This is a genomic window from Streptomyces sp. NPDC058955 (assembly GCF_042741435.1).
Taxonomy (GTDB): domain Bacteria; phylum Actinomycetota; class Actinomycetes; order Streptomycetales; family Streptomycetaceae; genus Streptomyces.
This window is the reverse complement of sequence record NZ_JBHYKM010000025.1, coordinates 1-55487: the sequence shown is the minus strand read 5'-3', so window position 1 is coordinate 55487 and position 55487 is coordinate 1. Positions and strand designations below refer to the sequence as shown.

Below are 55487 nucleotides of genomic sequence, written 5' to 3'. Positions count from 1 at the left end.
ATGGCGTCGAGTTCGTACAGGTTGCCGTTGGTGTTCTGGCCGGATCCGGCGAGGACGATGAGCATGAACGCCGCGACCCCGCAGCACAGGCCGGACAGCAGGTACAGGTACAGGCGCTGTCGGCGCACGTCGATGCCGGCGAGCCGGGCGGCTTCCGCGTTGCCGCCGACGGCGACGGTGCGGCGGCCGAACGTGGTCCGGTTGAGCAGCAGCCAACCGATGACGGTCACGGCGGCGAAGACGAGGACGAGCGGCGGGACGCCGAGCACGTACGCGTCCTTGACGCCGAGGTCGAGCACGTCGGTCACGGTCACCATCTGGGTCCTGCCGTCCGTGATCTGGAGGGCGAGACCCCGGGCGGAGGCCAGCATGGCCAGGGTCGCGATGAACGGCACCATGCCGCCGTACGCGATCAGCAGCCCGTTCACGAGACCGCAGCCGACGCCGACGAGCACCGCGGTGAAGAGGATGCCCGCGAAGCCGAACTCCTGGGTGGCCACGGTCGTCGCCCACACCGACGCGAGGGCCACGATCGCGCCGACCGACAGGTCGATGCCGCCGCTGGTGATGACGAACGTCATGCCGACGGTGACGACGCCGATGACCGACGCCTGGGTCAGGACGAGTTGGAGGTTGCTGGTGGCGAGGAAGGAGTCGGGTTGGGTGATGCCGCCGACGGCGACGAGCGCGACGAGGACGCCCAGCAGCGACAGGCTGCGCACGTCCCACCGCATCAGCGCCGGTCGGCGCGTCCCCTTCCCGGCGGTGTCGGAGGTGGCGGCGGACATCGGCGCGTCCTTCCGCGCGGCGGAGGCCTGCTGCGTCATGGCGTCGGGTTCCCTTCCATCACGAGATCGAGTACGCGGTGCTCGTCGAGCTCCCCGGCCGGCGCCGTGTGCACGACGGAGCCCTCCCGGAGCACCAGCACGCGGTCGGCGAGTCCGAGGACCTCGGGCACCTCGCTGGAGACGAGCAGCACCGCCAGTCCTTCGTCGGCGAGCCGGCGTATCACGGCGTACAGCTCCGCGCGGGCGCCGATGTCGACGCCCCGGGTCGGCTCGTCGAGCAGCAGCACCTTGCAGCCGCGCAGCAGCCAGCGGGCGAGGACGGCCTTCTGCTGGTTGCCGCCGGACAGCGTCCTGATCGCCGCGTCCGGGTCGTCGGGCCGCAGCGACAGCTCGCGCACCGCCCGGTGCGCGGCGGCGCGCTCGGCACGCCGGTCGAGCCAGCCCGCGCGGGAGTAGCGGGAGAGGGTGGCGACGGAGACGTTGGCGCCGACGGACTCCAGCATCAGCAGGGCCTGCGCCTTGCGTTCCTCGGGTGCCAGTCCGATCCCGGCCCGGACGGCGGCGCGGACGCTGCCCGGGCGCAGCGGGACGCCGTCGACGAGGACGCGGCCCCCGTCGGGCTTGCGCGCCCCGTAGATCGTCTCCAGGATCTCGCTGCGGCCGGAGCCGACCAGTCCGGCGAGACCGACGATCTCTCCGGGCCGCAGTGCGAGGTCGAGGGGGGCGAACTCGCCGCGCCGGGCAAGGCCCTCGACCTTGAGGACGGGGTCCCGGGCGGCGGTGGCGGCGTCGGTTCCGTCATGGCCTTCGCCTATGTCGGGGCGGTCGGGGAAGACGTGCTCGACCGTGCGGCCGGTCATGAGGGCGACGATGTCCCGGGTCGGGGTGGTGTCCGCCGGCAGGCCGCCGGCGACGGAGCGGCCGTCCTTCAGGACCGTGACCCGGTCGCCGATGCGGCGGATCTCCTCCAGCCGGTGGGAGATGTACACGACGGCGACGCCGTCGGCGGTGAGTTCGGCGACGATCCGGAAGAGGTTGTCGACCTCGTCGGGGTCGAGCGCGGCGGACGGCTCGTCCATCACGATGAGCCGCACCTCGTGGGAGAGCGCCCGGGCCATGGAGACGATCTGCTGCTGGGCGGCGGACAGCTCGCCGACGTGCCGGGCCGGATCGATCTCCGGGTGCCCGAGCCGCTCCAGGAGACGTCCGGCGGCCGTGCGGGCCTGGGCACCGCGCACCACGAACCCGGCGGAGGTCGGCTCGTTCCCGAGGAACACGTTCTCGGCGACGGACAGCCCGCCGACCAGGTCCAGCTCCTGGTAGATGGTGGCGATCCCCAGCCGCATGGCCGCGATCGGGGAGGTCAGGGCGACCGGCTCGCCGCCCCAGGTGATCTCGCCGCCGTCGGGCTGGTGGGCTCCGGCGAGGACCTTGATGAGGGTCGACTTGCCGGCGCCGTTCTGGCCGAGGAGGCAGTGGACCTCGCCGGCCTGGACGTCGAGGTCCACGCCGTCCAGGGCGCGGACGCCGGGGAACGACTTGGTGATGCGGTTCATCGTGAGCAGCGGTGGGCGTGATGCCATGGGGATCCCCTCGGCGGATGTGGCCGTGAGCGGGCAGGGCGAAGCGGGGCGCGGTGAGGGCGTGGGAGGAGAGGGAACGGGGCGGGCGTAGGGCTCGGGGCCCCGCGGCCTCGGACGTGCCGGCGCGTGCGGGGTGAGCGGGCATGGCTGACAGCCACGGGACCGTTGCGTGGTGCGGGGTGCGGACGCCCGGACGTGCGGTGTGCGGACGTGCGGTGACGCTGGTGGTGCGGTGAGCCGGTGACGCGGTGGTGCCGGCCGTGCGGTGATGCCGCGGTGCCGGTCGTACGGTGACGCCGTGGTGCCGGTCGTACGGTGGTACGTGCCTCGGCGTGCGGTGTGCCGCTGCCGAAGGAGTGTGGGGGCCGGGCGGGGCCCGGCCGGGTCAGGCGGGTGAGAAGACGTGGTCGCTGATGAGGCGGGCCGCGCCGATCACTCCGGCGGTGGGCCCCAACTCCCCCAGCACGATGGGGAGGTTGCCGGTCGCGAGCGGCAGCGACTGGCGGTAGACCTGGGTGCGGACGCTGGCCAGCAGGGTGTGGCCGAGCCCGGTGACACCGCCGCCGATGACGACGAGGCCCGGGTTGAAGAAGCTGACGAGCCCGGCGATGACCTGGCCGAGCCGCTGTCCGCCCTCGCGGATCAGCTCCAGGGACACGGTGTCACCCGCCGCCGCTGCCGCCGAGACGTCCGCGGCGGTCAGCTCCCCGGCCGCCTCCAGCCGCGCGGCGAGCTGCGCCGAGCGGCCCGAGCGCGCCGCGTCCTCCGCGTCGCGGGCCAGCGCCGCCCCGCTGAAGTGGGCCTCCAGGCAGCCCAGGTTGCCGCAGGCGCAGGCGCGTCCGTCCGGCTGGACCTGGATGTGCCCGATGTCGCCGGCGCTGCCCGTCGTACCGCGGTAGACCTGGCCGCCGATCACGATGCCGCAGCCGATGCCGGTGCCGATCTTGACGCAGAGGTAGTCGCCGACGGAGCGGGCGACGCCCGCGTGCTGCTCCCCCATCGCCATGAGGTTCACGTCGTTGTCGACCATCACCGGGCAGCCGAGGTCCTGGCTCAGGGCCTCGCGGACGGGGAAGCCGTCCCAGCCGGGCATGATCGGCGGCGCGACGGGGACGCCCTCGGGGAAGCGGACGGGACCGGGCACGCCGATCCCCGCGCCGTCGAAGCCCTCCGCGACCCCCGACGCCTTCAGCTTGTCCGCCATGGCCAGCACCCGCTCGAAGACGGCGACGGGCCCTTCGCGGACGTCCACGGGCTGGTTCAGGTGCCCCAGGACCTCCAGCTCGGCGTTGGTGACGGCGACGTCGATCGAGGTGGCCCCGATGTCGACCCCGAGGAATCGCAGGGCCGGGGCGAGCCGGAGGTTGTGCGAGCGGCGTCCGCCGCGCGAGGCGGCGAGCCCGTCCGCGACCACCAGCCCCGTCTCAAGCAGCCGGTCCACCTCGACCGCCAGCTTGGATCGGGAGAGGTCCACCAGATCGCCCAGCTGCGCACGGGAGTTGGGGCCTCCGTCGCGCAGCAGGCGCAGCAGCCGCGCCTGGTGCACGTTCGCGGGTCGAGCGGTCATCCGTCTCACGAATCCCTCCCCTCCCCCCGCCTCCGGTGGGGGCGCGCGTGCCGGTCTGCGGTGGCCGATCCGTCGGGCTTTCGAGAGGAACGTAGCAGCGCTTCACCGGACTGGGAACTACTTGAGCAGGAAACAGGTTCGACTTCTTCCACTCCCGGGACAAAGGGCCTCCTCCGCCGGGCGACTTCACCGGCGGCGCCCCGGTCCCCTGCTCCACCCGGGGCGTCGTCCAGCGGAACCCGCGCGCGGTGTCCCGGCTCAGCCGAACGTACGCCGGTAGGTCTGCGGACTGACGCCGGTGGTCCGCTTGAAGCGGTCCCGGAAGGCGGTCGGCGAACCGAACGCGACCTGCCCGCCGATCCGTTCGACGGAATGCGCGGTGGTCTCCAGGAGGTGCCGCGCCTGGCGGATCCGCGCCCGGTGCAGCCACTGGAGTTCTCCCGCGGCCAGTCCAGCAGCGCCTCCAGCTCGGAGCCCTGCGGCGTCGGCGTGTGGTCGTGCACGATGAACTGCGCCTGACCGCCCTCCCGTTCGAGCGGCATCACCGACAGCCGGGCCGCGTCGGCCGCCACCGTGGAGCTGTAGTCACGCCGGATCATGCGCAGGCACAGATCGAGCCCCGCGGCTGCGCCGGCCGAGGTGAGGAACTGGCCGTTGTCGACGTACAGCACGTCCGGGTCGACCTCGACGCCCGGATGGAGCGCGGCGAGCAGCCCGGCCGCCGGCCAGTTGCTGCTGTCCCTGCACGTCCTGGCCGCCATCATCGCCGTCGGCCCGGTCACCGTCGCCGCGAGCATGTTCCCCGCGACACTGCGCCGCGCCCTCGGCGACTCCCCCGAGAGCGACGCCCTGACAACCCTGCGGACCCTGCACCGGATCTGCTGCGTCTACGCGTACGTCGGCGTCGCGGTCCCCGTGTTCGGTCTCGCCACGGCCCGCAGCCTCGGCGTCCTCGGCGACACCTGGCTGATCGTCTCGATGCTGCTCACCGCGGTGGCCGCCGGGGTCCTGGGCCTGCTCGTCCTGCCCGCCCAGAACCGGGCCCTGGAGGAGGCGGCGGAGGCGACCGTGCCGTCACCCGCCTCCGTGCCGGCGGCCCGGCTCGCCATGCTCACCGGCGTCTTCAACCTGCTGTGGGCCACGGTCACCGTCCTGATGATCGTCCGCCCCGGTTCCACGAGCGGGGCGTGACCGAGCCACTACGCGCGAATGCCTCACCGTCTCGCCGGCGGCGCCGACCCGACGCCGTGACGGCGTGACGGCGTGACGGGGGGCGTTCCGACGTTTGAGCCGCCCGTGCGCGGTGAGGCGCACAGGTGACGGGGCCGCGACGACACCGGAGAGGACACATCGTGTCGCACGACGGGAAGCACGACGGAAGGCTCGAAGGACGCCATGTGCTCGTCCTCACGACGAACTACGGGACCGAGCAGGAGGAGCTGCGGAAACCGGTGGCCGTGCTGCGGGAGAACGGCGCCCGGGTCACGGTCGCGGCGCAGAAGGACGAGCCCGTACGGACCCTGGTGTCCGACCGCCGGCCCGGCGCCGACGTCACCCCGGACACGACGCTCGCGAAGGTCACAGCGGACGGGTACGACGCCGTGGTCGTACCGGGCGGCACGATCAACGCCGACCATCTGCGGACCGACACCGACGCCCGGCGCCTCGTCGCGGCCTTCGCCCAGGAGGGCAAGCCCGTGGCCGCGATCTGTCACGGACCGTGGCTCCTCGTCGACAGCGGGCTCGCCCGGGACCGCGAACTGACGTCGTACCCCTCGCTCCGCCCCGACCTGGAGAACGCCGGCGGCACCTGGCTCGACCAGGAGGTCGTCGTCGACACCGCCGGGGAACACCCCCTGATCACCTCCCGCAGGCCGCGCGACCTCGACGCCTTCGCGGCGGCGATCGTCCGCGCCCTGGAGGACGGCCGAACGGCGGCCTGACGGCCCCGACGAGAAAGGACGCGCGCCATGCGCAAGAGCGACATGCAGAAGGGCAAGGGCAAGATCAAGGAGACCGTGGGCAAGGCCACGGGTGACCGGCGAATGGAGGCGGAGGGCAAGGCCGACCGCGCGGAGGGCAAGGCGCGCGAAGCCGCCGAGAAGGTCCAGGAGGTCGCCGAGAAGGCCCGCGACGCGATGAAGCGACGGGCCTCCTGACGCTCACCTCACCTCGTCCACACACGAGACGTCGTCCGCCGACGAGCCGCCTCACTGGAGGCGCGTCGGCCCGAGGGAGGTGACGAGGACGTAGTCGAAGGGGATCGGGCCCCCTTCGACGTCCGTCGGGGTGGGCGAAGCTGCTCTCGTTCGACAGGATCACGTCGAGGCCGGGAAGGGTGTCCACGCCGTCGTCGTTCTGCTCGACGGTGTGGCCCCTTTCCGCGAAACCGACGTGCGGCAGCACTTCCACGCCGCCCGACCCTCGCTGCTCGACGCGCGCATCCGCACAGGTCAGGGCACGATACGGCCTCCGGAAAAGGGGAATGCCGAAAGATCACCCCGCATCGAGAATGGAGCCGTGCTCCCCTACGTCTACCGCGTCACCCAGTACGACCCGGTCGACCGCGACGCGTGCGGCCACTACCCCGGACCCGAGGACACGGTCAGCGACCACGGGCCGGTCGAGGCGGCCTACCTCCAGGCGGTCGCCGCGTTCGCCCGGGACGGTGGCGTCGACCGTCTCGCCGTGCGCGAACCGGGGCTCCCGTCCCTCGCGCACTTCGGCGTCGGGAAGCCGGCCGAGGGCTTCGGCCTGGACGGGCTCTTCCCGTCCGGCCCCGCCGGCTTCCACGACGGGGCGGAGGTGCCGCTCGCCGTCGGCCTCGAACTCGTGCGGGCCATGCTCAGGGACAGCGGCGCCTGGTGCCGGCTGGATGTGCCGGACTCTCCCACGCGGCACCGACAACCGGCCCCCTGACGACCTGCCTGCCGGAGGCCGAGAGCGAGGCCGTCGCCGGTGCGGTTGCGGTCGCCGGTGCGGTTGCGGTCGCCGTCGCCGTCGCCGTCGCATGATGAGCGCGTGCTTCCCGATCGACTGCTCTGGTGCGACCCTCGGCCCATTCCCCGGTTCAACCGCCAGGAACCGGTCACCACGGTCATCTGGGATCCCGGGTTCTACGAGCCGACGGACGAGGACGACTGCACGGTGTTCTCGTTCTTCTGCCAGGCGCACGATCGCTTCTACCGGCACGAGGCCTGCGCGGAGGGCCCCCATCTCGTGGCCCTGTACTGCCAGGAGCACGGGCTGGAGAACTCGTGGCCTCAGCAGATCACGCTCTGGTTCCCGGAAGGGTTCGATCCTCCGCTCACGGACGCCCAGCTCGCGTGGCTGAAGGAGCAGTGACCGTCCCGTCCGCGCCGTTCCGCGCCGTGCCGTCAGTGGTCCGTGTCGTCGATGCGGTAGCCGACCGTCGGGACGGTGGTGATGATCGGCGGGGTGCCGAGTTTGCGGCGGAGGCGGCCGATGGTGACGGCCACCGTGTTGGTGAAGGGGTCGGCGTGTTCGTCCCAGACCTGTTCCAGCAGCGCTTCCGCGCTGAGGAAGCCGGGGCTGGCGCGGAGCAGCGCGGCCAGGGTCTCGAACTCCTTGACGGACAAGTCGAGTCGGCGGCCGTCCCGGGTCACCGTGCGGCGCACCGGATCGAGTTCGAGGCCGGCGGCGCGCAGCGGGCGGGCCCTGGCGTACGGGCGGCGGTGGGCCAGGGCGCGGACCCTGAGGACGAGTTCGGGGAAGTGGAAGGGTTTGACCAGGTAGTCGTCCGCGCCGAGGGTGAGGCCGTCGACGCGGTCGGCCGGGGAGTCGGCGGCGGTCAGCATGAGCACCAGCGGCCGGCCCTCTCCCCCGCCCCCGTCGCCGTCGCCGCCCTCGCGTTCGGTGATCATCCGGCAGAGCGTGTCGCCGTGGAGTCCCGGCAGGTCCCGGTCCAGGACGACGACGTCGTAGACCGCGTGGCCGTTGACGTCGAGTTTGGCCGCCGCGTCCAGGCCGTCGTACGCGAGGTCCACGGCCATGCCCTGGTCGCGCAGGCCCTCGGCGACGAGGTCCGCGAGCGCGCGGGCGTCCTCCACCACGAGCACCCTCATGCCGTCTCCCCCTCGCCGGTCGGTCCGGGCGTCCTGGGCAGGGTGACGACGACGCGCAGGCCGCCGTCCTCGCGCGGGTGCAGCTTCAGCCGGCCCCGGTGCGCCTCGGTGACGGCGGCGACGATGGCGAGGCCGAGGCCGGAGCCGTTCCCGCCGGTCCTGTCGGGTCCGCCGCGGCGGAACGGGCGGGTGAGTTCGGCCGCCTGATCGGGGGTCAGCACCTTGCCTCCGTTCTCCACGACGAGTTCGACCGCCGAGGCGTCGGCCCGGAGGCGGACGTGGACCCACCCGCCGGGGTCGTTGTGGACGACGGCGTTGTCGACGAGGTTCTCGACGAGCCGCCGCAGCAGCGTACGGTTCCCGCGCACGCGCGCCTCCGGGGCCCCGTCGTCCAGCGTCCGCCCGGTCGGGAGCCGCTGCGCGGCCAGCGCGTCGGCGGCGAGCGGGCCGAGGGGTACGGCCTCCGGGTCGGGGAGCTCGTGCTGGGCCCGGGCGAGCGTCAGGAGCCCGTCGAGGAGGCTGTCGACCTGGTCCAGCTGGGTGCGGACGCGTCCGGCGAGGACGCGCGTCCGGTCCGGCAGCGGGCCGGGCTTGGCGAGGGTGACGTCCACCGCGGCGCGCATCGTGGCGAGCGGTGTGCGCAGTTCGTGGGAGGCGTCGGCGACGAAGCGCCGCTGCGCGGCGAAGGAGCCCTCCAGGCGGGTGAGCAGTTCGTCGATGGTGTCGCCGAGGTCGCGCAGTTCGTCGTGCGGGCCGTCGACGGCGAGCCGTTCGTGCAGGTTGTCGGCGGAGATCCGGCGGGTCGCGCTGGTCATGGCGCGCAGCGGGCGCAGCACCCGGCCCGCCGCGTACCAGCCGAGGAGGAGCGAGAGCGCGCCCATGACGAGCAGGCCGACGGCCGAGCCGAGCAGCAGCTGCCGGGTCTGCTGGTCCCGCGCCGCCGCGAGCTGGTGTTCCAGGCCGGCGATCCGCTCCAGCGCGGCGGCCGGCGCGCCCGCCCACGCGCTGCCCGGCCCGGTGCCGGTGGACCCGGGGCTCGGCGCGGCGTCCAGCGAGCCGCCCGCGAAGGCGGCGACGACGGCGAGCATCACGATGCCGGAGGCCAGGAACAGCCCGGCGTACAGGCTCGTGAACCGCCACCGCACGCTGCGCCGGCGCCGTCCGCGTACGGGCGCTCCCTCGTCCGTCACCGGCGCTCTCCTTCCCTCCGCTGTCCGGCGCCCGTCCCGGCCGGGGCGGGCGTCCGTTCCGACCCTAGGCGAGCCGGCCTAACAGCGGCATGACAGTGATCGTTCCGCTCGTGTCACGCGGTCGCGCGCAGCATCGGGCCGTGGACACGAACCGAGCGGAGAGGTGGCCGATGGAGGTCGGGATCGAGGTCGAGGGCCTGCGCAAGCGCTTCGGCGCGACGCAGGCGCTGGACGGGATGAGCTTCGAGGTGCGGCCGGGGCGGGTGACCGGCTTCGTGGGGCCGAACGGGGCGGGCAAGTCGACGACGATGCGGGTGGTGCTGGGGCTCGACACGCCCGACGCGGGCCGCGCGCTGGTCGGCGGCCGCCCGTACCGGAGCCTGGCGGAGCCGCTGTGCCGGCTGGGTTCGCTGCTGGACGCCGGGGCGCTGCAGCCGAGCCGGTCCGCCCGCGACCACCTGCTGTGGCTGGCCCACACCCAGGGGCTGCCCGCCGACCGGGTGAGCCGCGTGCTGGCCCGGGTGGGGCTGGCGGACGCGGCCCGGCGGCGGGCGGGCGGCTTCTCGCTGGGCATGCGGCAGCGGCTCGGGATCGCGGCGGCGCTGCTCGGCGATCCGCCGGCGCTGATGCTCGACGAACCGTTCAACGGTCTGGACCCGGAGGGCATCCGGTGGATCCGGGCGCTGCTGACCTCGCTGGCGGCCGAGGGCCGGGCGGTGCTGGTCTCCAGCCATCTGATGAGCGAGCTGGAGGGTGTCGCCGACCATCTGGTGGTGGTCGGCCGGGGCCGGGTGGTGGCCGACGCGCCCGTGTCCGAGCTGCTGGCGGGTGTCGCGGCCGGTCGGGTGACCCTGCGGACGTCGGCGCCGGCGGAGGCGGCGCGGGCGCTGGAGGGTGCCGGGGCGGCGGCCGTCCAGGCCACCGGGCCGGACGCCCTGACCGTCACCGGTCTGCCGGGCGAGGCGATCGTCGCCCGGCTCACCCGGGCGGGCGTTCCCTTCGCCGAACTCGCCTCGCACCGGGCGACCTTGGAGGAGGCGTACCTCGAACTCACCCGGGACGCCGTGCAGTACCGGGGCGGCGACGCCGAGGAGGCGGCCCGATGAGGACGCTGCGCTCCGAGTGGACCAAGTTCCGTACCGTACGCGGCTGGGTGCTGGGCACGGTGGCCGCGGCGGTCGCCTCCGTCCTGTTCCTGCTGGTCGGCACGGTCTCGTCCAACCGGCACCAGGGCGAGGCCGACGCGCTGCCGGTCGGGCCGGGCGGGGTGGCGGTCAACGACAGCTTCTCCTTCCTCCACCGCACGCTGACGGGGGACGGCTCGCTGACCGTGCCGGTCACGGCGCTGACGGGCGTCCTCACCGACCCCGGCGGCGGACCGGCCGGCAGGATCCCCGGGGTCACGCCCTGGGCGAAGGCGGGGATCATCGTCAAGTCGGGCCTGCGGCAAGGCTCTTCGTACGCTGCGGTCACGGCGACCGGCGCGCACGGGGTGCGGATGCAGCACGACTTCACGCACGACCGCGCCGGGCACCTCACCGGTACGCCGTCGCAGGCCGCGCCGCAGTGGCTGCGGCTGGTGCGGGCGGGGACCACGGTGACGGGGTACGACTCGCCGGACGGCGTGACCTGGCGCGCGATCGGCACCGCGTCCGTCACCGGCGCGAGCGTCGAGGCGGGGCTGTTCGTCACCGCGCCCGCCGCCGTGGACACCTCGGGCGGAGGCGGCTCGTCGCCCGCCACGGCGACGGGCACGTTCGGGCGGCCCGCGGTCACCGGCTCCTGGCGGGGCGACTGGGCCCACACCCGGGTGGGCGACGGCGCGGGCACCTCCGGCAGCTACGTCCCGGGGACGTCCGCGGGCCACCGCGCGAGCGGCGACGGCTTCGTCCTCACCGGCGCGGGCGACATCGCGCCCGTCGTCGGAGGCCCGGCGCTGGGGCCCGCGTTCACCGTGGAGACCTTCCTGATCGGCACGTTCGTGGGACTGATCGTGCTCGGTGTGGTGGCCGTGCAGTTCGCCACCGGCGAGTACCGCCGCGGGCTGCTCGGCCTGACCTTCGCGGCGACACCGCGGCGCGGGCGGGTGCTCGGCGCGAAGGCCGGGGTCGTGGCGGTGATCGCCTTCGCGGGGGGCACCGGGGCGGCCGCCCTGAGCCTGCCGCTGGGCGCGGCACGCGCCGACTCCGCGCGCTTCACCGTCCTGACCGTGCCGGTGGCGGAGCAGGTGCGGGCCGTCCTCGGCACGGGCCTGCTGGTGGCCGCGACGGCGGTGCTCGCGCTGTCGCTCGGCTTCCTGCTGCGCCGCAGCGCGACGGCGATCACCGTGCTCGTCGCCGCCACCGTCCTGCCGTACGTCCTGGCGCTCGGCGGCATGCTCCCGAGCGGGCCGGCCGACTGGCTGCTGCGCCTCACCCCGGCGGCGGGCTTCGCCGTCCAGCAGACGCTGCCCCGCCACGACCACGTCCTGTCCGTCCACACCCCGGCCACGGGCTACTTCCCGCTCCCGCCGTGGGGCGGGCTCGCGGTCCTCGCCGCGTGGGCGCTCCTCGCCCTGGGCTCCGCGTTCCTGGTGCTGCGCCGGAGGTCCGTGTGAAGGCGCGGACACTGCGGCGGGCGTGCCGCGCGGAGTGGACGAAACTGCGGACGGAGAGCGGCGTCCGCCTGCTGGTGGTGGCGCTGGTCGTCGTCACGATCGCCGTCGGCGCGGCGACGGCGAGCACCGTACGGCCGCCGGTCGACGACCCGGCGCGGCTCGCCCTCGGCGGTGTGGCGGCCGGGCAGGCGGTGGCCGCCGTCCTGGGCGTGCTGAGCGCGGGCGGCGAGTACGGCACGCGGATGATCCAGCTGACGCTGGCGGCGGTCCCGGACCGGTCGACCCTCCTGGCCGCCAAGGCGGCGGTCCTGGGCGTGGTCGTCGCGGCGGCGGGCACGGTCGCCGTGGCGGGTTCCCTGCTGGCCGGGCGCCTGCTGCTGCCGGACGCGCCCGCGCTGACGGACGGGCCGGCGCTGCGGGCGGGCTTCGGCTCGGTGCTGTACCTGGTCCTCGTCGCCCTGCTCGCGCTCGGCGTCACCTTCGCCGTCCGCGACAGCGCGGTCGCCTCGGGCGCGGCCCTCACGCTGCTCTACCTCTTCCCCCTGCTGAGCAATGTCGTGGCCGACCCCTGGCTCCAGCGCCAGCTGGCCCGCGTCGGCCCCATGCCCGCGGGCCTGGCCGTCCAGGCGACGACCGACCTGAACCGGCTCCCGATCGGACCGTGGGCGGGTCTCGGCGTGCTGACGCTGTGGTCGGCCGCGGCGGTGCTGGCGGGCGGCACGGTGCTGAGGTGTCGGGACGCCTGACGCCGTAGGGGAGCACTGTGTCGTCGGCGCTGTCTCGTCGGCGCTGTGACATCGACGCCGCGTCGTCAGTGCTGTCTCGTCGGCACTGTGTCGTCCCGGAGGATGGCGCCGGGTACGCCGGGCGGTCGAGCCCCCGGCCCCGGCGTTCGTCCTCCGGAACCCCCCGAGTCGGGCACGGAGGCCGATGGAAGGCCACCCCTGGGCCGACACGATGGTCCGCATGAGTCCTTCAGGTGCCGCGAGCTCAGCCAACCCCCCTTCTCCGCCCCCGCGTTGGGCGGTCTGGTCGGCGCATCTGACGACGCTGGTCGTGCTGCCGAGCGGGCTGTGGCGCATTGCCATGGCGCTGGGCTGGCCCGCCGGTTACATCACCGAGGGCTTCGTCCCCTTCCAGACGGCCGAGGCGAAGCTCTCGATGGTGGCGCTCAGCGTGGTCTGCGAGCTGCTGGCCTTCCTGACGATCGGCCTGGTCCGGCCGTGGGGCGACGTCGTACCCCACTGGATCCCGCTGATCGGCGGCCGCGTGGTCCGGCCGTCGGCCGCGATCGTCCCGGCGGCGCTCGGCGCCCTAGCCTTGACCTGGCTGTGGGCGGACCTCCCCTGGTGGTGGACGTATCCGCACGACGACATGACGGGCGCGGGCGCCCTCGTCGTCGGCATCCTGTACCAACCGCTCGTCCTGTGGGGCCCGTTGCTCGGCGCGGTGACCTTCTCGTACTACCGCCGCCACCGCCCCCGGCGGACGATCCCGGCGGACGGCGGCGCCGGCCAGTGAAGCGGCGCGGTGCGGCGGGGCGGCGCGGTGCGGCGGTTCGGGAGGCGCCGGTCAACGGTTGGGGAAGGACCCGGTCAGGCCGCCGTCGATCACCAGGTCCTGGCCGGTGACGTACGCCGCGTCGGCGGAGGCGAGGAAGGCCACGGCGGCGGCGACGTCGGCGGCGCGGCCGATGGTCCCGAGCGGGACCTGCGCGGCGTTCTGGGCGTCCGCCTCGTCGGTGGTCGCGCCGCGGTACATCTCGGTGTCGATGAAGCCGGGGCTGACCGAGTTGACGCGGATGCCGCGCGGGGCGAGGTCGGAGCCGAGGGTGCGGGCCAGGTTGTGCACGGCGGCCTTGGTCGCGGAGTAGACGGAGGCGACCGGAAGCCCGCGGTGAAGGGTCCAGGAGGCGTTGAGGACGATCGCGCCGCCGTCCTTCAGCAGCGGCAGCGCCTTCTGGACCGTGAAGAAGACGCCCTTGAAGTTGACGTCCGTCGCGTGGTCGAAGTCGGCTTCCGTGATCTCTGCGCCGGGCTTGAAGACCCCGGTGCCCGCGTTGGCGAACACGGCGTCCAGACTCCCCCGCCAGCCCTCGACCCGGCGCGTCAGTCCATCCAGGTCCGCGAGGTCCGCGACATCCGCGCGTACGGTCAGCAGCCGCTCCCCTGCCGCGAGTTCGGCCGCGGCCTTGTCCAGACGGACCTGGTCGCGTCCGGTGATGACGACGTGGGCGCCCTCGTCGAGCAGGCGTCGGGCCGTGGCGTACCCGATGCCGGAGGTGCCGCCGGTGATCAGAACGGTGTGGTGGGTGAATCGCTCCATGCCGACGATCCTGCGCGGATGACCACGACCCTGGCAGTGCGAGACGGTCCTGGGTCTGCCACCACCACCTTCGCGACGACACGCACGCCGTCATGACGACCGCCATGGACGGGTGCACCCTGCGAGCGCCCTGTGTCGTCGTCCCCTGCTCCGCCAGCCGCGACGGCTGCGCCAATTGCCGCGCCGGGCAGCCCACACCGCCTCGGTGCGCCGCACGTGACCATGTACGGCGCACCGATCGGCGGCGACCGGGGCGGCCTCTTCTCCGACCTCGTCCGCGTCCCGTACGCCGACGCCATGCTGGTCCCTCTGCCCGCCGGCCTCGACCCGGTCGCGATGGCATCGGCGAGCGACAACTGGTCCCTGTCCTGGCGCCTGGTCGCACCGCACCTCAGGACCCGCCCCGGCGCGCGCCCCGGTCGTGGCCTGCGGCAGCATCGGCCTGTATGTGTGCGACATCGCCCGCGAGCTACGGCGCCCGCAACGCCGAGGCGGTCGAGCCCGTACGGTCGACGGCGACCGCGTGCCCCGGTCGATCCGGACCCCCGATAGAGTGCGCCCGTGTGCTGATCTCCCGGGCGGCGGCCGCTCGGCCGCCGCAGACGGCGTGGGCGACCCCGCCGAGGCGGGGCCGCCCTGCTCCCCTGCCCTCCGCCCCCCGCGACGCCGGAGACTGCGCCATGCATCCTCAAACCCCCCTGTCCTACGCCACGTTCGTCGACCTCGCCACCGCCGACCCCGCTGTCGTCGGGCTCGTCCTCAAGGGGTCGCAGGCCCACGAGGGGATGGTCACCGAGCACTCCGACCACGACCTGTACGTGGTGCTGGACGACGGTGCCACGACCGACCTCACCCGATTCACCGGGCACCGCACCCCGGAGCTCGACCTCGTCGTCCTCTCGCTGAGCGCGTTCCGCGCCGTCGGCATGCCCGGCTTCGAGCGGCACGCCCTCGCCCGGGCGCGCGTCGTCCTGGATCGGCTCGACGGCGGCATCGCGGAGATCCTGGCGCGGAAGGCGAGGCTGGACGCCGACGAAGCCTTCCGGGAGGCGGGCGCCTGGCTGGACGCGTACACCAACTCCCTCTACCGGTCGGTCAAGAACGCCCGCGACGGACACGCCCTCGCGGCCCGCCTCGACGCCGCCGACAGCGTCCGCTTCCTGCTGGAGCTGCTCTTCGCCCTGGACCGCCGGCCCCGCCCGTACAACAAGTACCTGGAGTGGGAACTCGCCCGGTTCCCGCTCCCCGGCTGGGACGGCCGACGCCTGCTCGACGCGGTGGACCTCGTCGCGGCGACGGGCGACCTGCCCGCCCAGCGGCGCCTGTTCGCCCGGGTCGAGGCGGTCGCCCGGCGGGCCGGTCACGGAGCCGTGCTGGACGCGTGGGGCGAGGACCTACGGCTCCTGCGACCGCGCTGACGCCTGCCAGCCCCCAGCCCCCAACGCCAATCCCGGCCCCGTCCCGGCCCCGGTCCGGGTCTTTACCGGATCAGCTCACGAACTCCTCGTCCCCGTACCGCACTTCGGCGGTGTTCCAGTCCACGCCGAGGTCCTGCGTGAACTTCTTCGCCAGCGGCAGCTCCGCGAGCGGGGCGATGAGGACGAGCCGCCCGTCGAGCGTGACCGAGCCACCTCCGAGCTCGTCCCGGGCCTCCGGGTCGGCGAGGAGCGCGTCACGGAGGCGGGCGGCGGTGACGCCGGGCGCCTCGATCTCGACGGCGTCGGTCTCCGGAGAGGTGCGCGGCAGGCAGCGGAACGTCAGCACGGCCTCCTGGCGGTACCGCTTGACGATCACGCCGGCGATGTGGCGCAGACCGTCCCGGTTCACCCCCTCGACCTCGAACTCCCGGGAGCGCTCGTAGGTGGCCTGCCGGAGGTCGCCGGACCAGAAGACGCCGTCGAGGAGCCGCGACGCGCCGGGCCAGGCGCCGTTGGCGTGGATGATGCCGCGCACCTCGCGGTCGAAGCGGTTGAGGCGGGTCTTGAGGCGGGGATCGGCCGGATCCGTGATGATCGCGGTGTTGTTCGTCGCGAAGATCTGCCCCGCCGGGCAGTCCTCTCCGGCCGGGCTCGCCTGCGCGGTGCCCGTGACCGTGAGCCCCAGGGCCAGGGTGGAGACGGCGACCAGGACGCGGAGCTGCCGCCAAGCGGTGGAGTTCGTCATGGGCTGATCAACGATCTTGGAGGCCGTCCGTTCCGCCCACCCGACCCGCGCCGATTCGTACAGATGCCCCTTCAGTCATCAGTGTGGGTGGTGACACGGCATATGACGCGACGACATGCTTTGTCGACAAGGAGATCTGTCGCGTCCACGGGATGCGGTCAGTCGATCCCTCCCCTCACCCCCGTTGGACGCCGACTCCGTTCCGGACCTGAAGCGGGCCCCGCAGTGGCCGTGGCACCGACGTCCGGTCCAGGTCACCTCGTACCCGCCGCGCCGAGCCGAGCTCGCGCCGCCTTCCGCCGCTCCCTTCGCTTCGCCCCGTGCCTCATGGAGGAGTTGCCTTGACGGACTGCGCTGTTCCCCGGGCAGGGGGCTTACCTCCCCGGTGCCCTCGGCCCGCTCGCGCGGGACGAGCCGCTGGTGCGCGACACCCTGCGGATTCTCGACGCCGCCGCGTTACGCCTGGGGCGGGCCGCCCCCTCGCGGTTCCTGCTCGACGAAGGCGCTGGGCTGGCCGCTGCTCCGTGCCCTCGTCGACGTGGAGATCGCCCTGCACCCCCGGCCCGCCGTCGTACGCCTCGGCGCGGACCGCGCCCCGCGCGGCTGGCACCTCGTCCCCCTCCACCTGCCCGGCCTTCCCCACACCGTCACGCTCGCCCTGGCCCTCCGCCCTCGGCGCCACGCCCCAGAAACGGAGACCCCATGGACCTCACCGGCAAGACCGCCCTCGTCACCGGCGGCACCCGCGGCATCGGCCTGGCCATCGCCCACACCCTCCTCGCCCACGGCGCCCAGGTCGTCATCACCGGCCGCCGCGAGGAGCACGGCGAGAAGGCCCTCGGCCGGCTCGGCGCCGGCGACGACGTCACCTTCTGCTTCGCGGACGCCACCCGGCGGCCGGACGCCGAACGCGCCGTGGACACGGTCGTCGACCGCTACGGCCGCCTCGACATCGTCGTCAACAACGTCGGCGGAGCCACCGACTTCGCCACCGTCGCCGACATCACCGACGACACCTGGCACCGCACCCTCGCCCTCAACGTGGACAGCGCGCTCTACACCATCCGCCACGCCCTGACCCGCCTCGTGCCGCAGCGTTCCGGCCGCGTCATCAACATCTCCTCCATGGAGGGACGCGACCCCGACCCCGGCCTCTGCGCCTACGCCGCCGCCAAGCACGCCCTCATCGGCCTCACCCGGGTCCTGGCCAAGGAGGTGGGCCCGCACGGCATCACCGCGAACTGCGTCTGCCCCGGCGCCGTCGAGACCGACTGGGTCGCCGAGCAGGGGCCCAAGGCCGCCCGCGTCCTGGGCACCGACTACGCCGGTCTGATCCGCCACTTCACCGGCCGCACCGCCACCGGCCGCCTCACCCGCCCGGAGGAGGTCGCCGCGGCGGTCCTCCTCCTCGCCTCGCACGAGGGCTCCGGCATCACGGGCTCCTGCCTCTCGGTCGACGGGGGTGCCACCGTGTGACGGGACCGGGCACGGTCAGGCCTGCCGCGTACGATGGGTGGTTCTTGATCCAACCAGGCGTATACGGGGGCCATATGAAGGAGATTCAGCAGTTGCGGGCGGCCACACGGCTCATCGGGCGGCGCACCACCCTGCGCTACCTGGCGATCGGAGCCGCGTCCGCTCTGGTGGCGGCCTGCACCGGGGAGTCCGGCACGTCCGCGCCGGGGAGCGGCAAGGGCGGCGGCAAGGGGAGCGGCACGGCCGCGCCCTCCGGCGCCGGCACCGGCTCCCCGTCCCCGGGTTCGTCCGCGACGGCCGGAGGCACCCCGGACGCGGCGGCTCCCGAAGCGACCACGACCGGTGTGATGGCCCGCGCCTTCGACGCCTTCGTCAAGGGCGGCTGGACCGTCGAGTCCACCACTCCCGGGGGCGAGACGGTCAGGGGCAGGGCGACCGTGATGGCGGACGGCGGCGGCAACGGCGGCTTCACCCTCGTCTGGGAAGGCTCGGGCGGTCAGGTCACCTGGTCCGGAGGCTGGCTGCTGCGCGGCGGTCACCTGCGCATCGACGTCTTCGACGCCCCGGAGGACGTGGACAAGCTGACCGGCGGCGAGGCCCTCACCGTCCCCAAGGAGGTCGGCGAGGGCACGTCCCTCCTGTTGCCCTGGCAGCCGCCGGGCCACAGCGGCACCGGCGACGGCCAGTACCTGAAGGTCACGTACAAGAACGACGTCCTGCGCATCGTCCACTCGGAGCGGGGCGAGAGCGAGTCGGTCCACGTCTGCACCCGCGCGGCCTGATCCGGACCGGTCCCTCCCTCCTGGTCCTCTCTCGCGGGCCGTCGGCGGGCCCGCGGGCCTGCGCGAAGGGGCAGCGCTTCCTGCCCCCGGCGGCCGGGGGCGGGCCTGGACGGGGCACGGGCCGGTGGGGAGGCTTGGGGGTACGGGGGCCGGCCGCGCTCCCGCGGAGGACGCCTTCGGGGACCGTTCGGGGAGCTGACGATGAGCGTGTACGAGCACGACCACGGCCATGAGCACGACCACGAGCACCACCAGGAGCACACCCCGGAGCAGGCGGGGGACGACCGGCTCCGTGACGACAGGGCCCGGGACGGCGGTCCCGGCGCGGCGCGGCTCTTCGAGGCCGCGGCCGGCGGGCGTACCGACGTCGTGGGGGCGTCCGGGCTCGGCGCGCTCCAGCGGGCGGTGGGCAACGGGGCCGTGGGGGCGATGGTCCAGCGCAGCCGGAGCGCGGCGCCCGAGGACGGGGCGGCCGCCGAGGAGGGCGCGCGGTCGCCGGTGCACGACGTGCTGGCCTCCGGCGGCGGGCAGCCGCTCGACTCCGCGACGCGCGGCGACATGGAGGCCCGGATGGGCGCCGACTTCTCCGACGTACGCATCCACACCGACGCCGCCGCGGACGCCTCCGCCAAGGGGATCGGCGCGCACGCGTACACGGTCGGCAACAACGTGGTGTTCCAGCGGGAGGCCTACGACCCGGCGTCCCCGCAGGGCCGGACGACGCTGGCGCACGAGCTGACCCATGTGATCCAGCAGCGCAGCGGCCCGGTGGAGGGGACGGAGGCGCCCGGCGGCATCCGGGTGAGCCACCCCTCGGACCGCTTCGAGCGGGAGGCGGTCTCCAACGCGGAGCGGGTCATGGCCGAGCCGGCGGCCGCCTCCGTACCCGCACCGGCCGCCGCTCCCGCCCCTTCCGTACAGCGGGCTGCGACGGAGGACGAGGACGAGCAACCCGCCGACGTCCAGGGCTCGTTCGTGCAGCGGAAGGCGGAGGGCAGCGCGGAGGAGGAGGACGAGGCCCCGCCCGCGTAGCAGACCGTGCCGGCGCGGGATCCCGTCCTCGGTGGTCTCGAAGGGTGACGGCCTCAGGGCTTGGTGGCCTGCATCGTGCCGCCGAGGAAGAGGGATTCGGCGCAGCGGCTCGGGGTCGGGGCGTTGACCGGGCGGCCGACCTTGCGGCAGGTGACGGTCATGGTCACCCGGCCGCCGGCGGGCACCAGGATCGGGGTGACGAAGTGGTAGTCGGAGTCGCGGAAGTTCTCCAGCGCGAGGCTGAGGACGCGGGAGCCCTCCCCGACCGTGACGACGACCGTTCCGGCGTCGCCCTGCGGGTTCTGGACCACGATGTCGGTGAGCCGGAACGCCTGCCCGTCCGGCACGCTCAGCGCGGTGCCGCTGCTCGGTCCGCCGCCGACACCGTCCCTGACCTGTACCTGGGCACTGGTCGGCACGGCCGGCGGGAGCGTCTTCGCGCTGGGCTTCGGCTTGGGCTTCGGCTTGGCCGGCGGCTTCGGGGCCGGCTTGGTGCTGGGCTTGGGCGGCGGGGTGAGAGAGGGGGTGGCGGTGGGCGTCGGCGTGGCGCCGCCGGGGCCGCCCGACTGGCCGCCGGGATCGCCGGTGCCGCTGGTCGCGGAGGCGATGACCTCGGGTGTGATCGCCTCGCGGGCCGCCGACTTGACGGCCGGCCGGAGCAGCCCGTACCAGAAGCCGGCCAGGATCAGGGCGAGGACGCAGGCGACGGCGAGGGCGCGCGGCAGCCAGCGCGGCAGGATGGCTTCCTGCTGGTAGGTGCCGTCGAGGACGACCGGCGGTGCGGCGGGTTCCTCGCCGTCGGCGGCGGGGGGCGCGACGACGGCCTGGAAGGTGTGCACGACCGGGGTGCCGCGCCAGAGGCGTTTGCCGGGCTTGACGCGCAGTTCTGAGAAGGCCGCGCGGCCCGGTTCGATGGTCAGCTCGGGCCGGGTGAAGGAGATCCGGGCGTGGTCCGTGCCCGAGCGGGCGGCGAGGCCGACGGTGAGCGGGGCGTTGCCGCGGTTGTCGACGGCGACCTTGTGCGCGCCGCGCCGCACGCCGTGCGAGCCCCGGGGCACGAGTTCGGCGGTGACCTCGGTGAAGGGCGCGACGGTCACCTTGCCCTCGGGCACGACGGGTTCGGCGTGGTCGCTGGTGGGGACCACCCGCACCCCGAAAGGCGTCTCACCGGCGGGGACGGAGGGGTCGCGGGGCGGGCGGAAGGTGACGGAGACGGTCTCCGCGCTGCCGGGGTAGAGGGAGAGCGTCGCCGGTTCCACCGTCGTCCAGGCGGCACAGGCGCCGGCCAGCTCGAAGCGGTACTCCTCCACGGTGGAGCCGGAGTTGCGCACCTGAAGAGGGAGGCTCGTCTCTTCGCCCGGTACGGCGGTGACGGACGATGCGTCGAGGCTTGCCGTAAGACTCATGGGCGCACCGTAGGGTCCTCGCTTCTCCACAGCATCGTCAGAGGAGGAACACTTTCGGGCAGATTCAGTGCCCGAAGCAACGATTCAGTTTTCATGACGGGCAGTCAGGGCATCTCCAGTGCGCCGAACCACCAGAGAGACTGGCGTTGTTGACGTTGCTGATGGTTTCCAGGCGGGCCCATGCGTCATCCGCGTCGGCCGCCGCTTGCCCCGGGGGGAGCTCGACCATGGAACGTACGGCTGTGGCATTGCGCGCGCAGGACCCGATCTCGCAGGCCGGGGTGACGAGTCAGTTACGGACCCGCCCCGAGATCACCGTGACGGAGTGGAGCGAGACCGCCGACCCCGCGCCCGAGGTCGTCGTCCTCGTGGTGGACACCGTCGACGAGGACGTGCTGCGGCTGCTGCGGCACATCAACCGCACCAGCACCGCCCGCCCGGTCCTCGTGACGACGGACATCGACGAACAGAAGCTGGTCAGCGCGGCGGAGTGCGGGGTCGCCGGGGTGATCCGGCGCGCCGAGGCGACGCCGGAGCACCTGGTGCACGTCATCGGCACGGTCGCGAAGGGCGCCGGCCACCTCCCGTCCGACCTGGTCGGACGCCTCCTGGAGGAGGTCGGCCGCCTCCAGGGGCAGGTCCTCGGCCCCCGCGGACTGCACTTCACGGGGCTCGCGGCACGCGAGGTGGACGTGCTGCGCCTGGTCGCGGAAGGGTACGACACGGCGGACATCGCCGCGAAGCTGTCGTACTCCGAGCGCACCATCAAGAACGTGCTGCACGCGGTGATCACGCGGCTGCAGCTGCGCAATCGGTCGCACGCGGTGGCGTACGCGATGCGGCAGGGGCTGATCTGAGGGGGCTGCCGCGACTGTCGGAGCCCGTACAGCCGTAGCCCGGTTGCCTGGTTACCTGGTTGCCCGACTGCCCAGCTACCCGACTGCCCCTTGGGGCACAACTCCCTTCCCCTGAAGGTGACTTGCGACGCGCTGACACCACCGGACCGGTACGGCATCCTCGGGCCGTCGAGCGACGCGAGGCCGAGGGGGTTGTGCCGTGCGCTGGTTCCAGTCGTCCGGGCGTACGAGGCCGACGGTGCCCCGCCGGTCCGGCCGTCGCACCTCCGCCCGGGCCGCGCTCGCCCTGCTGCTGCTCGCCGGGGCCGTACCGGCGTCGACGTCGGCGCTGGCGGTGCCCGTACCGGTCGAGCCGGTGACGCCGGCGAGCGTCGCGCAGGCGCTGGACCCCGGAGCGTCGCTCGCCGTCGACAAGCAGGTGCTGACGCCGGTGGTGCCGCCGATGCCCGAGGTGGTGCTGCTGGTGGACGGGACGTTCAGCATGGAGCCCGTCATCAGGGACGTACGGGGCGGGCTTTCGAGCATCATCCAGAAGGTGCGGTCCAGCCAGCCCGACGCGCGGTTCGCGGTGACGACCTTCGGCGACCAGCAGGTCGATCCGGGCGCCGGGTTCGACGTCACGGCCGAACTCACCCAGGACGACGAAACCTTGCGCCGGGGCGTTGACGCGCTCGGCATCAGCCGGGGCAACGGCAGCATGGGCCCGTCGGAGGACTGGATCAACGGCCTGTGGCAGATCGCGGACGGAGCCGGCGGCCGGACCGTCTTCCGGGAGAACTCCAGCCCGGTGGTCGTCCTCGTCAGCGACGCCTCCAGCCACAACCCGAGCAACGGGCACACCATCGAGGACACGATCTTCGCCCTCCAGGACAAGAACGCCCGCGTCCTCGGCATCGACGTCGACACCCCCGTCGGCGACGGCCTGGACGGTACGGGCTACGCGGGCATGCCGGGCCAGATCGAGAACCCGCGCACCACTCCCGGCCAGGCCACCCGCATCATCGAGGCGACCGGCGGCCGGAAGCTCAGCGGCATCAACCCGGACCGGGTCGCCGAGGCCATCGTCGAGGGCCTCGGCAATCTGCCCACCCGGGTCGGCCACCGCCTGAACGCCTGCGATCCGGGGCTCACGGTGACCCTCGACCCGCCCACGCGTGACGTGGTCAGCGGCGAGACCGCCGCCTTCGCCGAGACGATCACGGTCTCCCCCGACGCCCCCCAGGGCGCCACCCTCACGTGCACCGTGGAGTTCCTGCTGGGCACCCAGGCCCCGGACACCGCCGCGATCGGCGCGGCCGCCGCCGACCCGGAGTACGAACAGCGGATCTCGATCACCGTCAACGACGTGACCGCGCCGGTCGTCACCGTCGACGACCGCACCGTCCGCGCCGGCGGCCTCGGCGGCGCCCCGATCGACTACACGGCGACGGCCGTCGACGGCCACGACGGTCCACTGACACCGACGTGCGCACCGGCCTCCGGCTTCGTCTTCCCCGTGGGCACCACGACCGTGACCTGCACGGCGACCGACAGGGCGGGCAACACCGCGACGGACACGGCCGTCTTCCGCGTCCTGCCCCGGCCGTCGCCGCCCACCGGCAACCCGCCGCCGCCGGAACCGCCGCCGTCCGCGGACCTGTCCGTGTCGCTGTCCGTCGCCCCCGCGCGGGTCTACACGGGCCGGGCCGTGGTTGCCCGCTACACGCTCACCAACGCCGGCCCGGACACGGCGCGAGACGTCGCCCTCGACGTGGGCTGGCCCGCCGGGGCGGGCCGCGCCCTCTCCCGTACCGATCGCTGCACGACCGCCGCGCCCTGCTCCGTCCCGCCCGGCGGCCGGGTGGTGGTCACCCAGACGGCCACCTACCTGGAGGCGGTGTCCGGCACGGTCCGGGCCACCGTCAACGGCCGCCCGCACGACCCGGAACCCGAGGACAACACGGCCACGGCACCGCTCCGGGTCCTCCAGCCCCGCCTGGTGGTCACCCCGCAGGTCGTCAGGCCCGGCGAACCCGTGACCGTACGCGGCACGGACTTCCCGCCCGGTGAGCGGGTGCGGCTCGTCTGGTCGACGGGCCTGACCGCCGACACCGCCCCGCTGACGGTGGGCCGCGACGGCCGCTTCGAGACGCAGGTCCTGGTGCTGCGCAAGGACCGGATCGGCCCGCGCGCGCTGCGCGCGGAGGTCGCCCGCCTGGAACGCCTGGAGGAACCTGTCCTGGTGGTTCAACACGCCCTGCAGCCACCGGACTTCGCGGGACGGGGGTGACAGGCCGGTGATCCACGAGGTCGACGACGTCCTGCGCGCCCTCATCCGGGCGGAGGTCCTGGAGGGCGGGCAGGTGGCGGTGGTCTTCGACGCGCCCACGCGCGAGTGGGCGGCGAAGGTCAACGCGCCGATGGTGAACCTGTATCTGTACGACATCCGCGAGGACATGCGGCGCCGGGAGCGCGGCCTGCACAACGAGTACGACGAGCGGGGTGTGGTCGTCGCCCGCCGCCGTCCGCCGCGCTACTTCAAACTGTCTTACCTGATCACGGCGTGGACGAAGCGCCCGGAGGACGAACACCGCCTGCTCTCCTCGCTCTTGGCGTGCCTGCTGCGCTACGACGCGCTCCCGCCGGCGCGGCTGACGGGCTCGCTGGCGGAACTCGGCGCGGCCGTGCCGCTGTCGATCGCGCTGCCGCCGCCCGAGGACCGCTCGTTCGCGGACGTCTGGAGCGCGCTGGGCGGCGAGCTGAAGCCGTCGCTGGACCTGGTGGTGAGCGTCCCGGTGACGGCGTCGCCGCGGTACGCGGCGGGTCCGCCGGTCGGCGAGGAGGGCCTGGAGGTCCGCTTCGGCGACAGGCTCGGCACATGACCGCCGAACTCCTCGCCAGGGCACGGGAGATGGAGGTCCGGATCCGCCGCGCAGTGGAGGCGCGGCGGGCGGTGGACCCGGATCCGGACGACGCCTTCCGGGGCCTGTACCTGACGGAGGAGGCGGTGGAGCGCCTGCTGGAGGCGCCGCGCGCCTTCCCGCCGCCGCAGCCGCTGACGCCGACGTCGTCCGCCTCCCGACTCGCGGTGCTGGCCCGCGACTTCGGCCTCTCCACGCTGGACGTGGACATCCTCCTCATCGCCCTGCTGCCGGACCTGGACGACCGCTTCGAGGCGTTCTACGGCTACCTCAACGACGACGTGACCCGGCGCCGCCCTTCGGCCGGCCTGGCACTGGGCCTGTGCGGCATGCCGCACGCGGACCGCGAGGCGAGGGCGAGGCTGGGCGAACGGGCCCCGCTGCGCGCGGGCGGCCTGCTCCTGGTCGAGGACCGGGACCGCCCCTTCCTGGGCCGCGCGCTCCGCGTCCCGGACCGGGTGACGGCGTACCTGCTGGGCGACGACACCCCGGACCCCCGCCTGGCCGACGTACGGGCCCCCTGGGAGCCGGTACGAGGAGTGGGCGACCCGAAGGCGCTGGCCCGCTTCCTGTCGTCGGGGGACACGGCGCTGGTCTACCTCCAGGAGGACCAGGGCGGTGCGGGTACGGCCCTGGCGGCGTCGGCGCTGGAGGAGGCGGGCCGCGGGGTCCTGGGCGTGGACCTGGCGAGGCTGGCGGAGGACCCGGCCCCGACGGAGGCGATCCGCTGCCTCCTCCGCGAGGCCCACCTGACGGGCGCCGGCCTGATCTGCGCCCCGGTCGACGCGGTGGCCCGGGAGCGGCCTGGCCTGCTGCGCGCGGTGACGGACCTGCCGGTCCCGGTGGCCCTGGTCGGCCGAATCCCCTGGGACGCGGCCTGGTCGACGGCGCCCCCGCTCCTGGTCCGCGCACCGAGGCTGGGTCCGGAGGCGAGGGCGGAGCTGTGGCGCGCGACCGCGGCCGAGGACGTGGGGCTACCGGTGGAGGACATCCTGGCCCCCTTCCTCCTGACCCCGGAGCAGATCGCCCGCTCGGCAAGGGCGGCGGTCCAGAAGGCGCACGTCGAGGCGACGCCGGTCACCGCGGACCACATCCGCCAGGGCGCCCGAGCCCAGAACGCGGCCGGCCTGGACCGCCTGGCCCGCCGCATAGAACCCACGGTCACCTGGAAAGACCTGGTCCTCCCCCCGGACACGGAAACCCAACTCCGCGAACTGACCGCCCGAGCCCGCCACCGCGACCACGTCCTGGGCACGTGGTCGATGCGCCCGGGCGGCGGCAGGGGCAGAGGCGTGGCGGCCCTCTTCGCCGGCGACTCGGGCACGGGCAAGACGATGTCGGCGGAGGTCATCGCGGCAGACCTGGGCCTGGACCTCTACACGGTCGACCTGGCAACGGTCATCGACAAATACGTAGGCGAGACAGAAAAGAACCTGGAGCGCATCTTCACGGAAGCGGCAGGCGTCAACGGCGTCCTCCTCTTCGACGAGGCGGACGCCGTCTTCGGCAAACGCTCGGACGTGAAGGACGCCCACGACCGCTACGCGAACGTGGAGTCCGCGTACCTGTTGCAGCGCATGGAGTCCTTCGACGGCCTCGCCATCCTGGCGACCAACCTCCGAGCCAACCTGGACGACGCCTTCACCCGCCGCCTGGACCTCATAGTCGACTTCCCCGTCCCCGACGCCCCCCAACGCCTCCAACTCTGGGACCGCACCCTGGGCCCGAACCTCCCCCGCGCCACGGACCTGGACCTGGCCTTCTGCGCGAACGCGTTCGAGCTCTCAGGCGGCAACATCCGCTCGATAGCGGTGACGGCGGCGTACCTGGCAGCGGAAGCGGGCGGCCCCCTGACGATGCCGATGCTGATCCACGCGATCCAACGCGAGTACCAGAAACTGGGCCGCCTGACCCTGGCGTCGGAGTTCGGGCGGTACGCCCAGCTGTTGACCTGAGCCGAGCTGACACGGACGCCTGCACCCCGTTCACTGTTTTGGCGACCACTACGCCCGACTCATTTCAGACGCTCTGCCAGTTTGGTATGCAGCTCCGCATAATGTGGATCCGGCAGAGCCTCCTTCAGGAAATCAACCCCCGTACGGATGAGCTGAACCAGAGGGGCGTACTTCATGTCAGCAAGCCGTACGTCCGCGTAGAGGAACTGCCACCCATGAAATCCTTTTGTCAGCAGGAGCTTCTCCAAGTACCCGGGATAGTCCAGATCCAGCTCAAAGAGCCCGTACGGAAAGCGGTACGTCCACACCCGCGGAGAAATGATACTTCCGGAAATCCGGACAGCCGTGAACGCAATGACTCCAGACTCCGGCTGGTAGTCGATCACACGCAACTGATTGAAGAGTTCACGTTCATCGTCCCTGGAGACGCTCCCGGAATCGGGGGGCCCGGACATGACCGCGCCTACCAGTTCACGCAGAACGAACTCCCCGCCCGCACCGACAGATGAGCCAGCCTTGTGCCAGTGGGTTCCGAGTTCGGAGTACCGGACGTGAGAATGCACAAGGACGGGGTCAAGGACCACTCCATACAGCTCCTCAAGCTGAGAGAAACCGTTCAAAGATTCCTCGACCTCCTCATAGATGGGACCCTTCCTCTCCCCATCAATCATGACCATATCGCTCCGCTTCAGCGATTCGATCATACCGAGGAATCGACACTCGATAGGACTAGGTTCGCGCTCCACCATGTTCGTCCACTTCCTCTTCCATTAAATCTTGATCCGCCCCGCCTGGATCGCACCAACCAAGGAATCTATCTTATCCCGGATGTCGGATATCCCGTTCCTCCGCCGCGCGTTCGCGGCCATGAGCCTGGACCTTAGATTGATGAGGTTGTTCGTATACGGACCACCGCTCTTCAGTTCATCGATAACCAATTGAGAGAACTTCTCTTCATCCTTGTTTCCGAAAATTGCGTTACTAAGCCCCTTCCAGCCGCGCGAGCTCAGCGAATTCAGCATCAGAGAATTCACCGCTGCCGGCACCGCTTGAGGGCCAGATGACAGCTCCTGCTTCATCGACGGATTTGCCGCCTTCGGATGCCATGCACCACCCTTCACCTCATAGCCGGACCAGCGCACCGTGATGCTTTCAAGGAAACCATCCGGGTTGGCATGAGTGTTCAGGTCGACCTCGTACCAGATCATGTCCTCGCGACCGCTCCTCAAGGCATCCGCGGCCGGGTCCTCGACTCCATAATGAAAGGTCGTGTTCGTCGTCCCACGAGCCACGACAAGGTTGGAATCGGTAGCTTTTCCACCCAGCGGAACAGGGATCAGGTGCATCTTCACCCAGACCGTACTGTTGGGTGGGTTAAGAGAATTCAGGCTGACGTAGCCCCACCCTCTCAGCGTCGCACCGCTATTCAAAGACGCATCTTCGCCGGGATGAATAGCGGCAATGTCTCTCGGAATATAGTGCGCCTTAAACCCCGTCGCAAGTACACCATTAGAGAAAGGCGGTAGCACGGGCGGCGGCAGCGGCGGCTTCGGGTTTCGTGCGGCAAGCAGACTCGCGAGCCTTGCCATGTCCGCAACCAATGCGTCATATTCTCTCTGACGCTGCGCGCTAACATGCCCGTCCCTGCCAAGTACTCCTTTTCTTTGCTGTACATCCTGGGACTTCGCAGTCGCGGCAGCCAGCGCCTCGCTCTGCTGCTCCTTCTCTTGGGTTCCGTCGGACATCTCCTTCACTTCGGCTGCCCACGCCTCGAAGAAGTCCTCGATGCGCTGCTCGACACTATGCACCTTGAGGTCCGCTGTAGCGCCTCGCCCCGTGAATAGAACCTTGTGTTGTTCCCCATCACGCATGACGAACCTTTTCGAGGGCAGAGGGAGCTTGCCGACGGAATCTGAGCGACCGTCCAACGCCTCAGTGTTCGACTTGTTCTTGCTGCTACCCCCTTTGGATTTCTGCCAGAGAGCTTTGCCCTTCTTTGCTATGAAGTCGACGATCTTGTCGATCGCGCGGTTGACCGGCCGCGAGACCGCCTGGAAGACGGACTTGACCTTGTTGGCCAGGCCGCCTATGCCGAGGAGGGCGGCCAGGAAGCCGATCAGGAGGGGGATGCTGGCCGCCAGGGCCGTTTCGACCATCTTCGGGACGCCGGCCGCGCCGCCGTTGGCTATTTCTATGACCGCGTCCAGGACCGCGTTGACGAAGTCGGCTATCTGGGCGCCCTGGTTCACCACGAAGGTGACGATGTCGATGATGCCCTTGACCGCGCGGACGAAGGCCGAAGCCGGGTTGAGGAGGGAGACGATCCAGGTGATGCCGGCGATGATGACCGTGGGGACCAGGTATTCCGTCAACTTCGACAGGATCGTGGGCTTCAGGTCGCCCGTCTCCGCCTTGATCTCCTCGAACGCGCCCGCCGGGCCCTCCGTCGCGAGCTTCTTCGCCACCGGGACGCTCGTCTCGACCGCGCCCAGCGCCTCCTCGGGGACGCCCTTGCGGGTGATGCGGGAGCGGATGTTGTCCCAGGTGAGGCCCAGGAGGGAGGCGATGAGCTGGATGATGCCCTTGAGGTCGAACTTCTGGGGGAGTTCGAGGCCCGCTTTGGTCGCCGTTCCCAGGAGCCAGGCGACCAGGCCCTTCTTCAGGTGTTCGCCGATGTTCGTGAGGAACAGGTTGAGGCCGGCGCCCACCGCCTTCACCAGGTTGCCCAGGAAGCCGATCGGGTCCTTGATGATCTTCATGATCGCGGAGGCGGCCTTGGCCAGGATGCCGAGGAGCAGGTTCTTCAGTTCGTTGATCGTCTTGATGACGCCGACGATCGCGTCCTTCGCCTTGTCGATGAGGCCCTTGTTCGCCTCCTGGAGCTTCTTGATCTCCTCGTCGACCGCGTTCAGCGCCGCCGTGTACTTGTTCGCCAGGTCCTGGACCAGCTGCTGCGACTTCTCGTCGACGCTCGCTTCCAGGTCCTCGAACTTGCCGGCGAAGTCCTGCTGCGCCTCCTCGCCGAAGGCCTTCAGGTCGGCGGGGAGCTTGTCGACCTCCGCCTTCAGGTCCGCCCTGCCCTGGGCGATCCTCGACTTCGCCCGGCCCAGCTCCGCGCCGATCAGGTCCGCCACGGAGGAGATGACCGTGCGCATGCGGGCCACGTACAGCTTGCGGGACTCCTGGTAGAGGTCGTTCGCCTCCTGGGGCATGCCGGCGAACTTGTCCTTCAGCCAGCGGCCCTTGCCGAGGAAGCCGCCGTACCGCTTGTCCTTGTACTTCTTCATGCGGGCCTTGTGGTCGGCGGTGAAGGCGTCCCGCGCCGCCTTCTCCCCCGTCGTGAAGGCCGCGTCGACCTTCTGGTCGAGGCCCGTCAGCGTCGCCTCGACGTCCTTCTTCGTCGCGTCGAAGACCTTCTGGAGCTTCGCGGTGACCTCGGCCCGCTTCTGCTCGTCCTTCGACTTCGTCTCGCCCTTGCCGCCGTCGACCGCCTTGCCCGCCGCCGCCCGCGTCGCCGTCAGGGTGTTCATCGCCTGCGCGCCCGCCGCCGCGGCGCCCGCCTTCGCCGTCGCCAGCCGCTGGTCCTCGGCGGTGTGCGCCTTGCCGGGGGCCTTCGCCGAGTCCGTCTCCGCCGTCTTCTTCGCCTTCAGGGCCTCGTCGAACTCCGGCTCGTTGCCCTTGGCGAGCTGCTCCTCCGTGACCTCGGCGTCGGCCATCGCCTTGTCGTTCTCGGCCGGGCCCTGGGAGAAGTCCGTCACCGCCGGCGGCTGCTTCTCCGGGATCGCGTCGGTCGCGCTCGGCGCGCCCGGGTCGGCCGGCGGACGGTCGGGGGTCAGCGGGGTGACCGGCTTGTCCTTCGCCGCCGAAGTGTCCGGCGGGGCCTTCGTCGTCGTCTCGATGTCCTTGGCCGAGGTGTCCTTGCCCTCGCCGACCTTCCCGTCGACCTCCTCCTTCACCTTGTCGGCCTTGCCGGACTTGGAGAACTTGTCGGCCTCGTCGAGGTTCTTCGGCGCCTGCGCCTCGATCGCCTTGTCGACGGCCGCGACGAACGCCGCCTTGTCGAACTCCCCGGGCTTCGCCGCGTTCATCTTCTCCGCGTTCGCGGTCTTGCCCTGCGCCTCCTTGTCGTCCGGAGGCGCCACCGCCGCGTCCTGCGCGGCCTTCGACTCGGCCGCGGCCGGCGGGTGCGCCGCCATCGTCCGCTTCTTCGCGGCCACGTCCGCGCCCACCCGCCGGAATCCGGGTGCCGCGCTCGGCGGCGTCTTCACGGGGGCGGTGTACCGCTGCGCGACGAGCCGGGCCACCGCCGCGTTGCCCACCGCGCCCTGGAGGCGCTGCACACTGTGCGGCGAGAGACCGCCCGCGCCGGAGGGGGAAGCGGGCGCGGGTCCCGTCCTGCGGTCGCCGCTCGTCGGCTTCTTCTCCGGGACCTCCTTCATCCGTCGCCTCCCGGTAGCCGTGGCCGCACGGCCAGCCTGGCCGCCACCCGTCCTCGGGCGGAGAGCGGCGGGGGTTCGGTGCGGCCCCGACTCCCTTGCACCTTCGGGCAGTTCACGCTGCCCGGGTGGGCGGCCGATCATCCGTTCCGGGTGATCGTCCCGCTCGTGAGAATGGCCCGGTTCCACGGGAGCTGTTCCCCAGCCGGGGATCCGGTCGAGGACCCGGTCGAGGAGTGACGTCGAGGAGAGAGAGCACCGTATGCCGTCGTATCTGTCCCCTGGCGTCTACGTCGAAGAGGTCCAGTCCGGCTCCCGCCCGATCGAGGGGGTGGGCACCTCGGTCGCCGCGTTCGTCGGCTTCGCACGGAAGGGGCCCTTCGACGAGCCGACGCTGATCACGAACTGGAGCCAGTTCGTGAGCCGTTTCGGCGACTTCGTCGAGGGGACGTACCTCGCCGCCTCGGTGTACGGCTTCTTCGCGAACGGGGGCGGGACCTGCTACGTCGTCCGCGTCGACGACGGCACCGCGCCGGCGCCCGAGGACGTACCCGGCGAGCCCGGCGAGGTCGCCGCCACCGGTCCTACCGCCACCGGCCCGACCGCCATCGGCGCGTACTCGGTCGTCGCCCGTCCCGGCGTCACCGGGACGATCACCGTCGAGGTCGCGGACGTCGAGGGCGACGACCCGCCCTCCGACGCCTTCCGGCTGATCGTCCGCCGGAACGGCAAGGAGGCGGAGACGTACCCCTCCGTCACCACCAAGCGCAGCAAGGAGAACGTCGCCACCCGCGTGAACGCCGCCTCCGCGCTCATCGAGATCAGCGAGCCCGGCACCGGTGCCGCGCCCGCCCGCCCCGAGCCGCAGACCGTGACGCTCGCCCCGGCGCTGCCCGCCCCCGCGAACGGCGGGGCGACCGCCCTCACCCCCGAGGTGTACGTGGGCGACGCCGACCGGCGCTCCGGCCTCGGCGGCCTGGAGGCGGTGGAGGACGTCACCACGGTGGCCGTGCCGGACCTGATGAGCGCGTACGAGCGCGGCCTCATCGGGCTCGACGGGGTGATCGCCGTCCAGCAAGGGCTCATCGCCCACTGCGAGTTGATGGGCGACCGGGTCGCCGTCCTCGACCCGCCGCCCGGCCTCGGCCCGCAGGAGGTCGCCGCCTGGCGGTCCGAGCGGGCCGGGTACGACTCCAAGTACGCGGCGCTGTACTACCCCTGGATCGACGTCGCCGACCCGTCGACCGGCCGGATCACCCCGGTCCCGCCGAGCGGTCACATCGCCGGCGTCTGGGCCCGCAACGACGACCAGCGCGGGGTCCACAAGGCCCCGGCCAACGAGGTCGTCCGGGGCGCCGTCGCCCTGCGGACGCAGCTGACCAAGGGCGAGCACGACCGGCTCAACCCGATCGGCGTCAACTGCATCCGCGCGTTCCCCGGCCGCGGCATCCGGGTGTGGGGCGCGCGCACGCTCTCCTCCGACCCGTCGTGGCGCTACCTCAACGTGCGGCGGCTCTTCAACTACCTGGAGGAGTCGATCCTCGCCGGCACCCAGTGGGTGGTGTTCGAGCCGAACGACGACGCCCTGTGGGCGCGGATCCGCCGCACCGTCGCCGCCTTCCTGGTCAACGAGTGGCGCAAGGGCGCCCTGTTCGGGCTCAACCCCGAGGAGGCGTTCTACGTGAAGTGCGACCGCGAGACGAACCCACCGGAGAGCGTCGACTCGGGCCACGTCGTCTGCGAGATCGGCGTCGCGCCGGTCCGTCCGGCCGAGTTCGTCGTCTTCCGCCTGTCCCAGCTGACCAGCGGCACCGGTGCCGTCGACGAGTGAGGAGACCCTCGTGCCCCTTCCCGATCTCGACAGTTCCGTCGGACACTCCTTCGGCCTGGAGTTCGACAGCGTCATCATCAGGCAGATCACCGAGGTCAGCGGCCTGAAGATGGAGCAGGACGTCATCGAGCTCAAGCAGAACACCGCCGACGGCAAGTACGCCATCAAGAAGCTGCCCGGGCGGCCCAAGGCGGGCGAGGTCACCGTCTCCCGCGGCCTCACCGAGGACAACAGCTTCGAACGGTGGATCAAGGACTCGCGGTTCGGCCGCATGAGCGACGCGCGCCGCAACGGCGCCATCATCGTCTACGACTACGAGGGCCTGCCCATCAAGCGGTACAAGCTGATCAACGCCTGGCCCAAGTCCCTGGAGATCGGCGCCCTCAAGGCCGGCGACACCTCCGTCCTGACGGAGAAGCTCGTCATCACCTACGAGAGCATGGAAGTCGACTGATGCGGCGCACGACGGCGGCCGCGCCGTCCCACGCCGGCCACGGCGACCACGACGCCGGGGCGGGGCTGCGGACCGAGTTCCCGTTCCGGCTGCCCCGCGGGTACGTCGACGAGCACGGCACCGTCCACCGCGACGGCGTCATGCGGCTCGCGACCGCCCGCGACGAGCTGGTGCCGCTCCGGGACGACCGGGTGCGGGAGAACTCCGCGTACCTGTCGGTGGTGCTCATCTCCCGCGTGGTCACCCGGATCGGCACGGTCGACGACGTCCATCCCGGGGTCGTCGAGGACCTGTTCGCCTCCGACCTGGCCTTCCTCCAGGACTTCTACCGGCGGATCAACGCCGAGGGGCACACCCGCGCCGCCGTCACCTGCCCGTCCTGCCAGGAGGAGTTCGCGGTGGACCTCGCCGGTGGCCGCCTGGGGGAATCGTGACGTACGCGGCCGACCAGCTGTACGAGGAGGTCGCGTACCTCGCCTACCACTTCCACTGGCCACTGGATCAGCTCCTCGACCTGGAGCACGCGGAACGTCAGAGGTTCGTCGCCCAGGTGGCCCGCCTCGGCGGAGGATGACCGACGGGGAGGGAACGGAACCATGGGACTGCTGTCCTGGCTGCGCGGCGGACGGGGGGCCGAACGCCCCGCGGACCCGACCCCGTCGGCGGCCCCCGGGGACCGGTGGGACGTGTCCGAGATGCCGCCGCTCCAGCGGACCTTGGGCGCGCCGACGCTCGTCACCGACCCGTCGGCCTTCGAGCGCGGGCTGCCCACCCGGCAGCCGACCGCCCTCTCCACCCCGCTCGGCCACCTGATCAGCGCGGAGGCGCCGAGCGGACTCGTCCAGGGGGTGACCACGCCCGTCCAGCGTGCGGCGTCGGTGGTGGAGTTTCCCGTACGTGACGGGGCCCGACCGGCGGCGTCGGCGGCACCGTCGACGTCACCCGTGGCGGAGGTCCCGGGCGTGCGGCTGCCCGTGGCGGCGCGGCTCGCGGGGCCCGTGCAGCGGGCGGCCTCGATGTCGGTGCCCGCCCCGGCACTCGATTCCGTACCCGTACCCGTCCCCCTACCCGCGCCACCGCCCCCGCGCGTGCCGGCCGTTCCCCAGCCGCACACCGCCCGTCGGGAGGAGACCCCCGCGATCCAGCGGACGCGGGAGGCGCCGACGGAGCACGCGGCGAGCCAGGGAGCAGCGGAGGTCCCGGCGGAGGCTGCGGACGGGCCCTCCTCTCCCGCCCCCTCGGGGGGAGGGGCCGTCGAGCCTTCGGTACGCCCGCTGGTCGGCGAGCGGCCGCTCCTGCCCGCCGCGCCGGAGCCCGACGCCGCTCCCGAGCCCGCTGCTCCGCCGCCCGTCCAGCGGTCCCTCCCGCCCACCGGACCGCCCCCTTCCCCACCTCCGCCGCCCCGCCGCGCCCCCGGCCTCGGCGCGCCGCTCCCGGGGCTCCCGCCGACGGCGCAACGCGAGGCCCCCGGTGCCGCGCCGGCCGTACCCGCACCTGTTCCGGCCGCCGCGCCCACCCTCGTACAGGCCACCACCTCCGTGCTGCCCCCGCTCCCGGCGCCGACGCCCGCGCCGGAGCCCGAGCCGGTGGCGCCGCTCCTCGCCGACCGGCCCCTGGTGCTGCGTACCGTGGCCTCGGAGCCCACCCCGGTCGCCGCTGCCCCCACCGTCCCGCCGGCCGTGCCGGTCCGCTGGGAGGCGCCCGCCGCCGTCCAGCGTCGGACGTCCCCGCCGCCGAGTCCCGCCGCCGTCCAGCGCGTGACCGCGCGGCCCGTGCCGACGGCGCCCCGGCCGCCCCGCGACGCCGGGGACGTGGCCGTCGCCGCCGGGGTCGCCCAGCGGATGGCCGACGGCAGCGTAGTGTTCGCGCCGCCGCCCCCGCCGGCCGTCCACCACCGGCCCGCAGTCCCGGCGGCGGCCCCCTTGGTCCAGCGCGAGGTCGCCACCGAGGAGCCCCCGCCCCCGCCGCCGGAGGACGTCCGGGCGGCCGCGCCCGAGCCCGTGCCGGACGAGAACGCGGACACCGGCCCCAGCCCCACCGGCGAGACCACCGCTTCCACCGCCCCGTCCGGGCCGTCCGCCGCTCCTCCCGTCACCGACGAGTTCGTCCGCGCCCTCTACCCGCAGCTCGCCCGCCTCTTCAAAGCCGATCTGCGTCTGGAGCGCGAGCGCGCCGGCCGGCTCATCGACACCCGGTTCTGACCAGGAGGGACTTCATGGCCACCGCCGCTCCGCACGACGAGCCCGCCGTCAGCGTCTGCTTCGTCGTCACCATCGACGACATCGAGCTCGGGTCCTTCAACACCTGCGAGGGCCTGGGCTGCGAGGTCGTCCTGGAGACCCGCGAGGAGGGCGGCAACAACGGGCACGTGTGGCAGCTGCCGACCCGTCTCAAGTACTCGAACGTGAAGCTGTCGCGTCCGCTCACCCGGGAGACCGAGAAGGTGGCGCGCTGGTTCGCCGGGATGACGACCGGGTTCACGCGGAAGACCGCGCACATCGAGGCGCGGACCGGGGACGGGCGGACGGTGGCCCAGTGGGGGCTGCTCGAAGTGGTGCCGGTGCGGTGGACCGGTCCGTCCTTCACGCCCGAGTCGCCGAAGGTGGCGATCGAGACGATCGAGATCGCCCACCACGGCTATGTGATGGAGGGCTGACCGGCATGAGCGCGCCCATCGCCTTCAGCGCGGCCGGCACCTCCGGCGTCGCGTCCGCCGGGAAGGGCCGGTCCGCCCGGCCGAAGCTGGAGCACGCCTATCTGGAGCTGCGGACGCCGCCGTCGGGCGGCGGGCTCACGCCCGGGGCGCCGTGCGGGCGGATCGACTTCCAGTTCAATCCGAAGGAGCTGAGCCTCACCAAGGCGGCGGCGTGGAAGCGGACGCCGGCCAAGGGCGCGAAGAGCGCGGGGCCGCCGGAGTACCAGGGGCCGCAGCCGAGCAAGCTGACGGTGGAGATGTTCTTCGACGCGGGCGACACCCAGGACACCCGGGTGGTCACCTCGGTGGAGCAGCTCTTCGCGTGCTGTGTGCCGACGAGCGAGACGCGGCAGCAGCAGCGGTCGTCGCCGCCGTGGGTGGTGTTCCACTGGGGCGGGCTGACCGGCTTCCCCGGGTACGTGAGCCAGGTCCAGGCGAAGTACACGCTGTTCACGACCTCGGGCGTGCCGATCCGGGCGGTCTGCCTCGTCACGATGGAGGAGATCAGCGGGGAGACGCCGGGGCAGAACCCGACGTCGGGGGCGCTCACCGCCCGGCGGACGCACCGGGTGGCGGCCGGGGACTCGCTGCCGTCGCTGGCGCAGCGCGAGTACGGCGATCCGGCGGCGTGGCGGGTGATCGCGGAGGCGAACGGCATCGACGACCCGCTGCGGCTGGCGCCCGGTACGCGGCTGCTGCTGCCCGCGCCGGACGAGCTGGGCCGGCTGCGCGAGGCGTCGGCGGCCGCGGGCGGTGGTCGCTGATGGCGCCGGGGGTGGCGTCCGCGCTGCTGGTGGAGGTCGGTGGCGGTCCGCTGCCGGCGCGGCTGATGAACACGCTGGTGGAGGGGTACGTCGACGACAGCCGTACGCTGCCGGACCTGTTCCTGCTGCGGTTCCGCGACCCGGACCGGACGCTGCTCGCGCAGGGCGGGATCGCGGTCGGCGCGGAGATCCGGCTGCTGGCGCGGGGCGGCGGCGGCACGGAGCCGCTGCCGCTGCTGACCGGGGTGGTGACGGCGCTCGAACTGGAGCTGGACGAGTCGGGCACGTACACCGTGGTGCGCGGGCTCGACGAGACGTACCGGCTGCTGCGCGGGGCGCGGGTGGCCGGGTACCAGAACATGGCCCTGTCCGACATCGTCGCCCAGGTCGCCCAGCGGGCGGGGCTGAAGCCGGGGACGGTGGACGTGGCCGGGCCGGTGCTCGACCACGTGGCGCAGGCCAACGTCAGCGACTGGGAGTTCGTGCGCGGTCTCGCCGAGGAGGCGGGGGCGCAGGCGTTCGTACGGGACGGGCGGCTGCACGTGGCGAAGCCGGTGGAGGCGGGCGGGGCGCCGGACGCGTCGGCGCGCGCGGACCGGGATCCGCTGGTGCTGGAGCGGGGTGCGAACCTGCTGCGCTGCCGGGCGTCGGTGTCGGCCGCCGAGCAGGTCTCGGAGGTGGAGGTGCGGGGCTGGGACGTGCGGGGGAAGCGTGCCCTGGTGGGCCGGGCCCCGGCGGGGACGTCGCCGCGGCTGGCGCTGGGGGTGACGGCGGCGCAGGTGACGGCGCCGTTCGGGGAGGCCCGGCACGTGGTGACGGACGGCGGGTACGGCACGCAGGAGCGGGTGGACCGGGCGGCGAAGGCGCTCGCGGAGCGGATCGCGGGGTCGTTCGCGGAGCTGGAGGCGGTGATCCGGGGCAATCCGGAGGTCCGGGCGGGCACGGCGGTGGCGCTCAACGCGGTCGGCGCGCCCTTCGAGGGCCGGTACACGGTGACCTCCTCGCGGCACGTCTTCGACGCGGTGCGCGGGTACGAGACGTGGCTCACGGTCTCCGGGCAGCAGGAGCGGTCGCTCTTCGGGCTGACGGGCGGCGGTGGTCCCGCGGAGGGCCACCGGTCCGGCGGGCTCGTCAACGCGACGGTGACGGACACACAGGACCCGGACGGTTCGGGGCGGGTGAAGGTGACGTTCCCGTGGCTGTCGGACGAGTACGCGAGCGACTGGGCGCGGACCGCGCAGGCGGCCGGCACGGGCGGTGGCGAACCGTACATCCCGGAGGTCGGGGACGAGGTGGTGGTCGGCTTCGAACTGGGGCGCCTGGACCGGCCGTACGTCCTGGGCGGGCTCTACAACGGCCAGGACCGGCCGTCGGGCGGCGGGGCCGTGGATCCGACGTCCGGGGCGGTGGACCGGCGGGCCTTCGCGTCCAAGGGCGGGCACAAGCTCGAACTGCTCGACGCGGCGGGCGGGGCGCAGGGGGTGAGACTACGCACCGGTGACGGGAAGCTGACGATCGACCTGGACCAGGCGGGGACGGCGGTGACCATCGGCAGCGACGGGGCGGTGCGGATCACCGCGAAGGAGAAGGTGTCGATCTCGGCCTCGGGCGGTGTGAGCGTCGCCGCCGAGCGGGGCGCCCTCGAACTCAGCGGTGACAGCGTGTCCGTGACGGCACGTCAGGGAGTGAGGGTGGACGGCGGGCAGGGGGAGGTGCGGCTGGCGACCGGCGGTGCGCTCGACGTGCGGGGGTCCACGGTGACGGTGGACGGCACGCAGCGCACGGAGCTGAAGGGCGGCACGACACTGTCCGTCAACGCGCCCCTGGTGAAGATCAACTGACGGGTACGGGGGGGGAGAGTCATGGCACAGGCAGCGGCCGCCGCGCGGGTCGGCGACCCGACCGCGCACCCGGGGGTGATCGGCCCGCCGGGGGTGTCGTCCGTCCTCATCGGCGGGCAGCCCGCGGCCACCGTCGGCACCGGGCACCAGTGCGCGTCGCCGGCCGCCCACCCGCCGTCCGTGCTCGCGCCGCCCGGGTCCACGACGGTCCTGATCGGGGGCCGTCCGGCCGCCCGGGTCGGGGACCTGTCCGGCTGCGGCTCGGCGGTCGTGTCGGGCTGTCCGTCGGTGCTGATCGGAGGCTGAGGGGAACCATGGGGCAGGAGTTCATCGGCGCGGGCTGGGCCTTCCCGCCGCGCACGGACGCGACCGGGTCGATCGCGCTCGTCCGGGGCGAGCGCGAACTGGAGGAGTCGATCCGGCTGATCCTCGCCACCTCGCCCGGGGAGCGGCCGATGCGGCCCGAGTTCGGCTGCGCGATCAACGACTACGTCTTCGCGCCGGCCGACGCGGGGACGGCCGGGCAGCTCGCGTACGAGGTGCGGCTCGCGCTGGAGCGGTGGGAGCCCCGGATCGAGGTGACGGAGATCGCGGTCCGCTTCGACGAGGTCGACAACGGCGTGCTGTACATCGACATCGGCTACACGGTGCGCGGCGCCAACGACCCCCGGAACCTGGTGTTCCCGTTCTATGTGATCCCGCGCCACGACACCGCCCTGCCGTCGGGCCCCGGCACGTCCGGGACCGGCGGGCCGGAGGAGGACCGCTGATGACCCTGCCCAGCCCCCATCTGGACGACCGGCACTTCCAGAGCCTGGTGGACGAGGCCAAACGGCTGGTGCAGCGGCGCTGCCCGGAGTGGACCGACCACAACGTGTCGGACCCGGGCGTCACGCTGATCGAGGCGTTCGCGACCATGGTCGACCAGCTCGTCTACCGGGTGAACCGGGTGCCGGAGAAGAGCTATCTGACCTTCCTGGACCTCATCGGGGTGCGGCTCCACCCGCCGACCGCCGCCACCACCGACGTCACGTTCCGGCTTTCCGCGCCGCAGCCCGAGCCGGTGGTCGTGCGGGCCGGTACGGAGGTGGCGACGGTCCGCACCGAGACCGAGTCGGCCGTGGTCTTCGGCACCACCCGGGACCTGACGATCGTGCCGTGCGCGTACGCCGCCCTGGCCACGCTGCCCGCGCCCGCAGCGGGGGCGGGCCCGGCCGCCGAACCGGTGGACCGGACCGACGAGCTGGCCCTCGGCCGCGACATCCCCTGCTTCTCCCCCGCGCCCGCTCCCGGCGACGCCCTGTACGTGGGCCTGTCGACGCCGGTCCCCGCCGGGGTGGTGGTGCTGCGCCTCGACTGCGACGTGCAGGGCGTGGGCGTCGACCCGCTGCGGCCGCCGCTGGTGTGGGAGGCGTGGGACGGGCTCCGCTGGACGGCCTGCGAGGTGGAGAAGGACGACACCGGCGGCTTCAACCGGTCCGGCGAACTGATCCTGCACCTGCCGGCCACCCACACCGCGCTGAGCATCGTGCGGCGCGGCGCCGGCTGGCTGCGCTGCCGGCTGGTGGCGGCGGCGCCGGACCAGCCGACGTACGTGGCACCGCCGGTGGTCCGCGGGATCACCGCCTTCACCATCGGGGCGACGGTCGGCGCCGAGCACGCCGAGCGGATCACGGACGAGGTCCTGGGGACGGCCGAGGGGGTGGCGGGCCAGTCCTTCACGGTCGACCGACCCCCGGTCGTGCCGGGCGAGTTCACCCTGGAGGTGACACCGCCCGATGCCGCGGACGACACCGAACCGCCCTGGACCCGGGTCGACGACTTCGCCCACTCCGGCCCCGCCGACCGGCACTTCACCCTCGACGAGGGCACCGGCCGCGTCGAGTTCGGCCCCGCCGTCCGAGAACGGGACGGCACCGTACGGCAGTTCGGCGCCGTCCCGGCGAAGGGGGCGACCGTCCGGGTCCGCGCGTACCGCACCGGCGGCGGGCTCCGCGGCAACGTGGCCCGCTCCACGCTGCGCGTCCTGCGCGGCACCGTGCCGTTCGTGGCGCGCGTCGAGAACCGCCGGCCGGCCCTCGGCGGCGTCGACGGCGAGACGGTCGACAGCGCCCGGGTCCGCGGCCCGCTCACCCTGCGGACCCTCCAACGGGCCGTCGTCCCCCGCGACTACGAACTGCTCGCCCGCGAGGTGGCCCCGGACGCGGCGCGCGTCCACTGCGTCCCCGACGACGCCGAGGGCGGGGTGCGGCTGCTCGTCGTGCCGTCCGGGCGCGGCGACGCCCGCGGCCGGATCGCCTTCGACGAACTGATCCCGCCGCCCCGGACCCTCGAACGGATCGCGGCCCACCTCGACGCCCGCCGCCCCGTCGGCGCCCGGCTCGTCGTCGAGCCGCCGTTCTACCAGGGCGTCACCTTCGTCGCGACCGTGCAGGCGAGCCGCGGCGCCACCGCCGAACGGGTCCGGGAGAAGGCCCTCGCCGCCCTCGACGGCTACTTCAACGCGCTCACCGGCGGACCCGAGGGAGCCGGCTGGCCGTTCGGCCGCCCGGTCCAGACCGGCGAGGCGTACGCGGTCCTCCAGCGGGTCCCCGGCGTCGACCTGGTCGACGACGTCCGGCTCTACCGCGCCGACCCCGTCACCGGGCAGCGGACCGAGGTCCCCGACGGGCGGATCCCCCTCGACCGGCACGCCCTCGTCTTCTCGTACGAGCACCAGCTGCGGGTCCGGGAGGTCTGACCACCGTGCGCACCGACGTCCCCGGGCTGCCGAGCCCGCACCCGCTCATCGACCTGCTGCCGGCCGTCTACCTCGAACACGACTTCCTCGCCCGGTTCCTGGCCGCGCTCGACGAGGTCCTGGCGCCGGTGCTGCTCAGCATGGACAACCTCCCCGCCCACCTCGACCCGCGCACCGCGCCCGAGGACTTCCTCGACTGGCTGGCCGGCTGGGTGGCCGTCGAACCGGACGAGGACAGCCCCCCGGACCGCCGCCGCGCCGCCGTCCTCGGCGCGGTGGACCGCCACCGGGCCCGCGGCACCCTCCACGGCCTCGCGGAGGCGCTCCGCCTGGAGACCGGCGGCGCGCCGGTCTCCCTCCAGGAGAGCGGCGGCACGGTCTGGTCGCCCACCCCCGGCACCCCCCTGCCCGGCACCGCCCGCCCGTGGGTCACGGTCCGGGTCGCCCCGCCGGACCCGGGCCGGGTCAACCGGGCGCGCCTGGAGCAACTCATCGCCGCGGAGCTCCCGGCCCACGTCGGCTTCACTCTGGAACTCACGCCCGGGGGTACGAGATGACCTGCCCGACGTGCGGCCTGCGCAACGCGCCGGGGACGCCGTTCTGCGCCTCCTGCGGGGCGTTCCTGGACTGGGAGGGGGACGGGGAAACCGAGACTTCCGGTGCGGGGGCGGCGGGTACGGGGGACGGCCCTGCGCCCGCACCCGCACCCGCACCCGCACCCGCACCGCCTGCCGAGCCACCGGCTGAGCCACCCGCCGCACCTCCTGCCCCCGCCCCGGTGGAAGCGCCCGCGGCAGCGGGGTTGCGGCGGCCCGGGGCGGAGACCGAGGCGCCGGTGCCCGGTCCACCGCCCGAGACGCCGGCCCCGGCGCCGGTCGCCGCGCCCCCGGTGCCGACGCTCCGCTGCGCGGCCTGCGGCACCGAGAACGAGGCCGGCCGCACCCTGTGCGTGCGGTGCGCCCGGCCGTTGGCTCCCGGGCCCCGGCCCGAGGCGCCGCCGCCGTGGTGGCGCCGGCTGCTGCGCCGCCGGGGGCGCCGGGCGCCGCTCGCCGGCACCCGTCCGCGCCGGTCCCGGCGCAGGCCCCGGCTCCTGCTGCCGCTGGTGCTGGTCCTGCTGGCCTGCGGCATCTGGTTCGGCCTGCCGCACGCGGGCCGCCTGCTGGGCCTGGCCCGGGAGGAGACGAGCCCGCCGGAGTCGCTGCCGCCGTCGGCGGTACGGGCCTCCCGGGCGCTGAAGGACCATCCGGCGGGCGCGGCCTTCGACGGCTTCAGCAACCGCTACTGGGCGGCGCCCGCGACCGGCGCGACGCTGGAGGCGGACTTCGAGGCGCCGGGGGTCCGGGTGACGAAGCTGGTGGTCTTCGCGGGCACGTCGGCGAAGAAGGACGAGTTCCTGACCCAGGCCCGCCCGGCGCGGATCCTGGTGGAGGTCGTCTCGGCGGACGGCGGCACCCAGACCCGGCGCATCACCCTCAAGGACCAGCCGGGCCAGCAGACCTTCACCCTGCGCGCCTCCGAGGTGACCCGGGTCCGCATCACCCCCGAGACCGCCTACGGCACGACCCGCGGCCGCCATCTCGCCCTGGCGGAGGTCGAGTTCTTCGGCCACCGAGGCTGAGGCCTCACCCGAGCCTGGCAGCCCGCCGAAGGGACGCCCGCCGGTCCGGATCGCCCACCTCGGCCGCGAGCGCCCCCACCACACGCGCGTGCTCGGCGAACACGGCCCGGCACCGCGCCCGTGCAGGACGCTCCTCGTCGCTGCCGAACCACATCACCCATGCCTCGTTCTGTCCGGCGACCGACTCGGAGAACTCCGCGGCGGACACCAAGAGGTCCAGCAGGTCGGACCGCACCGGAACGTACGGATCGCCGGCCAGACGGATCAGAAACGGCAGCGCAGCCGGCATGGCCGCGTTCATCGAGGTGATGTCGTTGAACAACACGCCGCTCAGAACACGCTCGGCCTCCGGACCGGCCGTCCGGTCGAGCAGGGCACGAAGCAGCACCGGAGCCGCCGCCGGACACCCGATGTAGTCGGTCCAGCGAACGTCCTCGCAGCCCTGCAGCGCGGGATGCCCACGCCCGGCATCCTCCGCCCCCGGGTACTCCTGGAGAAAGCTCTCGATCAACGCGTCCTTGGCGGCCACGTCCGTCCCGAGCCCACGCACCTCGCCCACCCTTCCCGTTCAGCCGATCCCCCGTAACCTGTACCGTCCCCAAGGCGTTCCCCGACCATGCGAAAGATCATCACCTGCGGCCTGATGGCCGCCGCGGCCCTCTCCGCCGCCACGCCCGCCTTCGCCGACCACGACAGCAACTTCGGGAGCGGTGTGAACGCGGCGAACAACTGGAACTTCACCGCCGCCGACGTCTGTATCCAGGAGCTCGCCGTGGTCCCCGCCCTGAGCGACTGGACGGGCAACCACAAGAACAACTGCTCCAACGGCAACGTCATCGACCACTCCGGCGGACACTGACCCCGCACCCGTCCCGCCCCCGTGCCACCGGCCTCGTGAGAGGTTGGCCGGCATGGGGGCGACATCGCGGGACCAGGACGCACGGGAGTTCGTGGCGGGGATCCGCATCGGAGACATCTGCGAAGGAACCGTGGCGGCGTTCACACGGGGTCACGGTGTGACCGTCACGCTGGACGGGTTTCCCGACCGTCCGCTGGGAGTCGTAGGGCCGCTGGACCTCCACTGGAGCCGGCCCACGACCGTCGACGTCGGTCAGCGCGTCACGGCCGAGGTGGTCGACGTCGACGTGGACGGCTGCCGGGTCCGGCTGGCCATGACCGCCACCGAGCACCCGGAGCTGTGGGCGTTCCTGAAGGGGCGCCGCCAGGGCGAGATCATGTCCGGCACCGTCGCGGCGATCGAGAGGTTCGGCGTGTTCGTCGCGCTCGACGAGGGTCCTGAGCATCCGGTCTTCCCCGGCGTCGGGTTCATCTCGATGGCCGAACTGTCCTGGCGGCCCTTCGAAGCGGCGTCGGACGTCGTCCGGGTCGGGCAGCGCGTCTCGTGCGAGTTCCTCCAGTTCGACACCACGAACGGCGAGGCCCGGTTGTCCCTGAAGGCGACCCGGCCCGATCCCTTCGACGCCCTCGGCGGGGACCTCCCCGTCGGCCGGGCGCTGCCCGGCAAGGTCACGAAGCTGCTTCCCTTCGGCGCGTGCGTCGAGATCGCCGACGGCGTCGAGGGATTCGTCCACCTCACGGAACTCTCCGCGTCCCCCGTGGCGACGCCCGAGGAGGTCGTCGCCGTCGGCGACGAGGTGACGGTCGTCGTGACCGCGTTCCACCGGACGCGGCGCGCCATCAGCCTCTCCCTCCGTCGGGCGCGGGAGGACACCGCCACGTCGTAGCGTTCGAGGCCCGGTCGAGGGCGCGCAGGTCTCTCGTGTAGCGGTCGAGCAGCCCGCCGTGGGACGTGTGTCGGCGCCCGGCCGTGGTGAAGCCGGCGCGTCGCGCGACCGCCGCGGAGGTGGCGTTGGCCGGGTCGGCCTGGATGAGGGCCTGCTGCCCGCCTTCCGCCGCCGCGTACGGCAGGGACAGGAGGACCGCTCGGGTGGCGAGGCCGCGGCCTCGCCCGTGCGGGTAGAGGCCGTAGGCGATGTTCACCTCGCCGGGGGCCAGGTCCTCGCCGGCGAAGCGGAGGTCGAGGGTGCCGGCGAGGGTGTCGTCGGAGCCCGTGCGGATGCCGAAGGCGCGGAGGGGGCCGGCCGTCGTCCACTGGTCCTGGCAGTGCCGGAGGTACGTCTCGACGCCCGCGCGTGTACCGGGGCCGCCGTTGAGCCAGCGGACGAGGAGGTCGTCCTCGCCGGCGAGGTGCGCCTCCGCGTCGTCGGGGTGGAGCGGCGACAGGGTGACGACGCCGTCGGACAGCTTCGGTTCGCGCAGGGGCATGCGGCGATTCTCGGCAGCCGGCACCGCGCCGCACCAACGGATTTCGCTCAGCGGCGCGTGCTCGCCAGGTGGTGGAGGCGGAGGGCGAGGTGGATCTCCAGGGCGCTGGCGGGGGTGTTCCAGTCGGGGCCGAGGAGTTGGGCGACCCGGTCGAGGCGCTGGACGACCGTGTTGACGTGCACGTGGAGGGCGTCCTTGGCGCGGGCGAGGCTGGCGCCCTGGTCGTAGTAGGCGTGCAGGGTGCGGACGAGTTCGGTGCCCCGTTCGGTGTCGTAGGCGAGGACGGGGCCGAGGACCCGCTCGACGTACGCGCCGATGTCGGCGCGGTCGCCGAGGAGGACGCCGATGAAGCCGAGGTCGGCGATGTCGGCGCCCTCTCCGGTGCGGCCGAGGGCGTGCAGGGCGGTGAGGCAGCGCTGGGCCTCGGCGTGGAAGGCGGCGTGCTGGTCCGGGCCGGTTCCGGGGCCGGCGGTGCCGACGGTGACGGGGGTGCCGAGGATCCGGGCGAGGTCGGCGGCGAGGCCGTGGGCGAGGGGGCCGGGCTCGGCGGACGGCACGAGGAGGACGGTGTGCCCGTGGCGGGTGCCGGCGAGGCCGCCGAGACCGCGCACGACGCGGGTGGCCTCGGTGGCGAGCCGGGAGCGGGCGGCGGGTTCGCAGTCGAGGACGGCGACGGCGTGGGGCCGGCCGAGGTCGAGTCCGAGGCGGCGGGCGCGCAGGGTGAGGCTGCCCGCGTCCCAGTGGGCGGAGGAGGCGGGGCCGGCGAGGAGGTCGTCGAGGAGTTCGCCGCGCACCCGGTCCTCGGTCTCGGCGACCGAGCGGCGGATCAGGAGGAGCATCGCGGTGACGAGCGCCGACCGTTCGAGGAGGCGGCGGTCCGCCTCGGGCAGGTCGCCGCGGCCGGTGAGGACGATGCTGCCGAGGGGTTCGGCGCCGGCGAGGACGGCGCAGGTCCAGACACCGTCGGCGTGGACGGCGCGGCCCTCGGTGTGCGAGGCGGTGAGGCTCGCGGCGGAGGGGGCGACGGGTGGGGTGCCGACGCGGGCGAGTTCGCTGCCGTCGGTGTCGTGGACGGCCACTCCCCCGCCGAGCAGCGCCGCGATCTCGGCGGCGACCTCGTCGGTGCCGGCGCCGCGCAGGACCAGTTGGGTGAGCCGGTCGTGGGCGTCGGACGCCTGGTGGAGGGCTTCGCCGTGGGCGCGGGCGGTCGCGTTGGCGGCTTCGAGGCGGGCGAGGGCGCTGCGGGTCTCGTCGAGGCGGCGGGCGCTGTCGATGGCGACGGCGGCGTGGTCGGCGAGCGAGGCGAGGAGGGCGATGGCGTCGGGGGTGAACTCGCGCGGGGTGCGGTCCGCCGCGAACAGCACGCCGATGACCTCCTCGCCGAGGCGCAGCGGGACGCCGAGGATGCCGCGCAGTCCTTCCTCGGCGACGCCGTCGTCGATGGCGCCGGTGTGCCGGTAGCGGCGGTCGGTGCGGTAGTCGCTGCTGGCGTAGGGGCGGGCGGTCTGCGCGACCAGGCCGCCCAGGCCCTCGCCCATGCCGAGCCGGAGCTGCTGGAAGGCGGCGGAGACGGACCCCTCGGTGACCCGCATGAACGTGTCGCGCGCGGCCGGGTCGTTGAGGGTGAGGTAGGCGACGTCCGAGCCGAGCAGCGTGCGGGCCCGGCGGACGATGGCGCGCAGCACCGCGTCGAGGTCCCGCAGTCGGGCCAGGTCGCCCGCGGTGTCGTACAGCGCCACCAGTTCGGCCTCCCGGCGGCGGTACTGGTCGAGGACCCGCCGCACCGACAGCGCGGTCCGGGTGGTCTCCTCGATCCACGCGAGGTCGGCCGGGCCGGCCCCGTCGGCCCGGGAGCGTGCGGGCTGGGCGGCCAGTTCCTCGGCGGGGGCGTCGGCGGCGAGCAGCTCCAGCATGCGGCGTGCCGCCTCGGCGGACGCGGGTGTCCGGGCGTCGGTCGGGCGGCCGGTGGTCATGGCGCCTCCTCGCAGGGGGGATCGGGGGTGGGGGGTGTGCGGGTGTGGCCCGGTCCGTCGTCCTCCCCCTGGGGACGGCGGGCCGGGCCGGGGTGTCCCGGGGTCAGGCCCGGTCGCCCGCGCCGACGGCGGACGGGGCGGCGGCGGCCGGTTCCTCGTCCCGGCCGCGGCTGAGGTCGCGGCCGAGGGTCTCCCGGGTGACGGCGACGGTGATCGTGGTGACGACGGCCGCCGCGCACAGGTAGACCGAGATCGGGGTGGAGGAGCCGTAGTCCTTGAGGAGTTCGACCGCGATGATCGGGGCGAGCGCGCCGGCGAGGATCGAGGCGAGCTGGGAGCCCATCGAGGCGCCGGAGTAGCGGACCTTGGTGTCGAACATCTCGGAGATGAACGCGGCCTGCGGGCCGTACATCGCGCCGTGCAGCAGCAGGCCGGCCGTGACGGCGAGCGTGATCACCACGAACGACTTCGAGTCGACGAGGCCGAAGAAGACGAACGCCCACACCGCCATGCCCACCGAGCCGATCAGCGTGACCGGCCGTCGGCCGATCCGGTCGGACAGCGCGCCCCACATCGGGATCGTCACGAAGTGGACGGCGGAGCCGATCAGGACCGCGTTCAGCGCGGTGCTCTTCGACAGTCCCAGGTGGGTGGTGACGTACACGAGGAGGAAGGAGGTGAGGATGTAGTACGAGATGTTCTCGCCGAAGCGGGTGCCGATGGCGGACAGCACGTCGCGCCAGCTGCGCTTGAACACCTCGACGACCGGCGCCTCCTCCTTCGCGCCCGCCGCCGCGGCCGCCTCGGCCTTCGCCTGGGCCTCCAGGAAGACCGGCGACTCGGAGACCGAGACCCGGATCCACAGGCCGATCATCACGAGCAGGCCCGACAGCAGGAACGGGATGCGCCAGCCCCAGGACTGGAAGGCGGCGTCCGACTGGACGGCGGCCAGCAGCGACAGGACGCCGGTGGCGAGCAGGTTGCCGCCGGGCGCGCCGGCCTGCGGCCACGACGCCCAGAAGCCGCGGTGCTTCTCGCCGCCGTGCTCGGAGACGATCAGGACGGCGCCGCCCCATTCGCCGCCCAGCGCGAAGCCCTGCACGAGGCGGAGCACGGTCAGCAGGATCGGCGCCCACACGCCGATCGTCCCGTAGGTGGGCAGCAGGCCCATCGCGAAGGTGGCGCCGCCCATCATCAGCAGGCTGAGCACCAGCAGCTTCTTGCGTCCGATCTTGTCCCCGAAGTGGCCGAAGACGATGCCGCCGAGCGGCCGGGCGGCGAACCCGATGGCGTACGTGATGAACGCGATCAGCGTGCCCACCAGCGGGTCGGCGCTGGGGAAGAACAGCGTGTTGAAGACGAGCGCGGCGGCCGATCCGTACAGGAAGAAGTCGTACCACTCGATGGTGGTGCCGATGAGGCTCGCTCCGACGATGCGGCCGATGCCGCCTCTCGGCTGGGTGGTGGTGTCAGACATGGTTCACCGGTTTCACGAACGGACGGAAAGGGGGACGGGTCGATCGCGGGTGGTGCGGCGGTACGGGGTCGAGCGGGGGTTACGGGTGGAGCCGGGGGTTACGCGTGGGGCCGGGGGTTGCGGGTGGGGCCGGGGGTTCTTGGCCGGGCGGGGGTCAGCCCGCCGTCCAGCCGCCGTCGAGCGGGAGGGACGTGCCGGTCAGGTAGCCGGAGTGGGGGCCGCAGAGCCACAGGACGGCGGCGGCGACCTCCTCGGCCTCCAGCAGCCGCTTGACCGGCGAGCGGGCCAGCATCACGTTCGACAGGACGTCGCCCTCGCTGATGCCGTGGGCGGCGGCCTGGTCGCGGACCTGGCCCTCGACCAGCGGCGTCCGCACATAGCCGGGGTTCACGCAGTTGCTGGTCACGCCGTGCGGGGCGCCCTCGATGGCGGCGACCTTGCTCAGCCCCTCCAGGGCGTGCTTGGCGGCGACGTACGCGGCCTTGTAGGCGCTGGCCCGCAGGCCGTGGACGCTGGAGATGTTCACGACCCGGCCCCAGCCCTGCCCGTACATGTGCGGCAGGGTCCGCCGCATCAGCAGGAACGGGGCCGTGACCATCACCTTCTGGATCAGCTCGAAGCGCTCCGGCGGGAACTCGGTGAGCGGAGCCACGTGCTGGAGGCCGGCGTTGTTGACGAGGATGTCGGCGTCGGCGGGGAGGAGGTCGATCGCGGCCGGATCCGCGAGGTCGACCTCGTGCACCTCTCCGCCGGCGGCCTCCGCGACCGTCTTGGCGGCGGCGCCGTCCCGGTCCACGACGTGCACGGTGGCCCCCGCCCGCGCCAGGGCCAGCGCGCAGGCCCGGCCGATGCCGCTGCCGCCACCGGTCACCAGCGCGGTGCGCCCGCTCAGGTCGATCGCCCCGGTGGCCGGCAGGGGTGCCGGGGTGGGAAATGTGTTCGTCATGGCCGGAAACAGTAGGGAGACCTCCGGTGCCCTCCCATGGGTGCCACAGCCATAAAGTGACGGCGTTCAGTGGTGTCTGACACCACTGGTGGCGGCTATCGGCCGAGGGAGCAGCGGTCCAGGAGCGCCGTCGGGTCCGCGTCGGCGGGCATGGCGACGGTCTTGGAGGCCGGCGGGCGGCTGCCCGTGGCCAGCCACCGCTCCAGCGCGGTGAAGCCGCTGCGGTGGCACGGCACGAGCGGCCGGAGCTTGTCCGGGAAGGCGTCGACGAGGGAGTCGGTGTGGGTGCCGCCCTCGATGCGGTAGTAGCGGTGCAGCGGGCCCCGGCCGGCGTCGCGCACCATCCGGGCGTAGACGTCGGAGTCCTCGCCGATGGGGAGCAGGACGTCGAGGGTGCCGTGCAGGGTGATCAGGGGTTTCCCGATCCGGCCGGTCAGCTCGATCTTCTCCACGGCCTGCCGGACCTCCTCGGGCCGGGCCGCGTAGTCGTAGTCGGTGTCACAGGCGGGTGTGCCGGTCGCGCAGTAGGGGGTGCCGGCCTCGGTGGCGCCGTCGAAGCCGGGGTCCAGCTCCTCGCGGTTGATGCGCTGGGTGAGGTCCCAGTAGACCTTGTGGTGGTACGGCCAGAGGAACTCCGAGCCGGCCGGGAAGCCGGCGGCGTGCATCCGCTGCCGGGCGGTCTCGGCGCCGTCGCCGCCCGCCGCGTACGCGGGATAGGCGCGCAGGGCCTTCGGCAGGAACTCCAGCAGGTTGTGGCCGTCGGCGCGCCAGAGGGTGCCCTCCCAGTCGACGCCGCCGTCGTACAGCTCCGGGTGGTTCTCCAGCTGCCAGCGCACCAGGTAGCCGCCGTTCGACAGGCCGGTGGCGAGGGTGCGGGCCGGGGGCCGGTGGTAGCGCTGGGCGATGGTGGCGCGGGCGGCGCGGGTCAGCTGGGTGACCCGCTCGTTCCACTCGGCGATGGCGTCGCCGGGCGCCTGCCCGTCGCGGTGGAAGGCGAGGCCGGTGTTGCCCTTGTCGGTGGCGGCGTACGCGTAGCCGCGGGCCAGCACCCAGTCGGCGATCGCCCGGTCGTTGGCGTACTGCTCGCGGTTGCCGGGGGTGCCGGCGATCACCAGGCCGCCGTTCCACCGGTCGGGCAGGCGGATGACGAACTGGGCGTCGTGGTTCCAGCCGTGGTTGGTGTTGGTGGTGGAGGTGTCGGGGAAGTAACCGTCGATCTGGATGCCGGGCACCCCGCTGGGGACGGCCAGGTCCTTGGGGGTGAGCCCGGCCCAGTCGGCGGGGTCAGTGTGGCCCGAGGCCACGGTGCCGGCCGTGGTGAGCTCGTCGAGGCAGGCGGCCCGCTGGTGCTCGGCGCCGGGTACGCGGATCTGCGCCATGCGGGCGCAGTGGCCGTCGGGGGCTCCGGCGGTGGCGGGGGTGGCCGCGGCCGGGACGGCGGTGACCGCCAGGGCGGACACGGCGAGGGCGGTGAGGGCGTTGCGGCGCAGGGCGCCCGGCGGGGAGCCGGGAGTGGGACGCATCGGGGTGCCTCCGGGGGTCGGGTTGCTGGGACGCGCGAGAGGCTATGACGCCGGTTCGGCCCGACCCATGGGCGTATCGCCCATTCTTGGCCGCCGGGTGGTGGGGCGCGCCACCACCCGCTCCCCTTCGGGGAGTTCGCTCCGCCGCGGGCGGGCGGCCCGACGGCGGAACCACGGATCCGGGCTTCCCGTGGCCGTCGCGGCGAGGGCTTCCGTGGTCGCGGTGGAGGTGGAGGTGGAGGTGGTCGGCACCACCTCCACCGGGGTCGGTGTGTGGATGACGGCCATGGTCGCGCCCTCCGGCGCCTGCCTAGGCTCGCTGCCCATCGGTCGTATCGGCCACCGGCTCTGACCTGCGAGGTCATCCGGCTGTCTGAGGGAAGGGATCCTCCATGGGGCTGGACAAAACGGTCGCGAGCGCGGCGGAGGCGGTGGCCGACATCCCCGGCGGCGCCTCCCTCGCGGTGGGCGGCTTCGGGCTGTGCGGGATACCGGGCACGCTGATAGACGCGCTCTGGCAGCGCGGCACGGACGGCCTGCGGGTCGTCTCCAACAACTGCGGCGTCGACGACTGGGGGCTCGGGCTGCTGCTCGCCGCCGGGCAGATCTCCCGGATGACGAGCTCGTACGTCGGCGAGAACAAGGAGTTCGCCCGCCAGTACCTGAGCGGGGAGCTGGAGGTCGAGCTCGTCCCGCAGGGGACGCTGGCCGAGCGGCTGCGGGCCGGCGGCGCGGGCATCCCCGCCTTCTACACACCGGCCGGCACCGGGACGCAGGTCGGGGAGGGCGGGCTGCCGTGGCGGTACGCCTCCGACGGATCGGTCGCCGTCGCCTCGCCGCCCAAGGAGACGCGGGAGTTCGGCGGGCGCCCGTACCTCCTGGAGGAGGGCATCACGACGGACTTCGCGCTCGTCCGGGCGACCGTCGGCGACCGGCACGGCAACCTCGTCTTCCGTTCCTCCGCCCGGAACTTCAACCCGCTGGCCGCGATGGCCGGACGGATCACCGTCGCGGAGGTCGACCACCTCGTCGAACCGGGCGAGCTCGACCCCGACGAGATCCACCTCCCCGGCGTCTTCGTCCAGCGCGTCGTCCGGGTCACGCCCGGCGACCCCGCCGCCGAACGCCGCATCGAACGCCGCACCGTCCGACAGGAAGAAGCCGCCTGATGGCCCTCACCCGCGACCTGATGGCCGCCCGCGCCGCCCGCGAACTCACCGACGGGAGCTACGTCAACCTCGGCATCGGCCTCCCCACCCTCGTCCCCAGCCACCTCCCGCCCGGCATCGAGGTCGTGCTCCAGTCCGAGAACGGCATCCTCGGCGTCGGCCCCTACCCCACCGAGGACGAACTCGACCCCGACCTCGTCAACGCCGGCAAGGAGACCGTCACCACCCTCCCCGGCGCCTCCTTCTTCGACTCGGCGCTGTCCTTCGGGATGATCCGGGGCGGCCACATCGACGCGGCGATCCTCGGCGCCATGCAGGTCTCCTCCGCCGGCGACCTCGCCAACTGGATGATCCCCGGCAAGATGGTGAAGGGCATGGGCGGCGCGATGGACCTCGTGCACGGCGCGGGGCGGGTCATCGTCCTCATGGAGCACACCGCCAAGGACGGCACCCCCAAGCTCGTCGAGACCTGCACCCTCCCCCTCACCGGCCGCGCCGTCGTGCAGCGGGTCATCACCGACCTCGCCGTCCTCGACGTCACCCCCGACGGCTTCGCCCTCGTCGAACTCGCCCCGGACGTCACGCTCGACGAGGTCCGCGCGGCCACCGCGGCGGACCTCCTCGTCCCGGCCGCCCTGGGCGGGCCGCGGGCCGGGTGACCCGCGCCCGGCCGTTTCAGGCCGCTCGGTCGCGCTCCCGGCGCAGCCAGGCGTCGCACGCCGCGTAGTCGGCGTCGGTGAGACCGACGCGGGCGTCCACCCGGAGGAGCAGGGCACGGCCCGGGTGGTGGGCGGCGACCCAGGCCCGGTCCCGGTCGGTGATCTCGTCGTCGATCCAGACGAACGGCCGGCCCGCCGCCCACGCGACCAGCCGCCGGGTCTTCGCGTGCAGTCCGCGGCGCACGTCCTGCCCGTCGGCGTCCGACGGCTCCGGGCAGCGGACGACGGGCAGGCGCGGCAGGCCGAGCAGCGGGGCGACGCATGCGTTGGCGTCGTCCTGCCAGGTCGTCGCCCACACCACCTCGCACGGCAGCGCGGCGAGGCGCGCTCCGTGTCCCGGATCGAGCCGGGACAGCAGGGGGTTCACGGCGTCGAGGCCCGTGGTGAAGGTGGGATACGTCCCGGGATCCGCCCCGAACGGGATCAGCGGGCCGTCGATGTCGAGGAACAGGAGCGGAAGCCGCTCGGAGCCGGTCACAGCGGTCGAGGATAACGGCGGGTGCCGGGCCGCCGTCCCGGCGCGGTGTCAGGCACGCACGTGGAGGCCGAAGCCGGTGCGGCCGGCGGGCTCCAGACCGGGCTTCAGGTGGAGGGAGGGGATCTCGTAGTCGCCGAAGTTCTGGCGGCGGAAGGGGATCGGCTCGGTCGACTCCAGGGTCAGCAGGCGCTCCCGCCACGCCGTGGCGGCGGCCTCGTACGCCTCGGGGGTCATCCGGTCGCTGCCGTACACCACGAACGGCGGCAGGGACTCGATGCCCGGGTAGTAGAGGATCCCGTGCTGGAGGGGGAACAGCAGGTCGTCGATGGGGCCGTTGATGCCCCGGGCCGCGTAGTGGGACTCGGGGCCGCCGACGGTCACCGACAGCAGGGCCCGGCGGCCGGCGAGGGTGCCCTCGCCGAAGCGCTCGCCGTACTTCGTCTCGCTGTGCTCGCCGACGCCGTAGGCGAAGCGGTAGGTGAAGACCCGGTCGACCCAGCCCTTGAGGATCGCGGGCATCGTGTACCACCACAGCGGGAACTGGAAGACGATCGTGTCGGCCCAGAGCAGCTTCTCCTGTTCGGCGAGGACGTCCGGGGTGAGCCGGCCGGAGTCGAAGGCCCGGCCCGAGTCCTGGGCGACCCTCAGCGGGCTCGACGCGTCGGGGCCGTAGTCCTCGGCGTCCACGGCCGCCTTCCACTTCATCGCGTACAGGTCGGTCACCCTGACCTCGTGTCCGGCGGCCTCCAGGGTGGCGACGGCGAGGTCCTTCAGCGAGCCGTTGAGGGACCTCGGCTCCGGGTGGGCGTAGACGATGAGCGTCTTCATGGGGACTCCTTCGGATCGGATGCCTCCGAGTCTGGCCGCGGCGGCGGCCGGTGTTCAGGGGCGCCCGTACCGTCGGAACGGCGTTCCTGGTAACGGCAGTACCACCCAGGGGGCGGCGGGCGGGCCGATACTGGAGCGCATGGACGATCTCGCGGGCTTCCTGCGGACCCGGCGTTCCCGGGTGGATCCGGCCGCCGTCGGCATCCCCGCCGACGGCCGCCGAAGGGTGGCGGGGCTGCGCCGCGAAGAGGTGGCGCACCTGTCGGGCGTCAGCGTCGACTACTACGTGCGCCTGGAGCAGGGGCGGGCGACGCAGCCCTCCGAGCAGGTCCTCGACGCGCTCGCCCGGGTCCTCGGCCTCGACGAGACCGAGCGGGGCCACCTGTACCGGCTGGCGCGGCAGCGCCGGCGCCGGGCGAAGGCGCCGGGCGGGCGGGTCCGGCCGGAGCTGCTGCGGGTCCTGGACCTGGTGACCGGCACCCCCGCGCTGATCATGGACCACCGGCTGGACGTGCTGGCGGCCAACCGCATGGCCGGGCTCCTCTACGGCCGTCCGACGTCGGGCCTGAACACGGCCCGGCACCTCTTCCTGGAGGAGGACGAGCGGGGCCTGTACGCGGACTGGGAGACGTGCACGCTCGACGTCGTCGGGCACCTGCGCCTGGCCGCCGGGAAGTACCCGGACGACCCGCGGCTCGCCTCGCTCGTCGGCGAACTGGCCATGGGCAGCGACCGCTTCCGCCGTCTGTGGGCGCGCGCGGACGTGCGCGCCCGTACGCACGGGCGCAAGGCGTACCGGCATCCGCTGGTCGGGCTGCTCGAACTGCACCAGGAGAACTTCGCGCTGCCGGACGGTTCGGGCATGGAGCTGCTGGTGCTGTCGGCGGCGCCCGGCAGCCCGGCCGAGGACGGGCTGCGTCTGCTGGCGGGCCAGGACGACCCCGCCCGGGCCGGGCGGGGGGGCGCACCCCGGGGGCGCGCGCGACCCCCGGGGCGCGCCCGCG

The 55487-nt window shown here is 73.3% G+C and carries 53 protein-coding genes and 2 pseudogenes (1 of these 55 running past the window's edge); 36 read left to right on the top strand and 19 right to left on the bottom strand.

The window, feature by feature from the left end; all coding sequences use genetic code 11:
- From ACFW1I_RS12930 to ACFW1I_RS12915, 4 genes and pseudogenes are all read right to left on the bottom strand, one after another.
- Positions 1-827 carry the 5' portion of an ABC transporter permease gene (locus tag ACFW1I_RS12930; RefSeq protein WP_384669284.1) on the bottom strand. Its footprint begins 205 nt before the window's first position, so only the first 827 of its 1032 coding nucleotides appear in the window; it begins with the start codon at positions 825-827; the stop codon falls past the left edge of the window.
- Positions 824-2371: a sugar ABC transporter ATP-binding protein gene (locus tag ACFW1I_RS12925; RefSeq protein ID WP_384669282.1), complete on the bottom strand. Its 1548-nt coding sequence runs from the start codon at positions 2369-2371 to the stop codon at positions 824-826. Before ACFW1I_RS12925 ends, ACFW1I_RS12930 begins: the two co-directional genes overlap by 4 nt.
- Positions 2372-2756: 385 nt before the next feature.
- On the bottom strand, positions 2757-3938 hold the full coding sequence (locus tag ACFW1I_RS12920) for an ROK family transcriptional regulator (RefSeq protein ID WP_346169116.1): 1182 nt from the start codon (positions 3936-3938) through the stop codon (positions 2757-2759).
- A gap of 258 nt (positions 3939-4196) precedes the next feature.
- Positions 4197-4759 (bottom strand): annotated as a pseudogene (locus ACFW1I_RS12915) (GlxA family transcriptional regulator); the annotation flags it as partial.
- On the opposite strand from ACFW1I_RS12915, the gene ACFW1I_RS12910 reads away from it, so the two are divergent.
- The 5 genes from ACFW1I_RS12910 (at position 4668) to ACFW1I_RS12890 (ending at position 7283) form a co-directional block, all read left to right on the top strand.
- Positions 4668-5129 carry a DUF2269 family protein gene (locus ACFW1I_RS12910; RefSeq protein ID WP_384669314.1) on the top strand — a complete coding sequence of 154 codons (462 nt, stop codon included), beginning with the start codon at positions 4668-4670 and terminating at the stop codon, positions 5127-5129. The pseudogene ACFW1I_RS12915 and the gene ACFW1I_RS12910 sit on opposite strands and share 92 nt — an antisense overlap.
- A gap of 161 nt (positions 5130-5290) precedes the next feature.
- Positions 5291-5881, top strand: a complete 591-nt coding sequence (locus ACFW1I_RS12905; RefSeq protein WP_384669280.1) for a DJ-1/PfpI/YhbO family deglycase/protease — start codon at positions 5291-5293, stop codon at positions 5879-5881.
- Between the two features lie 27 nt (positions 5882-5908).
- Complete coding sequence (locus ACFW1I_RS12900) at positions 5909-6097, top strand: CsbD family protein (protein WP_384669278.1); 189 nt, start codon at positions 5909-5911, stop codon at positions 6095-6097.
- A 361-nt stretch (positions 6098-6458) separates the two neighbouring features.
- Positions 6459-6857 carry a hypothetical protein gene (locus ACFW1I_RS12895; protein WP_384669276.1) on the top strand — a complete coding sequence of 133 codons (399 nt, stop codon included), beginning with the start codon at positions 6459-6461 and terminating at the stop codon, positions 6855-6857.
- Positions 6858-6959: 102 nt separating this feature from the next.
- Complete coding sequence (locus ACFW1I_RS12890; RefSeq protein WP_384669274.1) at positions 6960-7283, top strand: hypothetical protein; 324 nt, start codon at positions 6960-6962, stop codon at positions 7281-7283.
- Between the two features lie 32 nt (positions 7284-7315).
- Here ACFW1I_RS12890 and ACFW1I_RS12885 read toward each other — a convergent pair whose 3' ends face one another.
- Together ACFW1I_RS12885 and ACFW1I_RS12880 are read right to left on the bottom strand one after the other, a co-directional pair.
- Positions 7316-8023: a response regulator transcription factor gene (locus ACFW1I_RS12885; protein ID WP_384669272.1), complete on the bottom strand. Its 708-nt coding sequence runs from the start codon at positions 8021-8023 to the stop codon at positions 7316-7318.
- Positions 8020-9213, bottom strand: coding sequence for a sensor histidine kinase (locus ACFW1I_RS12880; RefSeq protein WP_384669271.1), 1194 nt, complete (start codon positions 9211-9213; stop codon positions 8020-8022). Before ACFW1I_RS12880 ends, ACFW1I_RS12885 begins: the two co-directional genes overlap by 4 nt.
- 170 nt (positions 9214-9383) lie before the next feature.
- Here ACFW1I_RS12880 and ACFW1I_RS12875 point away from each other — a divergent pair, with 170 nt between their 5' ends.
- The 4 genes from ACFW1I_RS12875 (at position 9384) to ACFW1I_RS12860 (ending at position 13330) form a co-directional block, all read left to right on the top strand.
- Complete coding sequence (locus ACFW1I_RS12875; protein ID WP_384669312.1) at positions 9384-10319, top strand: ATP-binding cassette domain-containing protein; 936 nt, start codon at positions 9384-9386, stop codon at positions 10317-10319.
- A complete protein-coding gene (locus ACFW1I_RS12870; protein ID WP_384669269.1) occupies positions 10316-11809 on the top strand; it encodes a hypothetical protein in 1494 nt (497 codons plus the stop codon). Before ACFW1I_RS12875 ends, ACFW1I_RS12870 begins: the two co-directional genes overlap by 4 nt.
- Entirely contained in the window at positions 11806-12555 is a 750-nt protein-coding gene (locus ACFW1I_RS12865; RefSeq protein ID WP_384669267.1) for an ABC transporter permease, read from the top strand. Before ACFW1I_RS12870 ends, ACFW1I_RS12865 begins: the two co-directional genes overlap by 4 nt.
- 220 nt (positions 12556-12775) lie before the next feature.
- Positions 12776-13330: a hypothetical protein gene (locus ACFW1I_RS12860; protein ID WP_384669265.1), complete on the top strand. Its 555-nt coding sequence runs from the start codon at positions 12776-12778 to the stop codon at positions 13328-13330.
- Positions 13331-13381: 51 nt separating this feature from the next.
- Here the strand turns inward: ACFW1I_RS12860 and ACFW1I_RS12855 are convergent, their stop codons facing one another.
- On the bottom strand, positions 13382-14134 hold the full coding sequence (locus ACFW1I_RS12855) for an SDR family oxidoreductase (protein WP_384669263.1): 753 nt from the start codon (positions 14132-14134) through the stop codon (positions 13382-13384).
- A 680-nt stretch (positions 14135-14814) separates the two neighbouring features.
- Here ACFW1I_RS12855 and ACFW1I_RS12850 point away from each other — a divergent pair.
- A complete protein-coding gene (locus ACFW1I_RS12850; protein ID WP_384669262.1) occupies positions 14815-15552 on the top strand; it encodes a hypothetical protein in 738 nt (245 codons plus the stop codon).
- A 70-nt stretch (positions 15553-15622) separates the two neighbouring features.
- On the opposite strand, the gene ACFW1I_RS12845 is transcribed toward ACFW1I_RS12850, so the two are convergent.
- Positions 15623-16297 (bottom strand): hypothetical protein, encoded by a 675-nt coding sequence (locus tag ACFW1I_RS12845; protein WP_384669260.1) that lies wholly within the window; start codon positions 16295-16297, stop codon positions 15623-15625.
- A gap of 702 nt (positions 16298-16999) precedes the next feature.
- Between ACFW1I_RS12845 and ACFW1I_RS12840 the strand changes: the two genes are divergently transcribed.
- The 3 genes from ACFW1I_RS12840 (at position 17000) to ACFW1I_RS12830 (ending at position 19587) form a co-directional block, all read left to right on the top strand.
- Positions 17000-17773, top strand: a complete 774-nt coding sequence (locus tag ACFW1I_RS12840; protein ID WP_384669258.1) for an SDR family NAD(P)-dependent oxidoreductase — start codon at positions 17000-17002, stop codon at positions 17771-17773.
- A 74-nt stretch (positions 17774-17847) separates the two neighbouring features.
- The gene (locus tag ACFW1I_RS12835; protein WP_384669257.1) at positions 17848-18555 is read left to right on the top strand and encodes a hypothetical protein; all 708 of its coding nucleotides are present in this window, start codon (positions 17848-17850) and stop codon (positions 18553-18555) included.
- 201 nt (positions 18556-18756) lie between these two features.
- Complete coding sequence (locus ACFW1I_RS12830; RefSeq protein ID WP_384669256.1) at positions 18757-19587, top strand: DUF4157 domain-containing protein; 831 nt, start codon at positions 18757-18759, stop codon at positions 19585-19587.
- Positions 19588-19640: 53 nt separating this feature from the next.
- Here the strand turns inward: ACFW1I_RS12830 and ACFW1I_RS12825 are convergent, their stop codons facing one another.
- Complete coding sequence (locus ACFW1I_RS12825; protein ID WP_384669254.1) at positions 19641-20993, bottom strand: hypothetical protein; 1353 nt, start codon at positions 20991-20993, stop codon at positions 19641-19643.
- Positions 20994-21220: 227 nt separating this feature from the next.
- Here ACFW1I_RS12825 and ACFW1I_RS12820 point away from each other — a divergent pair, with 227 nt between their 5' ends.
- The 4 genes and pseudogenes from ACFW1I_RS12820 (at position 21221) to ACFW1I_RS12805 (ending at position 26705) form a co-directional block, all read left to right on the top strand.
- A complete protein-coding gene (locus ACFW1I_RS12820) occupies positions 21221-21850 on the top strand; it encodes a response regulator transcription factor (protein WP_030758266.1) in 630 nt (209 codons plus the stop codon).
- Positions 21851-22088: 238 nt separating this feature from the next.
- Positions 22089-24119, top strand: a complete 2031-nt coding sequence (locus tag ACFW1I_RS12815) for an HYR domain-containing protein (RefSeq protein ID WP_384669253.1) — start codon at positions 22089-22091, stop codon at positions 24117-24119.
- Between the two features lie 7 nt (positions 24120-24126).
- Positions 24127-24696 (top strand): annotated as a pseudogene (locus ACFW1I_RS12810) (DUF4255 domain-containing protein); the annotation flags it as partial.
- 11 nt (positions 24697-24707) lie between these two features.
- Complete coding sequence (locus tag ACFW1I_RS12805) at positions 24708-26705, top strand: ATP-binding protein (RefSeq protein ID WP_384669252.1); 1998 nt, start codon at positions 24708-24710, stop codon at positions 26703-26705.
- Positions 26706-26764: 59 nt separating this feature from the next.
- Here ACFW1I_RS12805 and ACFW1I_RS12800 read toward each other — a convergent pair whose 3' ends face one another.
- Positions 26765-27409 carry a hypothetical protein gene (locus tag ACFW1I_RS12800; protein WP_384669251.1) on the bottom strand — a complete coding sequence of 215 codons (645 nt, stop codon included), beginning with the start codon at positions 27407-27409 and terminating at the stop codon, positions 26765-26767.
- A gap of 66 nt (positions 27410-27475) precedes the next feature.
- Positions 27476-31144 (bottom strand): hypothetical protein, encoded by a 3669-nt coding sequence (locus ACFW1I_RS12795; protein ID WP_384669250.1) that lies wholly within the window; start codon positions 31142-31144, stop codon positions 27476-27478.
- A 259-nt stretch (positions 31145-31403) separates the two neighbouring features.
- Here ACFW1I_RS12795 and ACFW1I_RS12790 point away from each other — a divergent pair, with 259 nt between their 5' ends.
- From ACFW1I_RS12790 to ACFW1I_RS12730, 13 genes are all read left to right on the top strand, one after another.
- Complete coding sequence (locus ACFW1I_RS12790; RefSeq protein WP_384669248.1) at positions 31404-32972, top strand: phage tail sheath subtilisin-like domain-containing protein; 1569 nt, start codon at positions 31404-31406, stop codon at positions 32970-32972.
- 10 nt (positions 32973-32982) lie between these two features.
- Positions 32983-33426 carry a phage tail protein gene (locus ACFW1I_RS12785; RefSeq protein WP_150233589.1) on the top strand — a complete coding sequence of 148 codons (444 nt, stop codon included), beginning with the start codon at positions 32983-32985 and terminating at the stop codon, positions 33424-33426.
- Positions 33426-33860: a hypothetical protein gene (locus ACFW1I_RS12780; protein WP_384669247.1), complete on the top strand. Its 435-nt coding sequence runs from the start codon at positions 33426-33428 to the stop codon at positions 33858-33860. Before ACFW1I_RS12785 ends, ACFW1I_RS12780 begins: the two co-directional genes overlap by 1 nt.
- A complete protein-coding gene (locus ACFW1I_RS12775; RefSeq protein ID WP_319012562.1) occupies positions 33857-34000 on the top strand; it encodes a DUF6760 family protein in 144 nt (47 codons plus the stop codon). The genes ACFW1I_RS12780 and ACFW1I_RS12775 overlap by 4 nt, the downstream gene beginning before the upstream one ends.
- A 22-nt stretch (positions 34001-34022) precedes the next feature.
- Positions 34023-35627 carry a hypothetical protein gene (locus ACFW1I_RS12770; protein ID WP_384669245.1) on the top strand — a complete coding sequence of 535 codons (1605 nt, stop codon included), beginning with the start codon at positions 34023-34025 and terminating at the stop codon, positions 35625-35627.
- Between the two features lie 14 nt (positions 35628-35641).
- A complete protein-coding gene (locus ACFW1I_RS12765) occupies positions 35642-36082 on the top strand; it encodes a phage tail protein (RefSeq protein WP_384669243.1) in 441 nt (146 codons plus the stop codon).
- A 5-nt stretch (positions 36083-36087) separates the two neighbouring features.
- Positions 36088-36885: a LysM peptidoglycan-binding domain-containing protein gene (locus ACFW1I_RS12760; RefSeq protein WP_384669242.1), complete on the top strand. Its 798-nt coding sequence runs from the start codon at positions 36088-36090 to the stop codon at positions 36883-36885.
- The gene (locus ACFW1I_RS12755) at positions 36882-38726 is read left to right on the top strand and encodes a VgrG-related protein (RefSeq protein WP_384669310.1); all 1845 of its coding nucleotides are present in this window, start codon (positions 36882-36884) and stop codon (positions 38724-38726) included. The genes ACFW1I_RS12760 and ACFW1I_RS12755 overlap by 4 nt, the downstream gene beginning before the upstream one ends.
- A 21-nt stretch (positions 38727-38747) precedes the next feature.
- Positions 38748-39032, top strand: a complete 285-nt coding sequence (locus tag ACFW1I_RS12750) for a PAAR domain-containing protein (protein ID WP_384669241.1) — start codon at positions 38748-38750, stop codon at positions 39030-39032.
- 8 nt (positions 39033-39040) lie between these two features.
- On the top strand, positions 39041-39496 hold the full coding sequence (locus ACFW1I_RS12745) for a GPW/gp25 family protein (RefSeq protein WP_384669239.1): 456 nt from the start codon (positions 39041-39043) through the stop codon (positions 39494-39496).
- A complete protein-coding gene (locus ACFW1I_RS12740) occupies positions 39496-41466 on the top strand; it encodes a putative baseplate assembly protein (protein ID WP_384669237.1) in 1971 nt (656 codons plus the stop codon). The genes ACFW1I_RS12745 and ACFW1I_RS12740 overlap by 1 nt, the downstream gene beginning before the upstream one ends.
- Before the next feature lie 5 nt (positions 41467-41471).
- The gene (locus ACFW1I_RS12735; protein ID WP_384669236.1) at positions 41472-42023 is read left to right on the top strand and encodes a phage tail protein; all 552 of its coding nucleotides are present in this window, start codon (positions 41472-41474) and stop codon (positions 42021-42023) included.
- Between the two features lie 278 nt (positions 42024-42301).
- Positions 42302-43084: an NADase-type glycan-binding domain-containing protein gene (locus tag ACFW1I_RS12730; protein ID WP_384669235.1), complete on the top strand. Its 783-nt coding sequence runs from the start codon at positions 42302-42304 to the stop codon at positions 43082-43084.
- Positions 43085-43088: 4 nt separating this feature from the next.
- On the opposite strand, the gene ACFW1I_RS12725 is transcribed toward ACFW1I_RS12730, so the two are convergent.
- Positions 43089-43613 (bottom strand): hypothetical protein, encoded by a 525-nt coding sequence (locus ACFW1I_RS12725; protein WP_384669233.1) that lies wholly within the window; start codon positions 43611-43613, stop codon positions 43089-43091.
- A gap of 87 nt (positions 43614-43700) precedes the next feature.
- On the opposite strand from ACFW1I_RS12725, the gene ACFW1I_RS12720 reads away from it, so the two are divergent.
- The gene (locus ACFW1I_RS12720) at positions 43701-43943 is read left to right on the top strand and encodes a hypothetical protein (RefSeq protein ID WP_384669232.1); all 243 of its coding nucleotides are present in this window, start codon (positions 43701-43703) and stop codon (positions 43941-43943) included.
- Between the two features lie 157 nt (positions 43944-44100).
- A complete protein-coding gene (locus tag ACFW1I_RS12715) occupies positions 44101-44829 on the top strand; it encodes a S1 RNA-binding domain-containing protein (RefSeq protein ID WP_384669231.1) in 729 nt (242 codons plus the stop codon).
- Here the strand turns inward: ACFW1I_RS12715 and ACFW1I_RS12710 are convergent.
- The 5 genes from ACFW1I_RS12710 to ACFW1I_RS12690 all read right to left on the bottom strand — a co-directional run bounded on the left by ACFW1I_RS12710 (position 44783) and on the right by ACFW1I_RS12690 (position 51289).
- A complete protein-coding gene (locus ACFW1I_RS12710; RefSeq protein WP_384669229.1) occupies positions 44783-45370 on the bottom strand; it encodes a GNAT family N-acetyltransferase in 588 nt (195 codons plus the stop codon). The two genes, ACFW1I_RS12715 and ACFW1I_RS12710, sit on opposite strands and share 47 nt — an antisense overlap.
- A gap of 47 nt (positions 45371-45417) precedes the next feature.
- Positions 45418-47343, bottom strand: coding sequence for a helix-turn-helix domain-containing protein (locus ACFW1I_RS12705; protein WP_384669227.1), 1926 nt, complete (start codon positions 47341-47343; stop codon positions 45418-45420).
- A gap of 103 nt (positions 47344-47446) precedes the next feature.
- Positions 47447-48820: an MFS transporter gene (locus ACFW1I_RS12700; protein WP_384669225.1), complete on the bottom strand. Its 1374-nt coding sequence runs from the start codon at positions 48818-48820 to the stop codon at positions 47447-47449.
- A 154-nt stretch (positions 48821-48974) separates the two neighbouring features.
- The gene (locus tag ACFW1I_RS12695) at positions 48975-49766 is read right to left on the bottom strand and encodes a 3-hydroxybutyrate dehydrogenase (protein WP_384669224.1); all 792 of its coding nucleotides are present in this window, start codon (positions 49764-49766) and stop codon (positions 48975-48977) included.
- Positions 49767-49861: 95 nt separating this feature from the next.
- Entirely contained in the window at positions 49862-51289 is a 1428-nt protein-coding gene (locus ACFW1I_RS12690) for a tannase/feruloyl esterase family alpha/beta hydrolase (protein WP_384669223.1), read from the bottom strand.
- Between the two features lie 223 nt (positions 51290-51512).
- Here ACFW1I_RS12690 and ACFW1I_RS12685 point away from each other — a divergent pair, with 223 nt between their 5' ends.
- From ACFW1I_RS12685 to ACFW1I_RS12675, 3 genes are read left to right on the top strand one after another with little or no spacing between them, the layout of a single operon-like run.
- Complete coding sequence (locus tag ACFW1I_RS12685) at positions 51513-51641, top strand: hypothetical protein (protein ID WP_384669221.1); 129 nt, start codon at positions 51513-51515, stop codon at positions 51639-51641.
- A 40-nt stretch (positions 51642-51681) separates the two neighbouring features.
- Positions 51682-52458, top strand: a complete 777-nt coding sequence (locus ACFW1I_RS12680; protein WP_384669220.1) for a CoA transferase subunit A — start codon at positions 51682-51684, stop codon at positions 52456-52458.
- Positions 52458-53117, top strand: a complete 660-nt coding sequence (locus ACFW1I_RS12675; protein ID WP_384669219.1) for a CoA transferase subunit B — start codon at positions 52458-52460, stop codon at positions 53115-53117. The genes ACFW1I_RS12680 and ACFW1I_RS12675 overlap by 1 nt, the downstream gene beginning before the upstream one ends.
- 16 nt (positions 53118-53133) lie before the next feature.
- On the opposite strand, the gene ACFW1I_RS12670 is transcribed toward ACFW1I_RS12675, so the two are convergent.
- Both ACFW1I_RS12670 and ACFW1I_RS12665 read right to left on the bottom strand, forming a co-directional pair.
- A complete protein-coding gene (locus ACFW1I_RS12670) occupies positions 53134-53655 on the bottom strand; it encodes an HAD domain-containing protein (protein ID WP_384669217.1) in 522 nt (173 codons plus the stop codon).
- 48 nt (positions 53656-53703) lie between these two features.
- A complete protein-coding gene (locus ACFW1I_RS12665; RefSeq protein WP_384669215.1) occupies positions 53704-54483 on the bottom strand; it encodes an NAD(P)H-dependent oxidoreductase in 780 nt (259 codons plus the stop codon).
- A 139-nt stretch (positions 54484-54622) separates the two neighbouring features.
- Between ACFW1I_RS12665 and ACFW1I_RS12660 the strand changes: the two genes are divergently transcribed.
- On the top strand, positions 54623-55487 hold an 865-nt coding region (locus tag ACFW1I_RS12660; protein WP_384669214.1), incomplete at its 3' end, for a helix-turn-helix transcriptional regulator.

Bases quoted from the DNA above. Each gene is read 5' to 3' on its own strand.
- ACFW1I_RS12925 (WP_384669282.1), bottom strand. From the start codon at position 2,371: ATGGCATCACGCCCACCGCTGCTCACGATGAACCGCATCACCAAGTCG.
- ACFW1I_RS12920 (WP_346169116.1), bottom strand. From the start codon at position 3,938: ATGACCGCTCGACCCGCGAACGTGCACCAGGCGCGGCTGCTGCGCCTG.
- ACFW1I_RS12900 (WP_384669278.1), top strand. From the start codon at position 5,909: ATGCGCAAGAGCGACATGCAGAAGGGCAAGGGCAAGATCAAGGAGACC.
- ACFW1I_RS12885 (WP_384669272.1), bottom strand. From the start codon at position 8,023: ATGAGGGTGCTCGTGGTGGAGGACGCCCGCGCGCTCGCGGACCTCGTC.
- ACFW1I_RS12875 (WP_384669312.1), top strand. From the start codon at position 9,384: ATGGAGGTCGGGATCGAGGTCGAGGGCCTGCGCAAGCGCTTCGGCGCG.
- ACFW1I_RS12870 (WP_384669269.1), top strand. From the start codon at position 10,316: ATGAGGACGCTGCGCTCCGAGTGGACCAAGTTCCGTACCGTACGCGGC.
- ACFW1I_RS12860 (WP_384669265.1), top strand. From the start codon at position 12,776: ATGAGTCCTTCAGGTGCCGCGAGCTCAGCCAACCCCCCTTCTCCGCCC.
- ACFW1I_RS12855 (WP_384669263.1), bottom strand. From the start codon at position 14,134: ATGGAGCGATTCACCCACCACACCGTTCTGATCACCGGCGGCACCTCC.
- ACFW1I_RS12850 (WP_384669262.1), top strand. From the start codon at position 14,815: ATGCATCCTCAAACCCCCCTGTCCTACGCCACGTTCGTCGACCTCGCC.
- ACFW1I_RS12845 (WP_384669260.1), bottom strand. From the start codon at position 16,297: ATGACGAACTCCACCGCTTGGCGGCAGCTCCGCGTCCTGGTCGCCGTC.
- ACFW1I_RS12840 (WP_384669258.1), top strand. From the start codon at position 17,000: ATGGACCTCACCGGCAAGACCGCCCTCGTCACCGGCGGCACCCGCGGC.
- ACFW1I_RS12835 (WP_384669257.1), top strand. From the start codon at position 17,848: ATGAAGGAGATTCAGCAGTTGCGGGCGGCCACACGGCTCATCGGGCGG.
- ACFW1I_RS12830 (WP_384669256.1), top strand. From the start codon at position 18,757: ATGAGCGTGTACGAGCACGACCACGGCCATGAGCACGACCACGAGCAC.
- ACFW1I_RS12825 (WP_384669254.1), bottom strand. From the start codon at position 20,993: ATGAGTCTTACGGCAAGCCTCGACGCATCGTCCGTCACCGCCGTACCG.
- ACFW1I_RS12820 (WP_030758266.1), top strand. From the start codon at position 21,221: ATGGAACGTACGGCTGTGGCATTGCGCGCGCAGGACCCGATCTCGCAG.
- ACFW1I_RS12805 (WP_384669252.1), top strand. From the start codon at position 24,708: ATGACCGCCGAACTCCTCGCCAGGGCACGGGAGATGGAGGTCCGGATC.
- ACFW1I_RS12800 (WP_384669251.1), bottom strand. From the start codon at position 27,409: ATGATCGAATCGCTGAAGCGGAGCGATATGGTCATGATTGATGGGGAG.
- ACFW1I_RS12795 (WP_384669250.1), bottom strand. From the start codon at position 31,144: ATGAAGGAGGTCCCGGAGAAGAAGCCGACGAGCGGCGACCGCAGGACG.
- ACFW1I_RS12790 (WP_384669248.1), top strand. From the start codon at position 31,404: ATGCCGTCGTATCTGTCCCCTGGCGTCTACGTCGAAGAGGTCCAGTCC.
- ACFW1I_RS12780 (WP_384669247.1), top strand. From the start codon at position 33,426: ATGCGGCGCACGACGGCGGCCGCGCCGTCCCACGCCGGCCACGGCGAC.
- ACFW1I_RS12770 (WP_384669245.1), top strand. From the start codon at position 34,023: ATGGGACTGCTGTCCTGGCTGCGCGGCGGACGGGGGGCCGAACGCCCC.
- ACFW1I_RS12765 (WP_384669243.1), top strand. From the start codon at position 35,642: ATGGCCACCGCCGCTCCGCACGACGAGCCCGCCGTCAGCGTCTGCTTC.
- ACFW1I_RS12760 (WP_384669242.1), top strand. From the start codon at position 36,088: ATGAGCGCGCCCATCGCCTTCAGCGCGGCCGGCACCTCCGGCGTCGCG.
- ACFW1I_RS12750 (WP_384669241.1), top strand. From the start codon at position 38,748: ATGGCACAGGCAGCGGCCGCCGCGCGGGTCGGCGACCCGACCGCGCAC.
- ACFW1I_RS12745 (WP_384669239.1), top strand. From the start codon at position 39,041: ATGGGGCAGGAGTTCATCGGCGCGGGCTGGGCCTTCCCGCCGCGCACG.
- ACFW1I_RS12740 (WP_384669237.1), top strand. From the start codon at position 39,496: ATGACCCTGCCCAGCCCCCATCTGGACGACCGGCACTTCCAGAGCCTG.
- ACFW1I_RS12720 (WP_384669232.1), top strand. From the start codon at position 43,701: ATGCGAAAGATCATCACCTGCGGCCTGATGGCCGCCGCGGCCCTCTCC.
- ACFW1I_RS12710 (WP_384669229.1), bottom strand. From the start codon at position 45,370: ATGCCCCTGCGCGAACCGAAGCTGTCCGACGGCGTCGTCACCCTGTCG.
- ACFW1I_RS12705 (WP_384669227.1), bottom strand. From the start codon at position 47,343: ATGACCACCGGCCGCCCGACCGACGCCCGGACACCCGCGTCCGCCGAG.
- ACFW1I_RS12700 (WP_384669225.1), bottom strand. From the start codon at position 48,820: ATGTCTGACACCACCACCCAGCCGAGAGGCGGCATCGGCCGCATCGTC.
- ACFW1I_RS12695 (WP_384669224.1), bottom strand. From the start codon at position 49,766: ATGACGAACACATTTCCCACCCCGGCACCCCTGCCGGCCACCGGGGCG.
- ACFW1I_RS12690 (WP_384669223.1), bottom strand. From the start codon at position 51,289: ATGCGTCCCACTCCCGGCTCCCCGCCGGGCGCCCTGCGCCGCAACGCC.
- ACFW1I_RS12680 (WP_384669220.1), top strand. From the start codon at position 51,682: ATGGGGCTGGACAAAACGGTCGCGAGCGCGGCGGAGGCGGTGGCCGAC.
- ACFW1I_RS12675 (WP_384669219.1), top strand. From the start codon at position 52,458: ATGGCCCTCACCCGCGACCTGATGGCCGCCCGCGCCGCCCGCGAACTC.
- ACFW1I_RS12665 (WP_384669215.1), bottom strand. From the start codon at position 54,483: ATGAAGACGCTCATCGTCTACGCCCACCCGGAGCCGAGGTCCCTCAAC.